The organism is Paenibacillus psychroresistens (assembly GCF_009728935.1).
In the GTDB taxonomy this organism is placed as follows: domain Bacteria; phylum Bacillota; class Bacilli; order Paenibacillales; family NBRC-103111; genus Paenibacillus_AC; species Paenibacillus_AC psychroresistens.
In genome coordinates this window covers 5,580,514-5,638,184 of sequence record NZ_CP034235.1, presented here as the reverse complement: position 1 = coordinate 5,638,184, position 57,671 = coordinate 5,580,514, and the positions used below count along the sequence as shown (strand labels likewise).

At 41.4% G+C, this 57,671-nt stretch carries 55 protein-coding genes, 2 tRNA genes and 2 riboswitches (2 of these 59 only partly in view); of the genes, 46 read left to right on the top strand and 11 right to left on the bottom strand.

Annotated features, from left to right (window positions below):
• Positions 1 to 116: the start of an AraC family transcriptional regulator gene (locus EHS13_RS25775; RefSeq protein ID WP_155703133.1), read on the bottom strand. Its footprint begins 736 nt before the window's first position; only the first 116 of its 852 coding nucleotides appear in the window; the start codon lies at positions 114 to 116; its stop codon lies beyond the left edge, outside the window.
• A 177-nt stretch (positions 117 to 293) separates the two neighbouring features.
• On the opposite strand from EHS13_RS25775, the gene melA reads away from it, so the two are divergent.
• From melA to EHS13_RS25760, 3 genes are all read left to right on the top strand, one after another.
• Positions 294 to 1,592: an alpha-glucosidase/alpha-galactosidase gene (gene melA, locus EHS13_RS25770; RefSeq protein WP_155703132.1), complete on the top strand. Its 1,299-nt coding sequence runs from the start codon at positions 294 to 296 to the stop codon at positions 1,590 to 1,592.
• Positions 1,593 to 1,711: 119 nt separating this feature from the next.
• A complete protein-coding gene (locus EHS13_RS25765; protein WP_155703131.1) occupies positions 1,712 to 2,506 on the top strand; it encodes a thymidylate synthase in 795 nt (264 codons plus the stop codon).
• Positions 2,507 to 2,533: 27 nt separating this feature from the next.
• Entirely contained in the window at positions 2,534 to 3,019 is a 486-nt protein-coding gene (locus EHS13_RS25760; protein ID WP_155703130.1) for a dihydrofolate reductase, read from the top strand.
• 45 nt (positions 3,020 to 3,064) lie between these two features.
• Here the strand turns inward: EHS13_RS25760 and EHS13_RS25755 are convergent, their stop codons facing one another.
• A complete protein-coding gene (locus EHS13_RS25755) occupies positions 3,065 to 5,485 on the bottom strand; it encodes an S-layer homology domain-containing protein (RefSeq protein WP_155703129.1) in 2,421 nt (806 codons plus the stop codon).
• 111 nt (positions 5,486 to 5,596) lie between these two features.
• Between EHS13_RS25755 and EHS13_RS25750 the strand changes: the two genes are divergently transcribed.
• The 10 genes from EHS13_RS25750 to EHS13_RS25705 all read left to right on the top strand — a co-directional run bounded on the left by EHS13_RS25750 (position 5,597) and on the right by EHS13_RS25705 (position 17,063).
• Positions 5,597 to 6,445: an AraC family transcriptional regulator gene (locus EHS13_RS25750; protein WP_155703128.1), complete on the top strand. Its 849-nt coding sequence runs from the start codon at positions 5,597 to 5,599 to the stop codon at positions 6,443 to 6,445.
• Between the two features lie 92 nt (positions 6,446 to 6,537).
• Complete coding sequence (locus EHS13_RS25745) at positions 6,538 to 7,416, top strand: phytanoyl-CoA dioxygenase family protein (protein WP_155703127.1); 879 nt, start codon at positions 6,538 to 6,540, stop codon at positions 7,414 to 7,416.
• A 400-nt stretch (positions 7,417 to 7,816) separates the two neighbouring features.
• A complete protein-coding gene (locus tag EHS13_RS25740) occupies positions 7,817 to 8,107 on the top strand; it encodes a CD3324 family protein (RefSeq protein ID WP_155703126.1) in 291 nt (96 codons plus the stop codon).
• Positions 8,108 to 8,303: 196 nt separating this feature from the next.
• Complete coding sequence (locus EHS13_RS25735) at positions 8,304 to 8,996, top strand: Crp/Fnr family transcriptional regulator (RefSeq protein ID WP_155703125.1); 693 nt, start codon at positions 8,304 to 8,306, stop codon at positions 8,994 to 8,996.
• Between the two features lie 130 nt (positions 8,997 to 9,126).
• On the top strand, positions 9,127 to 9,414 hold the full coding sequence (locus EHS13_RS25730) for a group I truncated hemoglobin (RefSeq protein ID WP_319633389.1): 288 nt from the start codon (positions 9,127 to 9,129) through the stop codon (positions 9,412 to 9,414).
• 151 nt (positions 9,415 to 9,565) lie between these two features.
• Positions 9,566 to 11,767 (top strand): right-handed parallel beta-helix repeat-containing protein, encoded by a 2,202-nt coding sequence (locus tag EHS13_RS36465; protein ID WP_193571443.1) that lies wholly within the window; start codon positions 9,566 to 9,568, stop codon positions 11,765 to 11,767.
• 110 nt (positions 11,768 to 11,877) lie between these two features.
• Positions 11,878 to 12,171, top strand: coding sequence for a hypothetical protein (locus EHS13_RS25720; RefSeq protein WP_155703124.1), 294 nt, complete (start codon positions 11,878 to 11,880; stop codon positions 12,169 to 12,171).
• 147 nt (positions 12,172 to 12,318) lie between these two features.
• Complete coding sequence (rsgA, locus tag EHS13_RS25715) at positions 12,319 to 13,383, top strand: ribosome small subunit-dependent GTPase A (RefSeq protein ID WP_155703123.1); 1,065 nt, start codon at positions 12,319 to 12,321, stop codon at positions 13,381 to 13,383.
• A gap of 133 nt (positions 13,384 to 13,516) precedes the next feature.
• The gene (locus EHS13_RS25710; RefSeq protein ID WP_155703122.1) at positions 13,517 to 15,262 is read left to right on the top strand and encodes an ABC transporter ATP-binding protein; all 1,746 of its coding nucleotides are present in this window, start codon (positions 13,517 to 13,519) and stop codon (positions 15,260 to 15,262) included.
• A 28-nt stretch (positions 15,263 to 15,290) separates the two neighbouring features.
• Entirely contained in the window at positions 15,291 to 17,063 is a 1,773-nt protein-coding gene (locus EHS13_RS25705; RefSeq protein WP_155705506.1) for an ABC transporter ATP-binding protein, read from the top strand.
• Here EHS13_RS25705 and EHS13_RS25700 read toward each other — a convergent pair.
• Positions 16,966 to 17,880: a LysR family transcriptional regulator gene (locus EHS13_RS25700; protein WP_155703121.1), complete on the bottom strand. Its 915-nt coding sequence runs from the start codon at positions 17,878 to 17,880 to the stop codon at positions 16,966 to 16,968. The two genes, EHS13_RS25705 and EHS13_RS25700, sit on opposite strands and share 98 nt — an antisense overlap.
• A 132-nt stretch (positions 17,881 to 18,012) precedes the next feature.
• Between EHS13_RS25700 and EHS13_RS25695 the strand changes: the two genes are divergently transcribed.
• From EHS13_RS25695 to nfsA, 18 genes are all read left to right on the top strand, one after another.
• Positions 18,013 to 19,290, top strand: a complete 1,278-nt coding sequence (locus EHS13_RS25695) for an adenylosuccinate synthase (RefSeq protein WP_155703120.1) — start codon at positions 18,013 to 18,015, stop codon at positions 19,288 to 19,290.
• 181 nt (positions 19,291 to 19,471) lie between these two features.
• Complete coding sequence (locus tag EHS13_RS25690) at positions 19,472 to 20,575, top strand: sulfate ABC transporter substrate-binding protein (RefSeq protein WP_155703119.1); 1,104 nt, start codon at positions 19,472 to 19,474, stop codon at positions 20,573 to 20,575.
• A 129-nt stretch (positions 20,576 to 20,704) separates the two neighbouring features.
• Positions 20,705 to 21,535, top strand: a complete 831-nt coding sequence (gene cysT, locus EHS13_RS25685) for a sulfate ABC transporter permease subunit CysT (RefSeq protein ID WP_155703118.1) — start codon at positions 20,705 to 20,707, stop codon at positions 21,533 to 21,535.
• Between the two features lie 17 nt (positions 21,536 to 21,552).
• Positions 21,553 to 22,392, top strand: a complete 840-nt coding sequence (cysW, locus tag EHS13_RS25680) for a sulfate ABC transporter permease subunit CysW (protein ID WP_155703117.1) — start codon at positions 21,553 to 21,555, stop codon at positions 22,390 to 22,392.
• Position 22,393: 1 nt separating this feature from the next.
• Positions 22,394 to 23,452 (top strand): sulfate/molybdate ABC transporter ATP-binding protein, encoded by a 1,059-nt coding sequence (locus EHS13_RS25675; protein WP_155703116.1) that lies wholly within the window; start codon positions 22,394 to 22,396, stop codon positions 23,450 to 23,452.
• 160 nt (positions 23,453 to 23,612) lie between these two features.
• Positions 23,613 to 24,443 carry an alpha/beta hydrolase family protein gene (locus EHS13_RS25670; protein ID WP_155703115.1) on the top strand — a complete coding sequence of 277 codons (831 nt, stop codon included), beginning with the start codon at positions 23,613 to 23,615 and terminating at the stop codon, positions 24,441 to 24,443.
• A 12-nt stretch (positions 24,444 to 24,455) separates the two neighbouring features.
• Positions 24,456 to 24,674, top strand: coding sequence for a YezD family protein (locus EHS13_RS25665; RefSeq protein ID WP_155703114.1), 219 nt, complete (start codon positions 24,456 to 24,458; stop codon positions 24,672 to 24,674).
• A gap of 136 nt (positions 24,675 to 24,810) precedes the next feature.
• Positions 24,811 to 25,374 carry an NADPH-dependent FMN reductase gene (ssuE, locus tag EHS13_RS25660; protein WP_155703113.1) on the top strand — a complete coding sequence of 188 codons (564 nt, stop codon included), beginning with the start codon at positions 24,811 to 24,813 and terminating at the stop codon, positions 25,372 to 25,374.
• Positions 25,375 to 25,379: 5 nt separating this feature from the next.
• Positions 25,380 to 26,423, top strand: a complete 1,044-nt coding sequence (locus EHS13_RS25655; RefSeq protein WP_155703112.1) for a sulfonate ABC transporter substrate-binding protein — start codon at positions 25,380 to 25,382, stop codon at positions 26,421 to 26,423.
• 42 nt (positions 26,424 to 26,465) lie between these two features.
• A complete protein-coding gene (ssuD, locus tag EHS13_RS25650) occupies positions 26,466 to 27,647 on the top strand; it encodes an FMNH2-dependent alkanesulfonate monooxygenase (protein ID WP_155703111.1) in 1,182 nt (393 codons plus the stop codon).
• Entirely contained in the window at positions 27,628 to 28,407 is a 780-nt protein-coding gene (locus EHS13_RS25645) for an ABC transporter permease subunit (RefSeq protein WP_155703110.1), read from the top strand. The genes ssuD and EHS13_RS25645 overlap by 20 nt, the downstream gene beginning before the upstream one ends.
• A 14-nt stretch (positions 28,408 to 28,421) precedes the next feature.
• The gene (locus EHS13_RS25640) at positions 28,422 to 29,198 is read left to right on the top strand and encodes an ATP-binding cassette domain-containing protein (protein WP_155703109.1); all 777 of its coding nucleotides are present in this window, start codon (positions 28,422 to 28,424) and stop codon (positions 29,196 to 29,198) included.
• 58 nt (positions 29,199 to 29,256) lie between these two features.
• Positions 29,257 to 30,204 (top strand): cysteine synthase A, encoded by a 948-nt coding sequence (gene cysK / locus EHS13_RS25635; protein ID WP_155703108.1) that lies wholly within the window; start codon positions 29,257 to 29,259, stop codon positions 30,202 to 30,204.
• Positions 30,205 to 30,380: 176 nt separating this feature from the next.
• The gene (locus EHS13_RS25630; protein WP_155703107.1) at positions 30,381 to 30,788 is read left to right on the top strand and encodes a DUF4395 domain-containing protein; all 408 of its coding nucleotides are present in this window, start codon (positions 30,381 to 30,383) and stop codon (positions 30,786 to 30,788) included.
• A gap of 62 nt (positions 30,789 to 30,850) precedes the next feature.
• Entirely contained in the window at positions 30,851 to 31,525 is a 675-nt protein-coding gene (locus tag EHS13_RS25625) for an HAD family hydrolase (RefSeq protein WP_155703106.1), read from the top strand.
• 157 nt (positions 31,526 to 31,682) lie between these two features.
• Positions 31,683 to 32,627, top strand: coding sequence for a serine O-acetyltransferase EpsC (gene epsC / locus EHS13_RS25620; RefSeq protein WP_155703105.1), 945 nt, complete (start codon positions 31,683 to 31,685; stop codon positions 32,625 to 32,627).
• A gap of 115 nt (positions 32,628 to 32,742) precedes the next feature.
• Positions 32,743 to 32,958, top strand: coding sequence for a hypothetical protein (locus tag EHS13_RS25615; RefSeq protein ID WP_155703104.1), 216 nt, complete (start codon positions 32,743 to 32,745; stop codon positions 32,956 to 32,958).
• 210 nt (positions 32,959 to 33,168) lie between these two features.
• Positions 33,169 to 33,906: an oxygen-insensitive NADPH nitroreductase gene (gene nfsA, locus EHS13_RS25610; RefSeq protein WP_155703103.1), complete on the top strand. Its 738-nt coding sequence runs from the start codon at positions 33,169 to 33,171 to the stop codon at positions 33,904 to 33,906.
• Between the two features lie 47 nt (positions 33,907 to 33,953).
• On the opposite strand, the gene EHS13_RS25605 is transcribed toward nfsA, so the two are convergent.
• Together EHS13_RS25605 and EHS13_RS25600 are read right to left on the bottom strand one after the other, a co-directional pair.
• Positions 33,954 to 34,280 (bottom strand): hypothetical protein, encoded by a 327-nt coding sequence (locus EHS13_RS25605; protein WP_155703102.1) that lies wholly within the window; start codon positions 34,278 to 34,280, stop codon positions 33,954 to 33,956.
• Between the two features lie 87 nt (positions 34,281 to 34,367).
• Positions 34,368 to 35,189 carry a helix-turn-helix transcriptional regulator gene (locus tag EHS13_RS25600; protein ID WP_162463251.1) on the bottom strand — a complete coding sequence of 274 codons (822 nt, stop codon included), beginning with the start codon at positions 35,187 to 35,189 and terminating at the stop codon, positions 34,368 to 34,370.
• A 118-nt stretch (positions 35,190 to 35,307) separates the two neighbouring features.
• Between EHS13_RS25600 and EHS13_RS25595 the strand changes: the two genes are divergently transcribed.
• The 5 genes from EHS13_RS25595 to crcB all read left to right on the top strand — a co-directional run bounded on the left by EHS13_RS25595 (position 35,308) and on the right by crcB (position 40,792).
• Positions 35,308 to 37,332, top strand: coding sequence for a beta-galactosidase (locus EHS13_RS25595; protein ID WP_155703100.1), 2,025 nt, complete (start codon positions 35,308 to 35,310; stop codon positions 37,330 to 37,332).
• A gap of 142 nt (positions 37,333 to 37,474) precedes the next feature.
• Entirely contained in the window at positions 37,475 to 37,804 is a 330-nt protein-coding gene (locus EHS13_RS25590; RefSeq protein WP_155703099.1) for an ArsR/SmtB family transcription factor, read from the top strand.
• Positions 37,805 to 37,833: 29 nt separating this feature from the next.
• Positions 37,834 to 40,011: a heavy metal translocating P-type ATPase gene (locus EHS13_RS25585; RefSeq protein ID WP_155703098.1), complete on the top strand. Its 2,178-nt coding sequence runs from the start codon at positions 37,834 to 37,836 to the stop codon at positions 40,009 to 40,011.
• Positions 40,008 to 40,421, top strand: a complete 414-nt coding sequence (locus EHS13_RS25580) for a fluoride efflux transporter FluC (protein ID WP_155703097.1) — start codon at positions 40,008 to 40,010, stop codon at positions 40,419 to 40,421. Before EHS13_RS25585 ends, EHS13_RS25580 begins: the two co-directional genes overlap by 4 nt.
• A complete protein-coding gene (gene crcB / locus EHS13_RS25575) occupies positions 40,418 to 40,792 on the top strand; it encodes a fluoride efflux transporter CrcB (RefSeq protein ID WP_155703096.1) in 375 nt (124 codons plus the stop codon). Before EHS13_RS25580 ends, crcB begins: the two co-directional genes overlap by 4 nt.
• 4 nt (positions 40,793 to 40,796) lie before the next feature.
• On the opposite strand, the gene EHS13_RS25570 is transcribed toward crcB, so the two are convergent.
• Positions 40,797 to 41,846 (bottom strand): ribonucleotide-diphosphate reductase subunit beta, encoded by a 1,050-nt coding sequence (locus tag EHS13_RS25570; RefSeq protein WP_155703095.1) that lies wholly within the window; start codon positions 41,844 to 41,846, stop codon positions 40,797 to 40,799.
• 25 nt (positions 41,847 to 41,871) lie between these two features.
• Positions 41,872 to 44,103, bottom strand: coding sequence for a ribonucleoside-diphosphate reductase subunit alpha (locus EHS13_RS25565; RefSeq protein ID WP_155703094.1), 2,232 nt, complete (start codon positions 44,101 to 44,103; stop codon positions 41,872 to 41,874).
• Positions 44,104 to 44,420: 317 nt separating this feature from the next.
• On the opposite strand from EHS13_RS25565, the gene EHS13_RS25560 reads away from it, so the two are divergent.
• Positions 44,421 to 46,085 carry a copper resistance CopC/CopD family protein gene (locus EHS13_RS25560; protein ID WP_155703093.1) on the top strand — a complete coding sequence of 555 codons (1,665 nt, stop codon included), beginning with the start codon at positions 44,421 to 44,423 and terminating at the stop codon, positions 46,083 to 46,085.
• Here the strand turns inward: EHS13_RS25560 and EHS13_RS25555 are convergent.
• On the bottom strand, positions 46,079 to 46,351 hold the full coding sequence (locus EHS13_RS25555) for a hypothetical protein (RefSeq protein WP_155703092.1): 273 nt from the start codon (positions 46,349 to 46,351) through the stop codon (positions 46,079 to 46,081). The two genes, EHS13_RS25560 and EHS13_RS25555, sit on opposite strands and share 7 nt — an antisense overlap.
• A gap of 97 nt (positions 46,352 to 46,448) precedes the next feature.
• Between EHS13_RS25555 and EHS13_RS25550 the strand changes: the two genes are divergently transcribed.
• The 6 genes from EHS13_RS25550 (at position 46,449) to EHS13_RS25525 (ending at position 50,576) form a co-directional block, all read left to right on the top strand.
• Positions 46,449 to 46,835, top strand: coding sequence for a helix-turn-helix domain-containing protein (locus EHS13_RS25550; protein ID WP_155703091.1), 387 nt, complete (start codon positions 46,449 to 46,451; stop codon positions 46,833 to 46,835).
• Positions 46,836 to 46,909: 74 nt separating this feature from the next.
• Positions 46,910 to 46,986: transfer RNA gene (locus EHS13_RS25545), tRNA-Pro, on the top strand.
• Between the two features lie 23 nt (positions 46,987 to 47,009).
• Positions 47,010 to 47,083 (top strand) — tRNA-Gly (locus EHS13_RS25540).
• A gap of 112 nt (positions 47,084 to 47,195) precedes the next feature.
• Entirely contained in the window at positions 47,196 to 48,530 is a 1,335-nt protein-coding gene (locus EHS13_RS25535) for an MATE family efflux transporter (RefSeq protein ID WP_155703090.1), read from the top strand.
• 161 nt (positions 48,531 to 48,691) lie between these two features.
• Complete coding sequence (locus EHS13_RS25530; protein ID WP_155703089.1) at positions 48,692 to 49,219, top strand: sigma-70 family RNA polymerase sigma factor; 528 nt, start codon at positions 48,692 to 48,694, stop codon at positions 49,217 to 49,219.
• Positions 49,212 to 50,576, top strand: coding sequence for a DUF4179 domain-containing protein (locus EHS13_RS25525; protein ID WP_155703088.1), 1,365 nt, complete (start codon positions 49,212 to 49,214; stop codon positions 50,574 to 50,576). Before EHS13_RS25530 ends, EHS13_RS25525 begins: the two co-directional genes overlap by 8 nt.
• A 72-nt stretch (positions 50,577 to 50,648) precedes the next feature.
• On the opposite strand, the gene gcvPB is transcribed toward EHS13_RS25525, so the two are convergent.
• Genes gcvPB through gcvT form a run of 3 tightly spaced genes read right to left on the bottom strand, consistent with a single transcriptional unit; the run spans position 50,649 to position 54,621 of the window.
• Positions 50,649 to 52,115 carry an aminomethyl-transferring glycine dehydrogenase subunit GcvPB gene (gene gcvPB / locus EHS13_RS25520; RefSeq protein WP_155703087.1) on the bottom strand — a complete coding sequence of 489 codons (1,467 nt, stop codon included), beginning with the start codon at positions 52,113 to 52,115 and terminating at the stop codon, positions 50,649 to 50,651.
• A complete protein-coding gene (gene gcvPA, locus EHS13_RS25515; protein WP_155703086.1) occupies positions 52,112 to 53,509 on the bottom strand; it encodes an aminomethyl-transferring glycine dehydrogenase subunit GcvPA in 1,398 nt (465 codons plus the stop codon). The genes gcvPB and gcvPA overlap by 4 nt, the downstream gene beginning before the upstream one ends.
• Positions 53,510 to 53,526: 17 nt before the next feature.
• Positions 53,527 to 54,621: a glycine cleavage system aminomethyltransferase GcvT gene (gene gcvT / locus EHS13_RS25510; RefSeq protein WP_155703085.1), complete on the bottom strand. Its 1,095-nt coding sequence runs from the start codon at positions 54,619 to 54,621 to the stop codon at positions 53,527 to 53,529.
• Positions 54,622 to 54,798: 177 nt separating this feature from the next.
• Positions 54,799 to 54,890: riboswitch (glycine riboswitch) on the bottom strand.
• 3 nt (positions 54,891 to 54,893) lie between these two features.
• Positions 54,894 to 54,998: riboswitch (glycine riboswitch) on the bottom strand.
• A gap of 198 nt (positions 54,999 to 55,196) precedes the next feature.
• Between gcvT and gcvH the strand changes: the two genes are divergently transcribed.
• The 3 genes in view from gcvH to lpdA are tightly spaced (at most 39 nt apart) and all read left to right on the top strand, a layout consistent with a single transcriptional unit that may run on beyond the window.
• Complete coding sequence (gene gcvH / locus EHS13_RS25505) at positions 55,197 to 55,586, top strand: glycine cleavage system protein GcvH (RefSeq protein ID WP_155703084.1); 390 nt, start codon at positions 55,197 to 55,199, stop codon at positions 55,584 to 55,586.
• A gap of 39 nt (positions 55,587 to 55,625) precedes the next feature.
• Complete coding sequence (lipA, locus tag EHS13_RS25500) at positions 55,626 to 56,504, top strand: lipoyl synthase (protein ID WP_155703083.1); 879 nt, start codon at positions 55,626 to 55,628, stop codon at positions 56,502 to 56,504.
• Between the two features lie 17 nt (positions 56,505 to 56,521).
• Positions 56,522 to 57,671, top strand: partial view of a dihydrolipoyl dehydrogenase gene (gene lpdA, locus EHS13_RS25495; RefSeq protein WP_155703082.1) — the 5' portion only. The gene runs 272 nt beyond the window's last position; only the first 1,150 of its 1,422 coding nucleotides appear in the window; the start codon lies at positions 56,522 to 56,524; its stop codon lies off the right edge, out of view.

The window sequence follows — 57,671 nt, the reverse complement described above, 5'->3', positions numbered from 1 at the left end:
ATGCCAGGGCCCCAGAAATGCCCAGGCTCACAAACCTGGTTTCCAAAAAAACATAAATCCAATTCAATTCTTTGGCCAAACGGTTGGACAGAATTATGGATGTCGTTGCCATTCACAGATGCTCACCTCAAATAGGGTTGATCTTAATATTATAACATGCTTACTGACTAAAAATGTAGGAATTTCTTATTTGATATTGGATTGTGCCATATATTGATGGAATAAATCCATTTAGTATTCGGAGTATATGGCGTATAATCAGCCTATAATATAAGATATGGAGGCAAAGGATAATGGCTAAGATTACTTTTATGGGTGCAGGCAGTACCGTTTTTGCAAGAAATGTATTAGGTGATGTTATGAAAACTCCTGCTTTACAGGGATTTGAGCTAGCGTTATTCGATATCAACCAAGAGCGCCTTACGGATTCTGAGAATATATTGAATAATATCAAAACAACCTCCGGCAGCACATGTGTAATTAAAGCGTATACAAATCGTAAGGATGCTTTACGTGGAGCTAATTTTGTCGTTAATGCAATTCAAGTAGGCGGATACGATCCTTGTACGATAACCGATTTTGAAATTCCGAAGAAATATGGCTTGCGTCAAACTATTGCAGATACGATTGGGATAGGCGGTATTTTCCGTAATCTGCGTACAATACCTGTAGTGCTTGATTTTGCTAAGGATATGCAAGAGGTTTGTCCAGATGCTTTATTTCTTAACTATACGAACCCGATGGCTGTTCTTACTAATGTATTGAACACTTATGGTGGTGTTAAAACGGTCGGACTTTGCCATAGTGTACAATCTTGTATGCCAGATATGTTTAGACACTTAGGAATGGATTCGACAGGGGTACAAACGAAAATTGCTGGGATCAACCATATGGCTTGGTTGCTTGAAGTGACTAAGGATGGAGTGGACTTATATCCAGAAATTAAGCGTCGCGCCAAAGAAAAACAAAATGAAAAGCATGGCGACATGGTGCGTTTTGAGTTAATGAATCGGTTTGGTTATTACATTACAGAATCCTCCGAGCATAGCTCAGAGTATCATCCGTATTTCATCAAGAAGAGCTATCCAGAGCTGATTGAACGGTTTAATATTCCATTGGATGAGTACCCGCGCCGTTGTATTGAGCAAATTGCTGGCTGGAAGGAAATGCGTGATTCACTTGTGAATGAGCCGAGAATTGAGCATGTTCGCAGTCATGAGTACGCCTCTTTCATTATGGAAGCAATGGAAACGAATATTCCTTTCAAAATAGGCGGCAATGTCATGAACACAGGCTTAATTACGAATTTGCCTAAAGAAGCATGTGTTGAAGTTCCATGTTTAGTCGACTCATCAGGTGTTACACCTACCTATGTTGGAGATTTGCCTCCACAGCTTGCTGCGTTAAACCGCACGAACATTAACACTCAGCTATTGACAATTGAAGCAGCGATTAAGCTCAAAAAAGAACATATTTACCATGCAGCTATGCTTGATCCGCATACAGCAGCTGAGCTTTCATTGGATGACATCGTTGCACTTTGCGATGATCTCATTGAAGCACATGGCAGCTGGTTGCCTAAATTCTCTTAAGAATATCAACATTATCGCTTAGGCTCTGCTAGATTTAATTAGCAGGGCTTTTTTCTTTTATGAATACGAGTTTACTGCTATAATGAAATAATTCTATAACATAGTCGAGGTGTTAAGCGTTGAAGGCATATTTAGAGCTATTACAGGACATTCTGACAAACGGAGAAAAGAAGACGGATCGAACGGGGACAGGCACGATTTCAGTATTTGGCCGCCAGCTTCGTTTTGATTTAGCGCAAGGCTTTCCGATGGTAACGACGAAAAAATTACATACAAAATCAATCTTTCACGAGCTGTTATGGTTTCTCAGCGGAGATACCAATATTCGTTATTTGCAGGAAAATGGCGTGAGGATTTGGGACGAGTGGGCGGATGAGAATGGAGAGCTGGGTCCGGTGTATGGCTCTCAATGGCGTGCATGGGAAACGGTTGACGGCAGATCGATTGATCAAATTAGTAAAGTAATTGAGCAAATTAAGCGTAATCCAGATTCCAGAAGACATTTAGTCAATGCTTGGAACGTCGCGGACGTCGATCAAATGGCTTTGCCGCCCTGCCATTTCACCTTTCAATTCTATGTGGCGAACAACAAGCTAAGCTGTATGTTCACGATGCGTTCTATCGATAGCTTTCTAGGTCTGCCTTTTAATATTGCCAGCTATGCTTTATTGACTCATATGGTGGCAGAGCAATGCGGGTTAGAGGCTGGGGAATTAATCTGGTCTGGCGGCGACACACATATTTATCAGAATCATTTAGAACAAGTTGAGCTGCAGCTCACGCGGGAGCCTTTTCCACTGCCTCAGCTATTAATCAAGCGCAAACCAGATTCGATTTTTGATTACAAGTATGAGGATTTCGAGGTTGTGAATTACCAAAGTCATCCAACGATTAAAGCACCAATTGCGGTTTAGACAGTTTAATTGAAGGAGTGGATGGTATTGAGCATTTCCTATATAGTAGCTATGGATATTCAGCAAGCAATCGGCTTGGGCAATCAGCTGCCTTGGCGGCTTCCAGCAGATTTAGCTTACTTCAAGAAGACAACGATGGATCATACCGTGTTAATGGGGCGGAAAACATACGAGTCGATCGGAAAGCCGTTACCCAATCGGACGAATGTAATTCTTACGCAGAATAGAGAGTATGAAGCGGAAGGCTGTGTGATTGTTCATTCTATCGCTGAAGCACTTGATGTTGCCAAGGTGGATGAAGTCTTCGTCATTGGTGGAGCTGAAGTATTTCAATTGTTTATGCCTTTCGTGGAGCGTTTGTACATCACATTAATTGAACATGAATTTGAAGCGGACACGTTTTTTCCAGAGTTTGATATTGAAGAATGGGAATTGGAAACCTCCGAAGATGGAGTCCATGATGATAAAAACCCATATGATTATAGCTTTCTTGTGTATACAAAAAGACCTTGACGCAATTCCGTCAAAGTCTTTTTTTTGTGTACTAGGTGATGTTTATTAGCCTTTGGCAATACCCACATTCATGCTAAGTGGGACGTCCTGCAGGATCGAGCGCTTCTGCAAATAACGCGAGAAAGCAATAGCTGCTTGAGCGCGAGTTACTTCTTGCGCAGGCATAAAGCTTCCATTGGTAGCAGTAAGTATTCCTAAACCAACGACGATAGCCACTTGGCCTTTGTGGTTGATTTTAGCAGCATCCTTTAAGTCGAGCTTGAATATATCACTGTATTCGGCAAGCTTATCATAGCCTAGTGCACGTACAATTAGCTGAGCAATTTCATCACGGCTGATCGTCCCATTAGGATTGAAGGTTGCCGATGTATTGGCATCGATGATGTTCGAGTCCACGGCAGATTCAATGTAAGGGAAGTAAGTAGAGTCGTTGCTCACATCCTTGAAGGAGCTAACGCGATTAGTGTATTCTCTCCCGCCAAATCCAGAACCACCGTTCATCGAGATGACCAGCATTTTGATCATTTCACCACGAGTGATTGCTTGATCAGGTAAAACTTTACCATCTTTTACATCCAACGCACTATAATCAATCATTAATTGAATTTCGTTTTGTCCCCAGTGTCCTTCAATGTCCGTTACAATGGCTTTTTCAAGAGTGGTAATTTCACCGGTATCTCGCTTTTTCCATTCCCCGCTAACCGCATCTAAGAATATGAATTGATCCGGATATTTTGGTGTTAGGATATAATAGGGCTTAGCTTCCTGAGTTGCTTCGACTTCTGGACTCGGCGGATTTACAGGATTGGGATCATAGGGTATAGAATACGTAAGCTCAATATTATATTGCGACAAAAGCTTAGTGATAGCATCAGCTTCTGAAAGTACCATCGGTTTAGTAGTAGGGTATTCCAGAGTGCTTAGATTACTCCAGAAGCTATTGATTTCACCTGTGTCAGTATCAACTCCTACATTGATCGATTCGCTCTCTGTTAGAATACCTTGAACTACACGGCGGAAATTAATGTTGATTGCTGGCGCAGTTTTCATTAGCTCGTCAGTCAGATTTGCTAGATTCTGTTCATCAATAGCAAGCTCATTGGTATATTGCGGGACTACTTTTTTAATAAAATCAATCGCTGCTGCTTTAGCTTTATCTAGGTTAATCTTAGTAGCTGCGGGAGTAGTCGTAGAATCATCGATTGGAATCGGTTGCTTCTGGTTGCGATAGTAGCTAAGAAGCTCGCCAGTTTTACTGTTGATTCCAGCACTGATATAGTCGGGATCCTTCCCTTTCTCTGCCGCCACCTGCCAGCTTAAATTCCATATGGAGATTCCAGTTCCACCTCCGCCACCGATTATTACTCGCTTACTGCTTGCAACGGCATCATTGGAAACTCCTTCATCTGGGGCTACACTCTCTTGATAGAAAGCATTCTCAAGCTCAGCATTAGCGGGCAAATGTATATAGCCAGTGGCTAGTTTAATAGCTTGGTCTTTAGTCAGGTTTAAGTTACCTGTTGGTTTATCAGCAAGCGGCTGTTCCGTTAAAGGTGTTGTATTCAACGATATTGTCGAGCCATATTGGTTAGTAACCTTGCTGGTTAAGGCATCCACGGAGTTAGTAATTAGGCTATAGCTCAAATAAGGATTGGTTTTCTTGGGAGCTGTTTGGTTCCAAGGCGAAATGTAGGTGAGAGCAACGGTTGAATTTGTTTGAAAAGCATAAGTTGCCTGCTCTACGGAAATAGCCTTGGACGCATCAGCAAATGTTACTTTGTTGGACCAATTTTGATCATAGCTAACTAGCTTGCCATTTCCGTCTAAAGTGAAGGTAACGTAATTATTTGGATAGGGAATGTTGTTTTCTATACGATCAAATTGGATGGAATAACGTACGTCGCCATTTAAAGGTGCTTTAAATAATTTTTCAAAATTATCGTTATATTGGAGATGGCTTAGCTCATTTGGATTAAACTTTTTAAGCAGCTCAGTTGCAAGTTCCTTAGCTGTTTTAAGATTTACTTTTGGCGGGTAAGCGGGTTTATTCGCAGGATTCTCATCATTGTAGTAATAGTTCATGAGTTTTCCGGAATCAGAGTCTATACCAACGCTGATACTGCCATAATATTTATCGTCTGTTTTTTTTCCATATTGCAGATTCCATAATGAACTGCCATTACTATAACTATTAGAATTAAAGCTAATATTCTGCAGTACATAGCTGCTTGGAATTTCCACATACAATTTTGCCAGCTCAATGGCTTTTTCTTTGCTAATTTTGGCTTCATCTGCGTATGTACTGTCTGTTACAGAAGGAGTCGAGTTGGAATTAATTGCTTGTGGTCCTGAGTTGATCGAAGGTTTGGGCAAAGCGGCACCACCTGCTGCTAGAATGGGTGAAACGGTAGATAATAGAAGGGCTGTAGTTAGGCTGATGACGCTGATTGGTTTCAATAATTTCATTATTATATTCCTCCAATTGAAAAATTTGTTACACTCTTATAAACGGAGAGTAATGAAATAAGTTGCAAAAAACAAATGTAGATTAAAATTCTCAGAATATGAAGGTGAAGTATGAAAAATCCTTTGAATCAGATGCGTTTCGACTATAGTTTTCCTTACGGGAAAGCCAAATGTGAACCAGGCTGGAATTGGTGCCCGCAGCCTCTTATAGATTATGATTTATGGTATGTTGTTGCGGGAAAAGGCCAAATGCAGCTAGGGAATGAAGTGATTGATTTAAAGCAAGGTACATGCTGCCTAGTTCATCCTAATGATGCACCTATAATAGAACAAGATCCCAATGACCGCTTTACGGTTATTTTTATCCATTTTCAGATTATGGATCAGGAGCTAGATCAGTTGTGGCCAAAACCTACCGCTTTGCCGCGATGGACTTCTATAGAGGATACCTTCTATTTTGAGGGGATGTTAAATCGGATTTTAACTATTTTGGATGGTAATGAGCTTTGGAAAGCGGAGGAATTTGATTGTCTGATGAAGCTGAGTTTAATCCACTTGCTGCGCTTACAGGCGGGAGAGACAGAGTCAGTGGATGCCTCGCCTAAGCAGAAACAAATGATTCTGCAGGTTGTGAGATTTGTCCGTGAGCAAGGAGGACGGAGAGTGCCTCACAGTCAGTTGGCTGAATTAGTTGGTTTGTCTCCAGAATACCTGGGGTTGTTGTTCAAAAAAGTGATGGGCCACTCCCTAAAACAATATATTACGACGACTAGACTAGAACGAGCCATGCATCTGCTCACAGAAACGGCGATGAATGTATCTCAGATAGCAGATGTGCTGGGTTACTCCACAGTGTTTCTATTTAGTCGGCAGTTTAAAGCGCATTTTGGATTTCCACCGTCGCATTTTCACCAAAAATCCAAGCATTTTGTGCGGATAGGGCAGTTAGCTGAGGATTAATTATCGGTATAAGTATAAAGAAAACGGGTGTAGGGTCATGGGTTTAACTCATCGGATCTATTAAAATAAAGAGAAAAGGAGGTAGTTAAATTATGACTATCGAATCTACTCCGAAACGTACACTTTATGCCTATGAAAACCAAGCTGAAAACGAGTTAGCCCGGCATATTGCAACGACACTATACCGCTATGATCGAATTGCAGAACGTCGACTCCCTACTTTGCAGGATCTAACCGATGAGCAGGTGAAGCTGTTCTGGCAGCAGGGGTATCTGGTTATTGAAAACGTGTTGTCTGAGGTGGAAGTTGAACGATCCATTAGTGCGATTATGGATATCCTAGCAGGAAAAACAATTGGGCCGAAAATTCAATTCGTCGGTAAAAAGAGCGATTTGCTATCTATAGAGGAACGGGAGCTTGCAGCGCGTAAAATATCTGAATATATCGATCATGAGCCTAATCTCCACTCGATTGCGTTTCACGATGATATACTAAAAGCAATGGGAAAGCTGTTTAATGAACAAGCGGTTGTTGTTCAGGATCAAGCGATTTTGAAGCCGCCAACAGGTGGGGCAGAGAAACCTTGGCATCAGGATATGGCTTATGGTAATTTGGCTTATGACAAATCGGTCATTGGCGCATGGATTGCCTTGGACGCTGCTGAGCTTGATAATGGCTGCATGCATGTTATCCCATACTCACATATGGACGGAGCTGTTCCGCATTATGCGGAGCGCGATTGGCAGCTGTGTGATCGCAATGTAGCCGTTGTGAAGGATGTCGCAGTGCCACTTAAGCCTGGCGGAGTTTTACTGTTCTCAGGCTTGCTGCATCATGGGACACCACCTAATTTCTCTGATAAACGCCGCCGTGCGCTACAGTTCCACTATGCCCCGGAATCGGCGAAAAAGCTAACGCCACAAGAATATAAACGGATGTTTACCAATGAATTAACAGGTGCTGAGTGTTGAATGCTGCGCAGAGACTTAGGAAAGAATGACTATAATGATTTCTTCCTAACGTTTCCTCTTGGCATGCAACCAATAGTGTTATATAATGGAAAAGAAATTAACTGAAAGGAGTGGGTTTGAAATGATTAATTCCAATGGTATTGCTAATAAAGAGGTAGCTGTTAACTAAATATCCAAGCTTTAAATAACCGTCTCCTGACGACATATTGACCGTACAGGCACGATTGAGTTATCGTGTTTTTTTTGTGCTTTTTTTACCCAATAAAACCTAAAATAAACGAAAGGACGTGCAGTATGAAATACGCAAATGAAATGAACCATGCCAAACATTTAATGAACGATACTATAACTATAGCGCTAATCAATAAAACGAAGTACCAATTCGAGGAGGAACAAATATATGAGTTACAAGAATGGGAAGGACTTTCTTCCGGCTAATTTACTTAAACAACTACAAGATTATATTCAAGGTGAGATTATCTATATTCCGAAAAAAGAACAGAAGCGTGCGGGCTGGGGCGAGAATAACGGCACGCGTCTCGTAATTGAACAGCGGAATCATGAAATCTACCAGCACTATAAGAATGGATTAACCATGAGAGAGCTAATTTGCGCTTATCATCTTTCGGAGGATAGTATTCGTAAAATTATCGGTAAAACTCGCGAGTTGGTCAGACAAACCGCACTTTAAATAGACTACCCTTTAAGTAGAGGCTTCTACTTCAAGGATAGTCTTTTTTTTGCCTTTGATTTTAAATGGTGCATATTATATCATGAATAATCATAAATGAAAATACTTATTTTTCGAGTATTATTTTCTGTTTCCAATTGAACTAAGATAACAAAGTAAAGTTTAAAGGTTATGGAACTAAGAGAGGGATGTTGGGATGAAAGCAGAGTACATAAAAGAGATGCCGTTTTTTAATAAGTTTTCCAAGCATGATATGGAAAAAGCCTCTTCGTTTGCACAAGAGAAATGGTTGAACAGAGGCTCTTTCATTTTTATGGAAGGAGACAGCGGCGATCAATTTTATATTATTCTATCTGGGTTGGTTGAAATCAATCGCTTTGAGAATGGTAAGAAGTTTGTGCTTTCTACCTTACAGGCAGGCGATTTTTTTGGCGAAATGGCTCTCTTGGAAGAAGGCGATTTACGTTCCGCTAATGCTGAGGTTATAGAAAAAACATCGCTGTTAGCCATCGATCGTTGTGATTTAATGAGCTTCCTTGAATCCTACCCCAGTGTAAGCTATCAGCTATTAACCACTTTAACAAGAAGATTACGCAAAACGAATGAGCAAATGCATGATATTACTTTCTTGGATGTACGGTCTCGTGTTTACAAGAAAATATTAAGCTTAGCTGATGAATATGGAGTCGTCTTGAATCAACAAATGATTATTAATCTGCGCTTAACCCATCAACAAATTTCTGAGATGGTTGGCTGTACAAGAGAAATGGTGACCAAGGTATTAATCGAACTGCAAGCCGAGGATATTATTGATGTAATCAAGAAAAAAATTATTATCAAAAACAAGCTGGCCTTATCAGAAAAAATAGTTAATGATTTGTCCCGCTAACTCAGGGTTAATGAATAGAGTTCGATAATAATAAGACAATTTGAGGAGGAAAAAAGTATGGAGCAATCATTATTTGAAAAGTTTGGTGGATTAAACGGAATAGCCCCTGTGGTAGACGAGTTTTATAAACGTGTTTTGGGTGAATGAAACCGTTAGTTCATTCTTTGACAGTACGGATATGGTGCAAATGCGCAAACATCAGACCCATTTTCTCAGCTTTGCATTAGGCGGACCCAATCAATATACAGGCAAATCTATGGAGCATGCACATAAAGGCTTGAATCTTCAACCCATGCATTTCATGGCAATCGTCAAACATCTGCAAGGCACCTTAGAGTATTTTGGTGTTAGCCAAGAAGATATTTCAAAAGTGTTTGGACTTATTGCACCCTTGAGAGAGAATATTTTGCATAAATAAGAGGTTTATAAATCAAACTCAGTGATTAGTTGGTCTCTTGAGGCCATCTTATCACTGAGTTTTTTAATTAATAATGTGGTCCAGTTCACATTAATTAACTGGGGATTTTCTTATAATTGAGAAAAGAACGAAAACAAAGGAGCTTATTATCATGTTGAAGAATGCAGGGAATAAAAAAATGATTGCGATAATCATCACCTTAATAATGATGTTATCTATGCTGCCAATTGCAGCTTTCGCAGAAAACGCAGCTACAGGAAATAAAGTTACCACAATTGATCCATTGTTTCAGAACGCCTTGATTAAGGTTAGTGCACTACAAGGAGCAGCTGCAGCACAACTGATTACAGCGCAACGTGATCTATTGTTGAATGCCATTCAATTGGCTGACAATCTGAATGATAAGACGGCTTCACATCAAAAGAAACTCGAGTTGCGTGCATTCAAAGTAGCTGCAATCTTGAATACTTTTGGACAAGCAGTAGTCCCTGTTATCATTAGCAATGTAGAAGCAGCCTTGATCGCCGCCCAAACAAATATTGCTGCAGCCCAAGCGAAAGGGATCAATTTAATCCAGTCGAAACAACTTATGGATCAGGCAATTAGCTCAATAACGAGCGCTAAGGGTACAATGGATATGAACGCATCGCTTGACTTTGCATTGCTAGCAGGCAATTCACTTCAACTCATTGTAACTTTGATTGGAGCCTCTGTAACAACACCAATTCCAACTGCTACTCCGGCAATCGGCGGGACACCTAAGCCTACTCCAGTAGCTACTGTTCAACCTACACCAAAACCTACTCCAACTAATCTATGGACAACGATAGAAACTCCTCGCGCATGGGATTATGTTCCGACAAACCCTAGTCAATCAGCATGTGGTGCTGCCGGTACCTTGTATGATGTTGGAATTGGCCAAACGTATACCAAGCTTTCTCAGGTGCCTTGGCTTAAGCTGTTACCTTGTGATACGGTCAACATTCATTGGCAGCCAACACCTTATAAGGAAATTACCTTCCTCTCCAATCGAGGGGCAGCTAATAAGTTTATCAGAATAACTGGGATTCTTGGACCTAATGGTGAACGCCCAGTAATTGATGGGAATGGTGCAACACAAACACCAGGGCTTCCATTCATTAACGCACTATTTGATAAAATCGGACTTTTTGTAATCAGTCCTCCGCAAGGATATGTCTGGGGATATAAGCCAGGCTACATTGAAATTTCGAATCTTGAAATTAGAAATGCAAATCAAACCAACTCAATTACAGACATAACAGGTGCTGCTTCTAATTGGCATAAGTTTGCGAGTGGTATTTACATTGAACGTGGCGAGAACATTGCGATTATTAATTGCGATATTCATGACAACGGAAATGGATTGTTTCAGAATTCTAAATATGATGAGCAAGGGCAGTCTCGTTATCTGCTTGTTGAAAGAAACTATCTCCACGATAATGGCAATGCAGGAAGTGCGAGTGAACATAATGCTTATACAGAAGGAGTAGGAACAGTATATCAGTATAACCGTTTTGGCAACACGAAGGCAGGTTCATATGGTGATAATGTAAAAGAACGTTCCGCAGGAATTACCTTCCGCTATAATTTCTTTGAAGGCGGAGCGTTTATGATTGATTTACTGGATCCGCAATCCAATGCAGCTTATGAGAAAATTCAGAATGATGCTTGGGGTAAGCTGCTAGTGGATTCTGTCTACATCTACGGAAATACATTTTTTATGCACACCGAGCCTAGTCCTACCGGCTGGCAGCATACTGTCCTCGGATTCGGCGATGGACCTTACTCCTGGGGGAATGTTCGAAAAGGCAACATATACTTCTATAACAATTCAGTTGTTTCTCAATATGATTATGAATTCTGGCATCAGCCCTCCATTACAATTTTTAAAATTAATAACAATACAGGAACTCCTACAGTACAGGCCACCAATAATGTTTTTCATGCCATGTCTGTTACACCAGGTGTTAAACCAGAACCATTCAATATTTTCCACGGTTACGGAAATGCAAATTTCTCGAATAATTGGATTAGTGCTGGATGGTTGAACGCCAATCCGCGGTTCCTGACAAGTGATCCAGCTGGTCTTGCTTGGAATGGGAGTGGAATAACGAACACATTATCCAATCCACAGAATAATCCTGGATTTATTGATGCGGCTAATGGAAACTTCAAGCTAACTGCAAATTCACCGCTAGTTAATGCGGGAATATCGTTGGATCCGGAAATCGTGAAAACAGGAAATGTCCCGAGCTTTGAATATCTAAAGCACCAAGCAGGCATGCCTCGTAATCAGGATGCAGTTATTGATTTGGGAGCTTATGAGAATTAATTTTCTTGAAGTTATTTTCAATTCTACTCAGTTTTCGAGTATATTTTTTATTGCCTTAAGGGGTTAACATTAGAAACAGAAAGCAAAAGAAAATATTAGGAGCTGAAGAAATGAAGAAGAGAATAGCAGTTGTTTCATTGCTAGCATTAGGAGTAATCGCATCCATATCAGGATCGGCATTCGCAGCAAGCACGGACGGATTAACTAATCGTACTATCCCAGTTATCAAGTCTATCCCACCAGACCCATACATTCCAGTCATTCGAGTAGTTCCGCCAGACCCATATTTACCCATTATTATTGCAGTCCCACCGGATCCATATCTGCCTGTTATCGGGTTTGTTCCTCCAGATCCTTATACACCAATCATTATTGCTGTACCACCAGACCCATACAGACACTAAAAGAATAAACAATGTAAAGCTTTATTTCTATGAATTATAGAGATGAAGCTTTTTTGTTTATTTTAACTATAACTAAATTTTCTCTTTTCAATAAGCTGATTAGATGACATAATTTAGGAAGAAGACAATTCGAAGGTGGGAAACTATTTGAGTTTAAGAAAGCTTGGTTGGGATCAGTTTTACATTGGGAATTTTGAAGCTCTTAATAAACCAGGATGTTTTGCGGGGCGAGTTACTATGGAACATATGCATTTGTATCAAATCCAATCCGAAATGGGCGAATATGTCGCCGTAATCTCTGGTAAAATGCGTCATGAAGCCTATCGGAGAGAGGATTATCCGGCTGTAGGAGATTGGGTAGCATGGAGTCCGATGGACGGTGAGAAAAGAGGCGTTATTCATGCCGTACTTCCTCGCAAAAGCAAGTTTTCTCGTAAGGTGGCTGGCAATACGGTGGAAGAACAAATTGTCGCTACCAATGTTGATACCTTATTTCTGTTAAATTCTCTAAACCATGATTTCAATCCGCGACGTATGGAGCGTTATTTAATTCTAGCTTGGGAAAGCGGAGCTAATCCTGTGATTGTGTTAACGAAATCAGATCTCTGTACGGACATAGAGGATAAAATAAACCAAATGGCTGCTGTTGCACCAGGTGTACCTATTCTTACGATTAGCTCTTTATTGAATGAAGGTATGGAAGCACTAGATTCCTACCTCATAGCTGGGCAAACTATAGCTTTACTTGGCTCATCCGGAGTAGGGAAGTCAACACTAATTAATTTCTTGCTTGGTGAGGAGCTTCAGGAAGTGAAGGAAGTCAGGGGTGGCGATGATCGCGGAAAACATACAACTACGTTTCGTCAATTGTTCCTGCTGCCAAATGGGGCAATGATGATTGATACGCCAGGTATGCGTGAGCTTCAGCTCTGGCAAGGCAGCGAGGGGATTAAGGACCAATTCAATGAAATCGAGGAATTGGCAGCCCAATGCTACTTCAATGACTGTTCACATGGCCGAGAGCCGGAATGTGCAGTTCAGCTGGCTATACATCAGGGGACGTTGGAAATAGAAAGATATGAAAGCTACTTAAAGCTCCAGCGTGAATTGCGATATATGGCGACCAAAGAGAATGACAAACTCCGTTTCCAAGAAAAAGAACGTGTGAAAAGGCTGCATACTCAGCAAAAAAATCACAAATCGATGAGGTAGGTTTACTCGACGGCTGCCTTGCCATTTGTTTTTTCAATAGAAGACTTCATTTTTGTCTATTAGGCAGGAATGAGGTCTTTTTGCTATAATAAAGATGGAAAATAATTTAAGACTTTAAAGCGGAGATGAATTAATGAATCATTCACGAATATTGCTTAATTATTTTAAGTTAAATTGGCCGGTTTATAGCTTTGCGATTTTATTGATGATTATCTCTAATATAGATCAAGCCACGATACCCCTTATTTTAGGAAGATTTACAGATGATTTGCAAAAAGGCGATATCAGTCGCCATGCGATTATGAATTATAGTGTTCTGCTCTTGGTAGTTGGGATTTCGTATGGTTTGTTTTTTGGCTTTGGCCAGTTTTTGGTAGCACGCTTGGGGCGTAAGTTTGAATTTATGATTCGGCAACGGATCTTTCAGAAGTTTTCCGTTTTAAATGAACATTATTTCTCCAAGCAAGGGATGGGGAAGCTGCTAAGCTACGTGATGAATGATGTTACGGCGGTTCGAGAGTCTATCTCCCAAGGTGTGAATCAGACAACTAATGCGGTATTTTTAATTCTTTCCAGTATTGTGATGATGTTAATTAGTGCTATTCCTGTCTATTTGATAGCTATATGTATCTGTCCCATGGTAATTATTCCTTTTATTGTTGTTTATTTTGGTCCGCAGATTCGTTTGCGCTCTATGCAGGTTCAGGAATCACTTGCGACTATGACGGGCTCAGCTGAGGAACAGTTAAGTGGGATTAGAGTGACTAAGACCTTTGCCATTGAGGGATTAGCCCAAAAACGGTTTGATGAAACGGTCGATCAGATTCGCGATGCCCAGCTGCGTTTAGTGCGGATGTCATCTTTATTTCAAGCTATTTTGCCGTTTCTTGGTGCGTTTTCATTGATCTTTTCGATCGTTCTTGGTGGGTATCTGACCATCAAGCATAGTATCACATTAGGTGATTTTGTAGCATTAACGCTGTATCTTCGCTTGATTGTGAATCCCTTGCAGCAGCTGGGCAATGTGATTAATACAATGCAGCGCTCAAGAGCTTCATTAGAACGGATGAATAATCTGCTTGAGGAAGTTCCTGATATTCGCGAGGCTGCTAATGCTAAGAAGCTAGATACTGCAGGACATATCCAGATCCGTCAATTAAGCTTTAATTATCCGGGGTCCGATCGAGCTGTGCTTAATAACATTGATTTAAAAATCCGTTCAGGCACTACACTCGGAATCGTTGGTAAAACAGGCAGCGGCAAAACAACATTAGTAAAGCTGCTGCTAAGAGTTTATGAGTCTAATCGAGGCTCTATCCAATTCAATGGGGTAGATATACAGGATATTACCTTAGAGAGTCTTCGCTCGCGAATTGCTTATGTGCCTCAGGATGGTTTTTTATTCAGTACGACCATCCGTGACAACATCGCATTTAGTGATCGTGAGGCTAAGCTGGAGGATGTTGAAATAGCTGCACAACAAGCTTTTATTCATGAAAGCATTCTGCATTTTACCGATCATTTTGAGACTAAGCTTGGGGAACGTGGCGTTACCTTATCGGGTGGTCAAAAGCAGAGAACCAGCTTAGCACGCGGCCTTCTGAAGAAAGCGCCGATTCTAATTCTAGACGATAGTGTAAGTGCGGTCGATTCCCTGACAGAAGCAGCCATATTGAAAAGTCTGCGTAAGCTGCGCAAGAATAAAACAACGTTGATTATTTCACATCGGATTAGCGCAGTTAAGCATGCGGATGAGATCATTGTGATGAATGATGGCAAGATAGTGCAACGTGGCACGCATGAGCAATTATTATTGGAGCTTGATGGAGAGTATGCAAGCTTAAACCGGATTCAAGAGGAGGGATTGGAGATTGGCTAAAATCAATCGAACCGCATCTCTGAAAACGATGCTGTCTTATTCAAAACCCCATAAGCTGACCCTGCTGCTTATAGTTGGATGTACCTTTCTTGCCATTTCCGCAGACTTGCTTCAGCCCTATTTAATTAAAATTATCATTGATGATCATTTGGTCAAGCAATCTGGAAGCTTTGTTTTTCTAGTCTGGATGGCTGTATTTTATCTGGGGCTTTCTGCTGTGAATTTCTTATTTACCTATCTGCAGAATAATTTATTGCAATATGCAGGGCAGAGTATCGTAGCTCGTTTGCGTAAAGATTTGTTTGCACATATTTCACGGCTATCGATGTCCTTTTTTGATCGTTTTTCGATTGGAAGTCTAGTGACACATGTATCAAGTGATACAGAGATGATTAGCCAATTCTTTACCCAGGTTCTGTTAAGTTTAATTCGTGATGGGATGACTTTGCTGTTAATCTTGGTTCTAATGTTTCATTTGGATATTAAATTAGCGAGCTATTGTGTCATAATATTGCCTATTATCGCTGTAATTGCTGCCTTATTTCGCACCTATTTAAAACAAACCTATCAGTTATCGAGAAGCAGATTATCCAGACTCATAGGATTTATTGCTGAGAATTTGTCAGGAATGAGTTTGATTCAAGCATTCCATCAGGAGAAGGAGCAAATCAAACGTTTTTCGGAGTTTAACGAAAGCTACTGGCAAGCCAATTTGCGCGAAATTCGCTCGAATGTATTTTTTAATCGGACGTTTGAAATTCTCGGGAATATATCGTTGGTATTGATTGTTTGGTTAGGTGGGATGGCTGTATTTAATAATGAGATTGAGTTTGGGATCCTGTATGCTTTTATTACCTATATCCGGCAGTTTTTTCAACCGATAAACCAGATTACGATGCAATGGAATACTTTTCAGTCGACAACCGTATCTATGGAGCGGATTGAGACCATTTTTCAAACAAAGCCAGAGGTCGAGAATGCAGCAGTGAGTGCTTTGAAAGAAATCGATATAGATAAGGTCCAAGGGAAAGTCGAATTCCATGAAATTGAATTTGGTTATGAGACAGGATCCAATATATTTACACAATTGAATTTGCACATTCAAGCAGGCGAGATGGTTGGGATTGTAGGTACTACTGGAGCAGGGAAAAGCACCTTAATTGGTTTACTCAATCGTTTTTATGATGTAAAGGCGGGTGCAATTGAAATAGACAACACAGATATCCGCTTAATCCCGCAGCCTATTCTACATCGGATAGTGGGCTTGATTCAGCAGGAACCATTTCTATATTCGGGTTCGATTGTCGATAATGTCCGGTTATTTCGCGAGGATATTACACGGGAGCAAGTCATAGAGGCATGTAAATTTGTTTCGGCAGATCCAATGATCATGCGGCTGGCCAATCAATATGATACGGTCATTTCAGAAAGAGGAAACGGGTTATCTGCTGGTGAAAGGCAGTTGATTTCGTTTGCTAGAATCGTTATTTTTCAGCCTAAAATATTAATCTTGGACGAAGCTACGGCTAATCTGGATTCACATACCGAGCAGCTGGTACAAAACGCGCTGCAAGCCGTATCCGAAGGTAGAACAACCTTAATTATTGCACATCGGCTTTCTACCATTAAACATGCTGATCGCATACTAGTCATGCAGCATGGTGAGATTATAGAGCAAGGTACACACGACCAATTACTCGCACTTAAAGGCTATTATGAGCAGCTTTTTCATCATGCCCGGCACTCAGCATTTGTAGAAAATGATGCGATGCAGCAGACAGGGGCATCGAGCTTAAAGTAATAATTCCCACTTTGCGCGTAGGGATAGGCTCTTGCAGTTGAATTTCAAAAAGCGTCGACTGCTTGAGCTCTTCGCTGATAAAGTTTTTAACCACACAAGAAACACCTAAGCCAATTCGTGCGAATTGAGCCATAAGATCAAGGCTGCCCAGCTCAATTTCAGGTTGTATCGTAATTCCATAGCCTTGAGTAAATTGATCGATAAATCTCCGAATACTGCTGCCTCTCTCTAATAAAATTAAAGGATGCTTGCTTAGCTCATGTAATGAGATGACTTGAGAAGCGAGCTCCTTATATTTATCCCCAACTACAAAACAGTCCTGCAGCTCTAGAGTTTCTAGAATCCGCAGCTGGCTTTCTTCAATGGGTAGATTTACAATCCCTAAATCTATTTTACCCTCTTTCAATAGTTGAATAGTTTCACGCGAGGTGCGATTGGTAACTTGAATTTTTATCTGCGGATAGCTTTGGTGGAATACTTCCAGATAGGGCAGTAAATAATATTTACTAAGCGTATCTCCTGCACCAATCCGAATTTCACCGCGCTGCAGCTGGTGCATTTCGGCAATTTGCTGCTCTGCTTTTGTCAGGAAGCCATATGCCTGCTCAATGAATTTGAATAAAACCTCACCCTCAGCTGTTAAAGTAACCCCTTTAGCATTGCGATAAAACACCTTGCCCCCAAGCGAGCCTTCAAGCTGCTTAATTGCATAACTCACTGCAGGTTGTGTAATGTAGAGCTCTTCGGCTGCTTTCGACAGACTGCCCTTAACCGCAACCCAATAAAATACACGATACCATTCCAAATTAGCAATCATTATATAAACCACCTTTATGTCTAACATAAAATATATGAATTATATTTATATTAATGTCCTCATTATAATTGGAAATAGATAGTGGTTTCAAGACCCTGTCTAAGCTACAGCTATTATTAGGAGGCGGTTTGTATGGGAGTTACAGCTATTGTAGGAGCAAATTGGGGAGATGAAGGCAAAGGCAAGGTAACGGATGTTCTGGCTGGTAAAGCTAAATATGTAGTACGTTATCAAGGAGGCAGCAATGCCGGGCACACGATTATTAATGAGTATGGCAAGTTTGCGCTGCGATTATTGCCATCCGGTGTATTCCATTCTGGTGTCATTAATGTGATTGGACCTGGAGTAGCTCTCGATATGTCGGCTTTTATTCGGGAACGAGAGGCACTGATTGCTCGTGGGGTTCCAGAACCGATTATACAAATTTCGGATCGGGCACAGGTGGTGATGCCTTATCATAAATTATTCGATGAGCTTGAAGAGGAAAGGCTGGGAGCAAGGGCTTTTGGATCTACAAAAACAGGGATAGCTCCATTCTATGCTGACAAATATCTAAAGCTTGGCATTCAGGTAGCGGATTTGTTTGATGTTGATCGTTTAACTTCACGTCTTGAAGCTTCTTTGGAGGCGAAGAATATCCTTTTGCAGCATCTTTACAGGCAAGCTCCGATTGAAGTCAGCTCACTGCTGCCACAGCTATTGCAAGATGCCGAGCAGATAAAGCCATTCGTATGCAACACTACGCTAATACTTCACGCAGCTTTGGGAAGAGATGAGACTATATTGGTTGAAGGACAACTTGGCGCATTAAGAGATCCCGATCATGGGATCTATCCATATTCCACATCATCCTCGACATTAGCTGCTTTTGCTGCGGTAGGAGCAGGGCTGCCTCCGTATGCAATCACAAAAATAGTAGCTGTGGTTAAAGCTTACTCAAGCTGTGTTGGTGCAGGTCCATTTGTTTCAGAGATTGCTGGGAGTGAAGCTGATGAACTAAGAAAGCGTGGTGGGGATGCTGGAGAATACGGTGTTAATACTGGGCGTCCACGACGTATGGGCTGGTTTGATGCCGTTGCAGCTCGCTATGGGTGTATGCTGCAAGGTGCAACTGAAGTGGTGCTAACTAATCTGGATGTGTTGGGTTATTTGGCTAAAGTCCCGGTATGTACGGGGTATATTTCAGATGGTTCAATCATTCGCGAATTTCCTGCATCGGCAAATCTTGACCGCGTGAAGCCTGTGATAGAATATCTTCCCGGCTGGTTAAGTGACATTTCGGCTATTCGTGAATTTGACAAACTCCCTAGGGAAGCGCAAAACTATGTACTCTTTGTGGAGCAACAAATTGGTGTTCGTATTACTTCCGTATCTATTGGTCCTAATCGAGAGCAGATGATAGGTAGGTAAAGAAATAATTACTAACAGCAACTTACCTCCTGATTTTATCAAAGTGGACAATCCCGACTATATTACTGAGAAAAAAACGTTGACACATTTGGGCGGCAATGATAATATACTAAACAGAAAGCACAGTAATCTTATCGGGATTAAAAAACACCAACCTGTGACTGCGAGAGGGGAAAATAACATGTCATCTTTACAAAAAGCGACTGCTGGAGCATCAAAATTCAAAAAATGGACGGTATTAACACTAACGGGGATTCTGGCGCTAAGCTTAGCAGCATGCGGCGGTAAATCAGATGACACAGCAAGCTCTGCAAGTCCAGCAAGCACTGCAAAGGCAGATTTAAAGCCAGTCAAATTATTGAATGTATCCTATGATCCTACACGTGAACTATATACTAATTATAATAAGGCTTTTGAAAAATACTGGTTAGAAAAAACAGGGCAAGAGGTTACTATTGATCAGTCCCATGGTGGATCAGGTAAACAAGCAAGAGCAGTTGCGGATGGCCAAGAAGCCGATGTTGTAACTTTAGCTCTTTCGTATGATATTGATTCAATTCAGAAGGTTGGCTTCATTAAAGAAGGCTGGGAGAAGAAATTCGAACAGAACAGCACACCTTATACATCAACTATCGTATTCTTGGTTCGCAAAGGCAATAGTAAAGGGATTAAAGACTGGGATGATTTAGTTAAACCAGGTGTTTCCGTGATCACTCCGAACCCAAAAACTTCAGGTGGTGCGCGTTGGAACTTTGTTGCCGCTTGGGGTTATGCACTGCAAAAGAATAACAATGATGCAGCTGCAGCTAAAGATTTTGTAACAAAATTATTCAAAAACGTTCCGGTATTGGACAGTGGTGCACGGGATTCAACAAACACGTTTGTACAAAAAGGGCTTGGCGATGTATTGATCTCATGGGAGAATGAAGCATACCTTGCGATTAAAGAATTTGGTCCTGACAAGTATGAAATCGTAACTCCATCCATCAGTGTATTAGCCGAACCACCAGTAGCGATTGTCGACAGAACAGTCGATAAGAAGGGCACTAGAACAGTAGCCGAAGCGTACCTGCAATACTTGTACTCTGAAGAAGGCCAAACGATTGCTGCTGAGAATTTCTATCGCCCTCGTTTAGAATCAGTAGCTACTAAGTTTGCTGATAAATTTGCTAAGATCAACCTATTTACAATTAATGATCTTGGTTTTGGCGGCTGGCAGAACGTACAGAAAACATATTTTGCAGATAAAGCCATATTTGATCAAATCTATGCTCCAAGTAAATAAAAAATCATTTAAGCAAGAGGTGATGTGCATTTACAGCACATCACCTCTCTGCTGATTTTATTCCTTGCTATAAGGTAGGGTTATCCATTAAACTCATCTTAATGCTTAATAATGAACGGAGTGTATTTAATGCATAAAGGGTTTAAACAACGCAGCATTCTACCAGGTTTTGGATTATCCATGGGTTTCGCAATTACATACTTAAGTTTAATTGTATTGATCCCCCTATCAGCCGTTTTGTTTAAAACAATGGGTATGACCTGGGGTGATTTCTGGGCAACAGTAACAGACGATCGTGTAGTAGCATCGTATAAGCTAAGTTTTGGAACCTCATTGGCTGGTGCATTAATTAATGCGGTTTTTGGCTTCATTGTTGCTTGGGTTTTAGTTCGTTATACATTCCCAGGTAAGCGAATCATCGATGCATTGGTAGATTTGCCTTTTGCCTTGCCAACAGCAGTTGCAGGGATTGCACTGACTCAAATCTATTCGGAACATGGCTGGATTGGAAGCCTTGTAGCACCATTTAAGATAGCGTATACCCCATTAGGGATCACTATTGCGCTAACCTTTATTGGACTACCTTTTGTAGTACGTACTATTCAGCCAATCTTACAGGAATTAGATAAAGAAGTTGAAGAAGCAGCTGTGAGCTTAGGAGCCCGTCGTTGGAAAACGTTTATCCGCGTGATCTTCCCAGAAGTGCTTCCAGCTTTAATAACAGGAACTGCTATTGCATTTGCCCGTGGACTAGGCGAATATGGGTCTGTTGTTTTCATTGCCGGCAATATGCCTTACAAAACGGAAATTACACCTTTGCTTATTATGACCAAATTGGAGCAATATGATTACGCTGGAGCTACTGCAATTGCTTTAATGATGTTAATTTTCTCTTTTACGATGTTATTCATAGTCAATTTCCTCCAATGGCGGACCAGTAAACGGATCTCTTCCGTCTAATGAAAGGATGATAATAAGTGAAAAGCCATGTTACTGAAACACCGCTAGTTAAGTGGATTTTAATTAGTATTGCCTTATTATTTCTTGGATTTCTGCTGGTGCTGCCACTAATAACGGTGTTTGTTCAAGCTTTCAGTAAAGGGTTTTCTGTTTACATTGCTGCGATTAAAGAGCCGGATGCCTTATCAGCCATTAAGCTAACCTTAACGACTGCGGCTTTTGCTGTACCGTTAAATTTGATTTTTGGCCTTGCAGCAGGTTGGGCAATTACGAAGTTTAAATTTAAAGGCAGAAATTTTTTGCTAACCTTGATTGATCTTCCATTCGCGGTATCTCCGGTTATTGCGGGATTGATTTTCGTACTGATTTTTGGTGCTAGAGGCTGGTTTGGTCCTTATTTATTCGATCATGATATCAAAATATTGTTCGCAACACCGGGTATTGTTATTGCAACCGTTTTTATAACCTTCCCGTTTGTAGCTAGGGAGTTAATCCCATTGATGCAATCACAAGGGACTTTGGAAGAAGAAGCCGCTGCTACCCTGGGAGCTAAAGGCTGGAGAATTTTCTGGAAAGTAACTTTGCCGAATATCAAGTGGGGACTGCTATATGGAGTGATTCTCTGTAATGCGAGAGCGATGGGTGAGTTTGGAGCCGTATCTGTTGTATCTGGACATATTCGTGGTGAAACCAATACAATTCCCTTGCATGTGCAAATATTATTCAATGAATACCAGTTTGCGGCATCATTTGCCGTTGCTTCACTTTTGGTTTTACTAGCCGTTGTGACGATCATTGTGAAAAGCTTTATTGAGTGGAAATACGAACAAGACCAAAAAGTGAGCGAGGTAAACTAAGATGCATATTACTGTGAATAACTTGAATAAATCCTTCGGCAGCTTTCAAGCTTCTAAGAATATAAGTTTTGAGATTGAAAAAGGTAAATTAATTGGATTATTAGGGCCAAGCGGCGGCGGTAAAACAACAATTCTGCGCATGTTGGCTGGACTTGAAGAACCGGATACAGGAGATATTATTTTTCACGGAGCTAAGGTTAATCATTTACCTCCTCAGGAGCGTGGGATTGGCTTTGTTTTTCAGAACTACGCTTTATTCAAGCATATGTCTGTATTCGATAATATTGCTTTTGGATTAACGGTGAAGAAGAAAACAAAGCAGGAAATTAAAACTCGTGTAACGGAGCTTATTGAGCTAACAGGCCTGAAGAGCTTAGAGTCTAGATTGCCTCATCAGCTATCAGGTGGTCAACGGCAGCGTGTGGCTTTCGCTCGCGCACTGGCTCCTGAACCTCAACTGTTGCTCCTAGATGAGCCTTTTGCTGCGATTGATGCTAAGGTACGTAAGGAACTTAGAACCTGGCTGAAGGAAATGATTGATCGCGTAGGGATTACAACCATATTCGTTACCCATGATCAAGAGGAAGCCGTTGAGGTAGCCGATGAGATCATGATTATTAATCAAGGGGCTTTAGAGCAAAAGGGTACACCCATCGAAATCTATAAAAATCCACAAACTCCGTTTGTAGCAGGTTTTGTTGGGGAGTCGACGCATTTGGACCACATTAATGAGCTTAAAGGCTTTGGAGCTAGCTTTGCTGACGCTAAAGCCATTGTTCGCCCGGAATTTGTCGAAGTTGGCAGTGAAAGTGAGATCTCGTTCCTTTCTGCAGCAGAAAAAGGCACGGTACGTAACGTCTTTTTCCGCGGGACGAATTGGCAGGTTGATGTTGAAGTCAAAGGCCACCGCTTATTCGCTTATCGTTCCATGGAACAGGCGATCCTTCATCCAGGTGATGTGGTATACGTATTGATTCACCGGATTTATCTATTCAATAATGAGCAAACCCTTACCGTTGAAAACTCACTAAAAACGGATCCAATGCCTGTGCATATTTAAAAAAATGTTATTCGTACCATCTCATTGGTATTGTTGTCAACTTTAATGGGCATAAAAAATAAGTTGACGGCAATTTCAGGGGGTGGTATATTATTGAATATTAAACCAAGTAAACCTATATGAATTAAAAGTAATATTAAAATTTTGAGGAGGAGCTTCCATGGAACATTATATTCATATTCCAACGGAACATGGGGAGCTGTCTACTGTTATTCACTATCCTACAGGCAACCACCATGAGGAAAGCAAGCAACAAAGTCGTTGGCCTTTAATTATTATATGTCATGGATTTATCGGTAATAAAATTGGCACGGATCGTTTGTTCGTCAAAGCTGCACGTAAGTTTAATGCTAATGGTTTTATGGTGCTCCGTTTTGATTATGCTGGATGTGGCGAGAGTACAGGAGACTACGGTGCTGGCGGTTTAGAGGCTTTAGTCGAGCAAACACGCAGAGTGATTGATTATGTATTCGATATGGATTGTGTAGATCCCAGTCGGATTATCTTGTTGGGTCACAGTCTTGGTGGTGCAGCAGCCATCTTGGCATCAGCTAGAGACAGTCGAGTTAAGACGCTTGTTCTATGGTCATCGGTAGCTCAGCCGTTAAATGATATTGTACACATTGTTGGCGAGAGTAAGTATGAGGCAGCCATTCGTAATGGAAGTGTTGATTATCTAGGCTATTCGCTAACCAGAAAGTTTTTTGAATCTTTATCGAAGCAGCATCCATTTCAGCATACAAGCAAATTTACCGGTGATGTCTTCCTAGTTCATGGAACATCAGATGATGTGATACCTGTTGATTATTGTTTTCAATATCAGAGGATGTTCTGGCTGCGGTCAACTGGCCAATGTGATAAAGAAGTGATTTTACAAGCAGATCATACTTATTCTACAACGGAGAGTACGGATCAGCTATTGAATAAAACTAATGAGTGGCTATTAACCACTGAAAAGCGCAAAAAAGAATGGAATGATTGGACGATTTAAGGGGGATGTCACATGGGGAAATCGTTAGAAATTGATGAGCTATGGTCTAAGCGGATTAGCCAAAGCTTGAATGGGTTAGAGTATGGCGCCGTGCAAATCATTGTACATGATGGTCGAATAGTGCAAATTGAACGCACGGAACGCAGTCGGTTTGATCAGGAAGCACGTGTTCAACAACAGGAAGCAACACAAACCAAACCAGTAAAAGCAACAGGAAAAAGATATCCCTAGTCCTGACTCCTTTTCAACAAAGGCATATAAGTCTACCGGTCAACTGGAGACTTCCGTACAACGCTATTAAGGCGGTGTTCTGAAGTCTCTTTCTTTTTCCAGAAAATAAAATACGTTTATTCAGAGGAGTGTTAATATGGCTAAGCTAGTGATTATATCAGGAAGTCCTTCAGCTAAATCGAGATTAAATGGTGTTTTGGATTACGCGTATGAAGCTTTAAAAATCCATGGACATCAATTGGATCTTATCTATGTGCGTGATTTGCCAGCAGAGGATTTACTCCATGCTCGGTTTGACAGTCCATCCATTATTGAAGCGCAAAGGCTTGTAGAACAAGCGGATGCCATACTCATAGCAACTCCAATTTATAAAGCCTCTTATACTGGGATTTTAAAAGCATTTCTTGATTTGCTGCCACAAAAAGGGCTGCAACGCAAAACAATTCTTCCGATAGCTATCGGAGGTACAATCTCACATTTATTAGCTATTGATTATGCCATTAAACCACTGCTTTCCGTACTGGGTGCAAGGGACATTTTAGGTGGAGTTTACGTGCTGGATACCCAGGTTACCTGGACAGAAAGCGGCAGTGCGTTGTTATCAGAAGAAATCACATCTCGCTTAGATGCTGCTATTCAAGAATTTTCAGAAGAGGCCATTTGGCAAGAACAAAATAAATTAATTTCAAAAGGGGTCTAGTAATCATGAAAAGAAATAAGAAATTTACAGTATTAACAGTGTTGGCATTAAGTTTAACAATTGCCTTAACGGGCTGTGGGAAAAAGGAAGAAACTGCAGCGTCAGCAGTACCAGCAAGCGTAGCACCAGCTGGCACAGCTGCCGCAATAGCAGCACCAACAGCAGCGCCAACTGAAGATAAAGATAAGGTTTTACGGATTGGTTATCAGAAATACGGTACAGTTAATTTTCTAAAAGCACAAGGGAAATTGGATAAAACTTTAGCAGATAAAGGAGTTAAGGTGGAGTGGATAGAGTTTCCAGGTGGTCCTCAATTGTTAGAAGCGTTGAATGTAGGCAGTATTGATTTTGGACACACAGGCGAAGCGCCACCCATATTTGCACAAGCAGCTGGTGCGCCTTTAGTTTATCTTGCACACGAACCAGCTAGTCCAGAAAGTGAAGCTATTATCATTCCTAAAGACTCTCCAATTAAAACAGTTGCTGATTTAAAAGGTAAAAAGGTTGTTTTGAATAAAGGCTCAAACGTGCATTATTTATTAGTTAAACAACTTGAGGCTGCTGGATTGAAGTATACCGATGTTGAAACCATTTTCTTAAAGCCTGGTGATGCGAGAATTGCTTTTGAACAAGGCAAAGCAGATGCATGGGTTATCTGGGATCCGTTCTTTGCAGCAGCACAAACGGCAACAGGTGCCAAAATTTTAGCAGATGGCAAGGATTCTGTTTCTAACACTGAATTTTACTTGGCAACCCGCAATTATGCTCAGAATAACCCGAACACGATTAAGGTTGTTTTAGATGAATTAACAGCTGTAGATGCATGGGCCAAAGATAACCAGGGTGAGCTTGCTAAGCAATTAGCTCCACTATTAGGAATTGATATCCCATCACTTGAGCTGGCTTCAAAAAGACGCAATTATGGTGTATTACCTATTGATGATGAAATCATAGCCCAACAACAAAAAATAGCTGATGCTTTTCTGGCTGTTGAATTAATCCCTAAAGCAATTGTAGTTAAGGATGCCGTTTTACCGAAATCTCAATAACTCAACAATGAGAATTGATTCGTACAAAAGGAGAATGCAAATATGGAAGTCTTTTGGTTTATTCCTACACATGGAGATGGCCGTTATCTGGGAACCAGTTATGGGGCGCGAGCAGTCACTTATTCTTATGTCAAACAAATTGCCCAAGCAGCAGATGAATTAGGCTTCAGCGGGGTGCTTCTTCCAACCGGCAGATCATGCGAGGATGCTTGGGTCACAGCATCTACATTGATTCCAGCAACTAAAAAATTGAAATTTCTTGTTGCAGTTAGACCCGGTTTAATGTCTCCGACCGTTGCAGCGAGAATGGCAGCAACCTTCGATCGTTTATCCAATGGCAGATTATTAGTTAATGTTGTCACAGGTGGTGATCCTGTTGAACAAGCTGGAGATGGTTTGTTTCTAGATCACGACGAGCGCTATGAACTGACGGATGAGTTTCTAACTATTTGGCGCCAAGCTTTGCAGGGAGAAGAAGTGGATTATGAAGGGGATTACTTGCAGGTCAAAGGTGCGAAAATCTTCTATCCACCTGTGCAAGCTCCTTATCCACCTTTATACTTTGGCGGATCTTCACCGAAAGCACAAGAAATTGCTGTAGATCATGTAGATGTTTACTTGACTTGGGGAGAACCTCCGGCTCAGGTAGCAGAGAAAATTGATATTGTCCGCAAGCTCGCTGCTGCAAAAGGCAGAACCGTACGTTTTGGTATCCGATTGCACGTGATTGTACGTGAGACGAATGAAGAAGCTTGGGCGGCAGCAGAGCAATTGATTCAATATGTCGATGATGAAACGATTGCTGGTGCCCAGAAAGTCTTTGCACGTATGGATTCAGAAGGGCAAAAACGGATGTCGCAGCTGCATGGCGGAGATCGTTCAAACTTAGAGATTAGCCCTAATTTATGGGCAGGCGTTGGATTGGTTCGCGGAGGTGCAGGCACTGCACTTGTAGGGGATCCTGAAACGGTCGCTGCTAGAATGAAAGAGTACACGGATATTGGGATTGAAACCTTTATTTTCTCGGGCTACCCACATTTAGAAGAAGCTTATCGAGTAGCGGAGCTATTATTCCCGCTATTGCCTTTAACTAAGCCGGCAGAGGATCCCTCGGAGCCCTCAAAAACTTCCTTTCTAAGTCCTTTTGGCGAAATGGTAGGTAATGAACAAGTGCCGCCTAAGAAACAAAAGGAAGTGAGTCACCTTGCACATCAGAACAAGTAAATCACGTTGGGATCCTTTGATCCCTTGGTTGCTTCCTTTTTTAGTGGTAGTTGTTTGGCAATTGCTTGGTGATTTTGGCCTCATATCTAAACGTATTTTGCCTACACCTTTGGCAGTGGTGGAAGCGGCTATTCTATTAACTAAAAAAGGTTTGCTGCTGCAATATATTGGAGTTAGCACATGGCGTGCTTTACAAGGTTTCCTGATTGGTGGCAGTATTGGATTTATTTTTGGCTTGATGAATGGCGTATTTCGCTCTGCTGAGAAGCTTACGGATACCTCCGTACAGATGCTGCGGACTATTCCGCATCTTTCTTTAATACCTTTAGTCATAGCATGGTTTGGTGTTGGTGAGGAGGGTAAATTGTTTCTGGTTGCACTGGGAGTAATGTTCCCGATTTATTTAAATACCTTTCACGGGATTCGTTCAATTGATCCGGGATTGATCGAAATGGGACGTGTATATGGCTTAAAGGGACCCAGTTTATTCTGGCAGATTATCATTCCAGGGGCGTTGCCTTCTATTCTTGTAGGGATTCGTTTTGCCCTTGGCATAATGTGGCTTTCGTTAATTGTAGCTGAAACAATCTCATCTGATGCAGGAATTGGCTATATGTCGATGAATGCACGAGAGTTCTTTCAAATGGATGTTATGGTGCTGGGAATTGTTATTTACTCACTGCTTGGTAAGCTTTCTGATGAAATGGCAAAGTGGATGGAACGAAGATGGCTGCAATGGCACCCGAATTTTAAAAAGTAATGGAGCTGGTAACGATGACGAAACACCAAGGCGGGTCACATTTAATCGTAAAAGAAGTTAATAAAAGCTTTGGAAGCACCGTAGTATTGAATGGAGTAAATCTCGATATCCTTCCGGGTGAATTCGTTGCTATTGTTGGTAGAAGTGGCTGCGGAAAAAGTACTTTACTGCGATTGGTAGCTGGATTGGAAAAGTCGACTGATGGACAAATCTATGTAGATAACGGCACAATCCATGGTATACACGAAGATACAAGAGTATTATTCCAGGATGCAAGGCTGCTTCCTTGGAAAAAGGCGATTGCTAATGTGCAAATTGGTGTGAAGTCAGGTGATAAAGCTCAAGCAGAGCAAGCACTGGATCAGGTCGGTTTATTGAATCGTGCAGATGAATGGCCCTCTGTATTATCAGGTGGACAACGTCAACGAGTTGCCTTGGCAAGAGCATTAGCTGGAGAGCCGCGCCTGCTTTTGTTGGACGAACCATTAGGTGCATTAGATGCTTTAACGCGGATAGAAATGCAACAGCTGATTGAGAGACTGTGGCTGGAGCAAGGCTTTACCGTATTATTGGTCACGCATGATGTAAGTGAAGCCGTTGCTTTGGCAGATCGCGTTGTACTTATTGAAGAAGGTGTAATTGCTTTGGATGTGCGAATAACCTTGTCAAGACCAAGAGAACGAGATGCTGGATTTGCTCACTTCGAGAAGCTGATTCTTGATCGGGTTTTGGAAATTCCAACTGAGTCGGAAGCAGCAAATAAGAAAAAAGATTATTCTTTTACTATCTGATTAAGCAATGCTTACGAAACCAGTTTTTTAACAAAAAAACTCTTGGGAGGAATTTATTATGGCAAAGGTTGTACAGAACATTACTGAATTGATCGGACAAACACCCTTGGTAAGGTTGAACAATATCGTACCTGAGGACAGCGCAGAAATTTACTTGAAGCTGGAATTTTTTAATCCAGGCAGCAGCGTGAAGGATCGGATTGCAATTAGTATTGTAGAGGTTGCAGAAAAAGAAGGCAGGCTTAAACCAGGAGATACGATACTGGAAGCAACCAGTGGCAATACAGGCATTGGTTTGGCGCTAGTAGCTTCTGCAAAAGGATATAAGGTGATTATTGTAATGCCGGAAACCATGAGCTTAGAGCGTCGTAATTTACTACGCGCATACGGTGCGGAGCTTGTATTAACACCTGGTGTTGAAGGGATGAAGGGAGCGATTCGCAAGGCGGAGGAAATTGCTGCCGAGAACCCTGAATATTATGTGGCGCGGCAGTTTGATAATCAAGCTAATGTGAAGATTCATCGTGAAACCACAGGTCCTGAAATTGTGGAAGCTATTGAATCCTTAGATGGCAAACTGGATGCTTTTATCTCTGGAGTTGGTACAGGCGGGACAATCACTGGTGCAGGTGAAGTATTAAAGCAGCGTTTTCCGGATATTCGTATTATCGCTTTGGAGCCAGAAAATTCACCTGTATTATCGGGCGGAAAACCTGGTCCCCATAAAATTCAAGGAATTGGCGCAGGCTTCGTTCCATCTATTCTCAACACCGAAATCTATGATGAAATCATTCTAGTAAGCAATGATGATGCTTTTGCAACTGCACGCCGCGCGGCTAAAGAAGCTGCAATCTTAGGTGGAATATCGTCTGGAGCAGCCATATTCGCGGCACTGAAGGTAGCTAAAGAATTAGGCAAAGGTAAACGAGTAGTAGCTGTTATTGCCAGCAGCGGGGAAAGATATTTAAGTACTCCGCTTTATCAGTTTGAGGAAGAAGTCACCTGAGCTAAATTGATAAACATATGAGAATATTTAAGGAGCGGACGAAGGTTAATTTCGTACTGCTCCTTATTTTTATAGAAAATCTTGACTGTTTAGGGATATAAATTTATTCATATTGTTTTAATCGGAATAATAAGATATGATTTTCCTATATTCTTTTACTCGGAAGGTGAAGAACAATGAGAGAAATTCCAATGACTTATATTAAATCCAATCAAGTAGGAATTGTTTTGTTTGTCCTATTAGCTACATTTCTGAAGCTGCCCCAGCTGTTGGTTTTATTATGGTTAATTCAGGTTGTTGGACTCGTTTTTGGCTATAACTTGTTTGTGCGGCTAGCCAAACCATTCCTGAATGTGAAAGGCTCTGAGACACAGGCAGCTGAATTGCAACGTTTTAACAATGTACTTGCTATTCTTTTTATCACCTTGGCGGTTTTAGCTTTTACTTTGAAGTTAACGATGGTTGGTTATGTATTTTCATTTATGCTATTTTTAGCTGCGCTTGCAGCTATTTGTGGTTATTGCATAGGATGCACAGTTTATTATCAGTATAAGCAATATATAGCAAGGCACAGAAGCACATAAACAGATTTATTCTGCAAAGAAGATGATTCTGCTGTTGCTTATCTTGAGGTGAGGAGCATAGCATGTTTGATAAAGCTAGAATTCGGTGGATATTCTTTGATATTGGGGAAACCTTGGTAGATGAAACAAAGCCAATTAGAGATATTTTGGAGCAATTTATCCAAGCATCGCACCAATTGGGCTATAGCTTCCAGTTACAAGAAGTTGAGCAAGCCATGATGTATTATCATAGTCAATTGTGTGAGCACCCGATGAGAGAAGTAATGAGTCAGCTTGTTCCTTCTGAGAAACATAGAGCTGAGATTCGTCAATATATGAAGTACAAAAAGGATTTAGAAGAACCATTTCCTGAAGCGAGAGAAGTACTTCAGCAATTAACAGGATTATTTCAGATGGGTATTATTGCTAATCAGAATGCAGGCACTGTTGAGAGGCTTAAACGCTATGGCTTGCTTGAGTATTTTTCGATTGTCTGTTCTTCAGCGGAGGACGGAATTACGAAACCCGATCCGCAGTTTTTTGAGCTAGCTTTAGAGCGAGCTAAATGTGATGCGCAACATGCAGTTATGATTGGAGATAGGCTGGATAATGATATTCATCCGGCTAAACGTTTAGGGATGCAAGCCATTTGGATAAAACAAGGCTTAGCTAGGGAACAGAAAATTATGGATCCCTTAACTGCACCGGATCTAGTGATTCATGGACTTAAAGAGCTTGTAGGGATATTAAAAGGATAGTTTAAAATGGCTTTGTCTTTTAATATAAGACAAGGCTTTTTTTTGGGATAAATCTTGACAATATTCGACGCAAAGCCTATTATCGAATAAAACATATACGAATACTAAGTTATAAAAATAAAGCAATTTTTCATAAATGTCAGTGGGGGTTGAAAAGATGAGCAACAAGTTTTATAAACAGATCGATAGCTTTGTAGCTACAATGGTTTCAAGCTATAAAGATGAATCACATATAATTCCGATGGATTCAGTAGCTCTCCCCAACAAAGATACGATAATTGAAATCCTTCACCTGCTAAGAGAGCTGCTGTTCCCAGGTTATTTTGGAAAACAGAATTTATTAATCGCGACCATAGAATATCACATTGGAGATCTGCTAATTAATGTGCACGATAAGCTGCATGAACAGATATGCAGTGTCTTAACGCATCAAGGAATAGAGAATAATGTTGACTTGATTGATATTAGTGAAAAGGCAGATGAAATTATTTATCTCTTTTTTGGAAAATTACCACAGCTTAGAAAAGTGCTTGCCACAGATGTACAAGCTGCATTCCTTGGCGATCCTTCGGCAGATAATAAAAGCGAGGTCATATTTTCTTTTCCTGGTATTTTTGCAGTCAGTATTTATAGATTAGCACATGAGTTGTATCTGCTTGCAGTTCCGCTAATACCAAGGATTATGACAGAGTATGCCCATAGTGTAACGGGAATCGATATTCATGCAGGTGCTAAGATCGGTAAATACTTCTTTATTGATCATGGAACTGGTGTAGTTATTGGTGAAACGACTGAGATCGGGGATAATGTCAAAATATATCAAGGTGTTACGCTAGGCGCTTTGTCAACTAGAGGGGGACAGTCACTTCGAGGAGTGAAACGTCACCCTACGTTAGAGGATGAAGTAACAGTTTACTCCGGTGCTTCCATATTGGGTGGTGAGACTGTTATTGGTAAAGGGGTTGTGATAGGAAGCAATGCATTTATCATAAAGTCGGTTCCAGTGGGCACTAGAGTAAGTGTGAAAAATCAAGAATTAGTTTTTAAAGGGAACACTGCACAAGAATTTAAGCAAGAATTCAATTCGGACTGGATCATTTAATACTAGCACTTGAATAATAAAGAGCCTATTCCTTATTGCGAATAGGCTCTTGCTATATCCAGTTTCAAGCTTTATTATTAAAGAGAACATAATTAAAAGGAAGGGGGAATTAACTATGGATAAAATGCCAATGCAAATGATGATGAGCATGTGTATGGAAGAAATGATGTGTAAGATGAACAGCATGAAAATGATGATGGATCAAATGGGTAAAATGGAAATGATGCAAGGTATGGATATGGAAATGATGATGATGAAAATGCAACAATGTGATGAAATGATGACGATGATGATGACATCTATGCGTGAAATGAAACAAACCTCGATGTAATTCATTTGCTAATCTTTCATTATTAAGGAATTACGAGTTCCTACATAATGGATTGATCTAGATTAGACCGGCAGAGCAGTCAACTGCATGCCAACTCTTTATTAAGCTTAGGACCTTTTTTTTTGAACTATATACCAAGTATTATAATCGGATTAGTTATAGAATACAATAGTGAATAGAGAAAATTTTTTTGAGGAGGATGAAGTAGCAATGAACCCTACGATTAATCAAATTTTAGATCATCGATCCATTAGAAAATTTAAAAATGAGCCTATTTCTAAAGAGCAAATAAAAGCCGTTATTGAAAGCGCGCAAATGGCGTCGAGTTCAAGTAACATGCAAGCTTACACTGTTATAGGTATTACAAGTCCAGAGAAGAAAAGGCTGCTAGCTGAATATGCTGGCAATCAAGCATATATTGAGGAAGCTCCGCTTTTCTTAGTTTGGTGTGCAGATTTAAATAGAATTTCGATAGCCTCTAAACCGTATGGAGTAGATGAAATTGTTAGCTCAACGGAAAACTTCATAGCTGCAACTGTAGATGTGGCGTTAGCTGCCCAAAATGCTGCTATTGCTGCAGAATCACTTGGTCTAGGCATTGTTTATATTGGGGGTATTCGCAATAAACCAAAAGAGGTTTGCGAGCTGTTGAAGCTGCCTAAGCTTGTTTATCCCGTATTTGGCATGTGTATTGGAGTTCCTGACCAAAAGCCGATAAAAAGGCCAAGGCTTCCCTTAAGTGCTGTATATCATGAAGAGGAATACGATACAGCTATTTATGAAGAGCAAATAAATTTATATGATGAATCAATTCGCAAGTACACAATAGAGCGTTCCGGTGGAAAGCAGGATACGTGCTGGTCCAAGGAAATGGCAGCCAAAATAAGTCGTCCTATCCGTGAGCATATGCGTTCCTTTTTAAATGAGCAAGGCTTTAAATTAGAGTAAATAAAATAAAAAAGAGACAATTCGGCAATGCGAAAAGTCTCTTAATCTTATGAGTAAATTTCCTTCGAAATTAAAATACGTTGTAATTTAAGCTCCCATACCTTGTTTTGTAATTTTTCGACTTCATTCTCCAAGTTAGTTTGATGTATTTCCTGATAAAGGGCTAGAAGCTCTTGATTAATAAAGTCAAATTTTTGCCATAAGTCTTCTCTTTTTTTGGCGTAAACTTCTTTTTGGATCTCAATCTTTGCAACCTTGAGATTAGAAAGTATTTCGTTCTGCCACTCCAAATCCCCAAGCTGACCTGCAAAATTATATAAATCCAAGTAATCATTGGTCCATGCTTCGGCAATTTCAATTTGCTGGGTTTTCATCAGTAGCAACACCTTTCGTCTCTATACCAAGTATTATACTCGGAATAGTTTATTATTGCAATAGGCTACTATTATTCCAGACCTGCGCTAGTTCAATTCGCGAAATCGTTCTGGGGTAAAGCCAACATATTGCCGAAATGTCGCTATAAAATGGCTTGTATCACGAAAGCCGACTTCTTGAGTAATAAGCTTGATTGAGGAATTGGGGTTCTTCAGCAGTAATTCCTTAGACTTGCGAATTCGTAGTGCAATTAAATAGGCGTATGGAGAGTGAGCAAAGGTATTGCGAAACAAAGTGTTCATGTAACGTGGAGTTATGGCGAGCTTATGGGCCATTTCAACTAATCCAATTTCCGGATTAGAGTAGCTTTCATCCAACCAATCTAATAAGGGCTGCAGCTTCAGCATGGTTTCTGAGAGCGGCAGTTTATTTTTGGTTTGGCCATATCTTTTTAAGGTCATGATGAATTGATACACATCTGCAGAGGCATATAAACCATGAAAATCTGGATCTGACTCCACTCTTCGCAAGATTCGGAAAATGGTTTCATGGAAAGTAATATCAGAGCTCCAGTGGTACATAGCAGATTGATTTAAGCCAAGCATAATAAGAATATCTTGCACCATTGTTCCGTCAAAAGTTAGATACTGGGTTGACCAGTTGTTTTGTATAGCCTCATAGGAATGCGAGATGTAAGGAAGCAAAAGAACCCCAGTTCCTAACGGCAGCTCTTGCGTTCTACCACCAAAGGTTATGCGTCCTTCACCTTTAATTGTATGAATCCAGTGATAATAAGGATATCCGTCATCGCGGCGAATTTTTTCTTGTTCAGGATTGTGGCCAACGCTTTCTATGTACATGGGCAGTTTTTGCACTGTGGATGGGGTTAGTTCATATCGGAAGCGCATTGTGAGATACTCCTGTTCCATATTATTATATAATAATGAATTTATATTATATATTAAGTCATAATAAAATCATATAAAATGAAGTTATTGTTATATTAGCTTAAAAGGAGTGTTTCAATTGATCAATAATAAGCTGCCAAAAATTTGGTATGGCGGGGACTATAATCCCGAGCAATGGGAAAAAGAAATTTGGGATGAAGATGTTCGGATGTTTCAGATAGCTGGGATTGACGTAGCAACAGTAAATGTATTCTCCTGGGCTTTGAATCAGCCAGATGAGGATACCTATGATTTCACTTTATTAGATGCCATTATCAATAAGCTTTATGAAAATGGGACTTATGTATGTTTAGCAACGAGCACTGGAGCGCATCCAGCTTGGATGGCCAAAAAATATCCAGATGTGACTCGAGTTGATTTTGAAGGCAGAAAACGTGTATTTGGCGGCAGGCACAATTCTTGTCAGAATAGCCCAACCTATCGCAAATTTTCAGGCTTGCTGGCTGGTAAATTAGCAGAAAGATATCAGAATCATCCTGGCTTATTAATTTGGCATATTGCCAATGAATATGGTGGTTCATGTTACTGCGATAATTGTGCAACAGCCTTTAGAATCTGGCTGCAAGAGCGCTATGGCACTCTGGATGTCGTGAACAAGTCTTGGAACACGCGTTTCTGGGGACACACTTTTTATGATTGGGAAGAAATCGTGCCTCCAAATGCATTGAGTGAAGAGTGGGGGAACGATAATACCAATTTCCAAGGGATTTCTTTGGATTATCGGAGATTTATGTCCCATAGTCACTTGGAATGCTATCGTAACGAATATGATGCGATCAAAAAGCATACACCTGATATTCCCGTAACGACTAACTTGATGGGTACTTATAAAGAGCTGGATTATTTTAAATGGGCTCCTTATCTCGATGTGATTTCTTGGGACAACTATCCTTCACTAGATACTCCATACAGCTATACAGCCATGGTGCATGATTTAATGCGTGGATTAAAAGATGGACAACCATTTATGCTGATGGAGCAAACGCCAAGCCAACAAAATTGGCAGGCTTATAATTCATTAAAGCGTCCGGGGGTCATGCGATTGTGGAGCTATCAAGCGATAGCGCATGGTGCAGATACGGTGTTATTCTTCCAGCTTCGTCGTTCAGTTGGGGCTTGTGAAAAATATCATGGAGCGGTAATCGAGCATGTAGGCCATGAGCATACACGTGTATTCAGAGAATGTGCAGAGCTTGGCAGAGAGTTGAATTTATTAGGCGATGCTTTATTGGATTCGCGAATTGAAGCTAAAGTAGCGATTGTTTATGATTGGGAAAATCGTTGGGCTGTGGAATTATCGAGTGGACCCTCTGTAGGCTTGCAATATGTCGATGAAGTGCATAAGTATTATGATGCCTTGTATCAATTAAATGTTCAAACCGATATGATTCGCGAGGATGCCGATTTCAGCCAATATGATTTGGTTATTGCTCCAGTGTTATATATGGTGAAGCCAGGTTTCGCTCAGAAAACAGAAGCTTTTGTGCAAGCGGGAGGCACATTCATCACCACCTTCTTTAGCGGAATTGTTAATGAAAATGATTTAGTTACATTAGGTGGATATCCAGGAGAGCTGCGTTCTGTGCTTGGTATTTGGTCTGAAGAAATTGATGCGTTATTCCCAGAGCAGAAAAATCAAGTCGTCATTACGAAGCAAAGTGGAGCCTTAAATGCTTCCTATACCTGCGGACTGCTTTGTGATTTAATCCATGCTGAAGGCGCCGAGGTGATCGCAGAATATGGCGAGGACTTCTATAAAGGAATGCCAGCAGTGACTAGGAATCAGTTCGGCGCTGGTCAAGCCTGGTATGTAGCTACTAGCCCAGAGCCGGCTTTATTGCAGGATCTGCTAGCGAATATCATCTCGGAAAAGAACATTCAGCCTTTGTTGAAAACACCTCATGGTGTTGAAGTTACACAAAGAACTAAGGATGGAAAAAGCTTCTTATTCCTGCTTAATCATAATGCGGAAGAGGCAATAGTGGAAACTAAGTTTGAGAATGTAGAGGATTTATTGACTGGCGAGCTATGGACGGGATCAATTAAGCTGCCAGCTAAAGGTGTGCGAGTAATTAAGCTATAATTTATTGCTTTGTACGACAATTTGGAGCGACGATCAGTGGAATTACGCTGATTTTCGCTTTTTTTTTTGACAAAACGCCCGCACTGATTTAGTATATGAACATATACTCATATATGCAGAAAGAATATGGATGGAGGTAACCATGGATAATATAGAACTCATTGCTTCCAAGCCGGCATCCCAAGCGTTAGATGAGGAAACCCTTAATAGGGTTACCCAAACCTTTAAAGCTTTATCCGATGTAACGCGTATACGAATTCTTTATTTACTCGCGCAAAAAGAGTGCTCTGTTAATGAAATTGCTGAGGAATTATTGTTGCAGCAATCGACTGTTTCCCATCAATTGCGATTACTTAAAAATTTGCGGTTGGTTAAATTTCGACGTGCTGGTACAACGCTTTTTTATTCTCATGATGATGAGCATGTCGTAGATTTATTAAATCAGGCTGTCCACCATGTAAGCCATGATTAGCTAATACATCTTGTAAGAGGAGGGGCAGCATGCAACAATTTCGTGTTAAGGGGCTTACTTGTGCAAACTGTACATTGGAATTAGAGCAACAAATTCAGAAGCTTGAACATGGGCAAGACGCTACCCTCAGCTATAATAGTGGGAAGCTAACGCTGCAGGGAAAGGTTTCTCTTGAGAAGGTTGCGAAGATCTTGAGCTCGGAAGGTGCTTATATCGAGCAAACCAGAGAATCCCATGCTCATGATCACGGACATGACCATAGTCACGATAATCACGGTCATAGTCATGCTCATGAAAACCATCACAGCAGCCATGAAGAAGACGATCATTCTCACTCACATGGAGGGTCGCAGAAATGGCTGATAGGATCTGCGGTTATTTTTGTTGCTGCATGGCTTTTAAGAAATGAATTAGCGGAGTATATAATTATAACCATTTATATAGCTGTGATGATTGTAAGTGGCTATCGGACCTGGATCAAAGGCTTGAAAAACTTACTGCATTTTCGGTTTAATATTGATACCTTGATGACTATTGCTCTAGCTGGGGCAGTAGGTATTGGACAATGGGAAGAAGCTGCCTTGGTTGCGCTTTTGTTTGGCCTTAATGAGCTGCTTGAAGGCATGGGGATGGACAAAGCTCGCCGTTCGATGCGAGATCTTCTCGAAGTAGCTCCGAAGGAAGCGATGATCTTAAAAGGCAACACAGAGGCTTTAATTCCGATAGGATCTTTAGTCATTGGTGATACGGTCATTGTACGTCCTGGTGAGAAAATCCCTTCAGATGGAACTGTTCTAGAAGGAAGAGGTTCAGTCAATGAAGCAGTCATTTCAGGGGAGTCGCTTCCTGTAGATAAATTTTCGGGAGAGCCTGTGTTTGGCGGCAGCTTGAATAATGAAGGTGTGCTAAAAATCACTATTACAAAAGCATATAAAGATTCATCATTAGCGAGAATTCTACATTTAGTTGAGGAAGCTCAAGAAACGAAGACACCAACACAGTTATTTATCAATCGATTTGCGTTTTATTATACACCGATTATTATGGCAATTGCTTTGCTCACTGTGATAGTACCTCCTTTATTGTTTGAGAGCAGCTGGGTTTCATCCTTATATCAAGGGCTGGCTGTGCTGATTGTTGGCTGTCCATGTGCGCTGATTCTTGCATCGCCGATTGCAATTGTTGCCGGCATCACTCGCAATGCTCGCAATGGGATCTTGATCAAAGGTGGTGTTTTTCTTGAGCAGCTAGGTAAAATCAATACAATTGCCTTCGATAAGACGGGAACATTAACTGTTGGCGTACCGACAGTTGAGCAAGTTATTGCGTATGATGAGAAACAATTATATTCAATTACAGCTGCCTTAGAGCGCAATTCTTCTCATCCGTTAGCACTTGCAATTATGAAACGAATTGAAAGTGAAGCTATTGAACGCTTAGATGCAAATGACGTTAAGGCACTACCAGGCATGGGAGTTACGGCTACGATTCAAGACCTACCCTATTGGATTGGCAATGAGAAGAGCATTCAACACATTCTGCTTTCGGAAAAAGTGCAAAATGACATCAAACAAATGAAACAAAAAGCATTTACGATTGTATTGGTGGTCGATGCGACAGCGGTGTTAGGTATATTCGGCATTACAGACCCCATTCGCGAGGAAAGCAGATCTGTCATAGCTAAGCTGCATCGTTTAGGTATTCGTGAAACGGTCATGCTAACAGGTGATCATTCTATAATTGCAGACAAAGTTGCGAAAATCATTGGCATCAAACAGGTGTATGCGAATTTGCTGCCTGAACAAAAGGTAGAACAAGTCAAAAAATTAGCGCAAAAAGGACATGTCGCGATGATTGGCGACGGGATTAATGATGCACCCGCTTTAGCAACCGCTCAGCTTGGGATTGCGATGGGTAAAGGGACGGATAGTGCGATGGAAACAGCGGATATTATCCTGCTGCAAGATCATTTAGGTAAGCTGCCTGAAGCAATAACAATTGCCAAAAGCGTGAATCGGCTGATTAAAATCAATATCTCAATAGCGCTTGGCTTGAAGATTATAGCTTTACTACTGACGATTCCCGGTCTGTTAACTTTATGGATTGCGATCCTGTCAGACATGGGGGCGACCGTTTTAGTTTCTTTACTAAGCTTAACGCTTCTGATACAACGCAAATCTCACAAAACGGACAACACAAGCCGATGAGTTCTTCTACCAAGAGCTTGATTTCACTTATCATCGGTGGTTTTATAGGTGCAGTGCTGAGATTTGAAATAGGAGAATGGATGCCTGCAACAACGGATGGTTTCCCTTGGAGTACCCTTATAATCAATCTGACAGGTTGTTTGTTTCTTGGTTGGTTTCTGACGATTACTCTTCATAAATTAAAACTAAAACCAGAAATTCGCCTTGGTTTAGGCACAGGGATGACTGGATCATTTACAACATTTTCGGCATTTTCGGTGCAATCTGTACATTTGATGACGAATAGTCATTCTGCTATTGCTGGGATGTATATTATTACTAGCGTTGTTGGCGGGATCGGTTTGTGTATGCTTGGGGTAGCTCTTGCTCGCGTACAAGCAGGAAAACCAAGGGGAGACTTGATTTTATGATCCATTTTAGTGCGTTCTGGTTAGTTGGCTTGGGTGGAATCATTGGGACCTTATGTAGGTTTTATTTGGGTAAATGGGTAGCTGTAAAGGTAAGAACTAGCTTTCCGTGGGGTACTTGGGTCATTAATTTAACAGGCTCTATGATCTTGGGAATGCTCTTTGCCTTACATAGTAGAGAAGCCTTAACTGACGAGGCTTGGTGGATCCTTGGAGTAGGTTTTTGTGGAGCTTATACAACTTTCTCAACATTTGGGTATGAGGTGCAGCAATTAATAGAGAAAAAGCATGTAATCGCCGCAGCAATATACATGCTTTCTTCTATAATCTTAGGTTTATTAGCAGCTTGGTGTGGGATGGAAATATGCACCTAAAGTTTTAGATGTCGCCCCAATCCATTCCGGATGATTTGCTATAATTTGTTACCTTTTGTTCGAAAAAGTCTGTTTTCATTCCGTTCATATTACTGAAGGTTTCGACCCATTTCATTGGATGCTCTACAATATCCGGATAGAGAATTTCAAGATTAAGCTTCTTCAATCGATCATTAGACAAGTATTGAATATATTGTGTGATTACTGTATCACTTAATCCGGCAATGTTGTTCTGGGTAATATACAATCCCCAAGCAATTTCATGTTCAACGGCTGTCCGCATCATGTCACGTAGGCTTTCAACCAAGTCCGGTGTGAATAATTCTGGGTTTTCTGTACGGATCTCACGGAAAATACCTTGGAATAAAGCAAGATGTGTAAGCTCATCTCTTTGGATGTACTTGATTTCAGAAACGGTTCCCAACATTTTACCTTGTCTGCCCAACGCATAGAAAAAGCTGAATCCACTGTAGAAGTAGATGCCTTCAAGAATGTAATTAGCCATAATCGTACGTAACAGATTAGTTGTCGAAGGCTCATCAATAAACTTCTCATACAAGTCTGTGATAAAACGATTGCGTTGCAGCAAATGCTTATCCTCACGCCATTGGTTGTAAATATCTTCCCTTGCTTCCGATGAACAAACGCTATCAAGAATGTAGGAATAGCTTTGGCTATGAACGGCTTCTTGGAACGTTTGGACGGTTAGACAAAGGTTCACTTCAGGTGCAGTAATATATTCATTAATATTAGGCAAATTAGCCGTTTGCAAGGAATCTAGAAAAATTAGAAAGCTAATAATTTTATCATAGCTGGAACGCTCAGTAGGTGTTAACAGCTTGTAATCCTTAGCATCCTGAGCTAGAGGGATTTCTTCTGGAATCCAGAAGTTATTCATCATTGCGCGGTACATCTTAGTTGCCCATTCATATTTAACATTGTTCAGTTGAATAAGGTTTGTTGTGTTGCCACCGATCATTCTGCGCTTGCCCCATTCACGGTCCCCATGTTCATTGAACAATTTCTTCTTTGTTAGTTTATCATTTGAATCCATTCCAAATCGTCTCCTTTAGTGATGCTTAAGCCGAGCAGCTAACGCAATCTTCTACTTCCAAGCTCTTATTACGGCAGTAGTAAACGGTTTTGACGCCTTTTTCCCATGCGGACATATAGAGCTCAAGGAATTGCTTAGCGGTAATTTCTGGAGTGATGTATAGATTAAAGGACTGTGCTTGATCGATATGGCGCTGTCTAAGCCCAGCAGCTTGAATGCTCCAGTGCTGATCAATTTTGTGAGCTTCTTTATAATACCAAGTTGTTTCGGCCGATAAGTTAGGCGCTGTTTGTGGGATAACAGCATTTTTCTTCTCTTCAACAAAGAACTTATTGAAAATTGGATCTGTTCCAGCTGTTGAACCTGCGATAAGTGAAGTTGAAGCGGTTGGTGCAATTGCGAACATCCAAGCATTACGTACACCATTTTGAGCAACGTCAGCTTGCAACGCTTGCCATTCAGGAGTTGTATATTCACGTTGTGTGAAATATTCGCCAGTTTGCCAGTCGCTTCCGGTGAATGCCGGGTAAGCGCCTTTTTCTTTGGCAATTTCCATGGAAGCTTTAATCGCGCAATAGTTAATCCATTCGTAAAGCTCATCGGCTTTATCTAAATGTGCTTGGGATTCCCATGTAATATGAAGCTGTGCCAGCATTTGATGATAACCACTAGTTCCTAAGCCAACCGCACGGTATTTCTTATTCGTGATTTCTGCTTGTGGGATAGGGTAATAATTAAGATCGATGACATTGTCCATCATTCGCATTTGAGTACTCACTACGCGTTCAACATCTTCCTTAGTATAAGCTCTTCCAAGGTTAAGCGAGGATAAATTACAAACAACAAAATCTCCGCTTTGAACTTTAGTAGTAATCATGCCATCTTCATGAGCAGTAGTAATCAATGAGCTAGGACTCATGTTCTGGCAAATCTCCGTACAGAGATTAGTGCAATATATCATACCCGCATGCTTGTTAGGGTTGGCGCGGTTAACGGTATCCCGGTAGAAAACAAATGGAGTTCCTGTTTCAAAGCAGCTAGCAAGAATTTTCTTCATGATGTCGATAGCAGGGACTTCTTGTTTAGATAACAACTTCGGCTCTGCTATGCATTCCGCATATTTACGCTCGAATTCGGCTCCCCAGCTATCTTCGATGGAATAACCCATTACTTGGCGGATTTCATAGGGATCAAATAAGAACCAGCTTGTCCGATCCTGAACAGCCTTCATGAACAAATCGGGGATACAAACTCCTGGGAAAATATCATGAGCTTTCATCCGATCATCGCCATTGTTGGTTTTCAAATCGAGAAAATCAAAAATATCAGCATGCCAAATATCTAAATAAATCGCTACGGCACCAGACCGAACACCCAATTGATCAACAGCTACTGCAGTGTTGTTGTAATTCTTAACCCATGGGATGACACCACCGGCTACACCTTTGTAGCCACGAATGTTTGAACCACGACTACGAATTTTACCGACATAGATACCCATGCCTCCGCCATGCTTCGAAACCTGTGCAAAGCTTTGATCTACATTGTAAATGCCCCAGAGGTTATCGGGAACAGTGTCAATGAAGCAGCTTGAAAGCTGGTGGTGAGGCTTACGAGCATTAGCAAGCGTAGGTGTTGCAACAGTCATTTCCAAACGGCTCAGTACATCGTAGAATTGCTTAGCCCAGCTGACTTGATCCTTCTCCTTCATTGCTAAATGCATGGCTACACCCATGAAAAGCTCTTGCGGAAGCTCAAGAATTTGTTTGTTTCTGCCTTTAATGATGTAGCGGTCTGCTAAAGTTTTAAGTCCGATATAATTAAATAATTTATCGCGCTCGGGTTTAATATAAGCGGATAACTCATCAATTTTCTCTTTAGTGTAGTTTTCCAATATGTACGTACCATATACACCCATTTCAGTTAAATGGACGATCAAATCATAAAGATTCTCTGGATAGCCGAATTGTGTGTACTGACGATGGATTCCTGCTTCTTTATATAGGTCATACGCAAGCAGCTTAGCAGCAACAAACTGCCAATTGGGTTCAATTGCACTTGTTTTCTCTACAGCTACTTGAATAAGTAAGCGTTGAATTTCTTGGGTGGAGATATTGTTGCGGAATAAAGGGAGAAGTGCTGTTTCCAATTCTAATGGATCGCATTCTGGATAATCTGCACATGCAAAATCAATAACCTTCTTCATTTTCGAGAAAATTAAAGGTTCGCTTGTACCGTCTCTTTTAATAATGTCCATGTTTATTTAGCCTCCAAATATGTATTAGCTTATAAAATATAAAAGCCAAACTGTCTTCTATAAGTAGAGAAAACAAAAATGCCTGAATACATCGATAGGTACGACGCCAGAACATTTGTCTTTCACATGATGTGCAATTGTGTAGTAGAATAATCAATAGGGCGTAAGACCTAAAACTTCCGTTCACACAACATATAGTTTGTATTGAATAATGTACACCAATATATAGTATTTGTCAAAAGAAAAAAAGATGCGTTGGCAATCATTGCTTCGATTTAGTAAACTTTAAGGAATACGATTCAAGAGGGAGAAAGTTCGTGATAATAGAGCGATTTAATAGTCTGAAAAAGCGCTGTACAGGGGTTGTTATTACACTACTAATTATACTGTTCCTTTATCCATCGACTACGCTGGCACATGCTTCATTAATTAAATCATTGCCACAATCCAATAGTCTTTCATTAAATTCTCCTAAGGAGATCTCACTAACGTTTAATGAACGATTAGAAGATAGCTTGTACTATATTAAAGTAATAAATGACGAAGGTCAATCGGTAACTTCTAAGAAAGCAAAGTTGGATGCCAAGCGAACGACACTGAGTTTAGAGATACCGAAGCTGGCAGATGGCACCTTTGTAGCAACCTATCATATAATCTCAGCAGACGGTCATCCAATAGAAGGAAGCTACCTCTTTACGATTGGGACTTCAATAGCAGCTAACACGTTTTTAGCGACCAGCAACTCCCAGTTGGAACATAGCTTCTCTTGGAAAATGTCAACGCAGGATTGGTTATTATACTTATCGAGGATATTCTATTATTTAACTCTGTTACTTTTGATTGGTTGGGTAATGTGGTCTGTTGTTATAAGAAAAAGGGATGAGAAAGTGCAGCAAAGCTTGCAAAAATGGCGTGTGGGTTTATTAAGGGCATTCGTGTTTGCCTTAATTTTCCTAGTTTATTACCATTATCAAGAGCTTATCGGTGAAGGCGGGGCTGCGGAATTACTTCACTTATTCTTCGAAACTAGCATTGGTGTTTCTTGGCTGGCTAGTTTTATCTTAGCTATTGCTGGTTTTTTCATACTACAGCGAAAGCTGTGGATAGATCTGATCTGGATTGCAGCTATGGTCGCAGTAAAATCCTTGAATGGGCATGCAATGGCATTTAAGCCAATAGGTTGGACATTAGGATTAGATGCGGTACATATTGCTGCAGCGGCTCTGTGGGTTGGTGGGCTTGCCATAAGTATAGTATTGTGGCGTAATAAAAGCTTTCTTAAGCTATGGCTTCCTCAATTCTCAAGAGCTGCATTCTATTCTATCCTTATCTTAACCGTGACAGGTAGTCTTACAGCTTGGTTTTATCTACCAAAGCTTTCTTACGTTCAGTATTCTCAATGGGGAACCTTATTAGTAATAAAGGTTGGATTAGTGCTTGCAGTGGCGATAACAGGGTTTTGGATCAGAAGACATATGAAGAATCACAATACTCAGGAGGATCTAACGGCGGGTGGTTTATCTAAATGGCTCAAAGTCGATTTAATTCTAATGATAGCCGTTGTTAGTATTGTTGGTTTGCTAACCTATGCGGCTCCTATTCCTAAGAATGATCCGTTTAATTGGCATGAAATGGGTGAAAAGGCACACTTAACGCTCAACATTAATCCGAATGTGCCGGGTGTCAATACTTTTGATTTGGAAATTTGGTTACCTAGTAAAGCGGGGAATCCAAAACAGGTTGAATTATTGCTTAAATATAAGGGAGATCAGAAATTAGCCCCGATTTCTATTCCTTTAGAAGCTATAGAAGATAAGAATCTAGTGCCAGGAGAATATGAAAGCTTTGATGGCTTCGTTAAGTATGTTTACAAAAGTGAGGGTCCGTATTTATCTTTTGCTGGAAAATGGGGGCTGGAATTAAATATTTATGATGCGGAGGATAACGAGGTTTCCTTTACCAATGAAATGCGGGTTTATTGATGATGTAAACGTTGAGAAAGAGCCACATTCTGCTGTAAGAGGGAATCATTCTGTAAGTTAAGATTTAAGTTATCAACCTGCAGCTGTGCATTCTCCTCATATAGATGAGCTACATCATCTAGAATTATAGGTATCCACTTAAAAGCCATTTCTTTGCAAATTGTAACTATTAGTTCTCTATCTGTGTCTACCAATGTGAGTGCATGCCGAATAGCGACTAATTTATTCTTATGTTTAGCTATATGGCTGATATCAATGGTAATCACCTGCTTCCAATGGAATGAGCAATGTATCACATATATTACATTTTGTAATAATAATGTATCACTAGTATTACATGCCTGTCAATAGGAGGATCCGTTTATGCAAGAATTAGGAAATTTGCTCCGTCAGCTGCGTGATCAGGAATCCTTAAGAGACGTCAGCAGCCGTTCGGGAATTAGTCATACTTATCTAGGTATCATTGAAAAGGGGATTGATCAGAGATCAGGCAATCCCGTCAAGCCGACACCAGATACATTAAAAACATTGGCTAAAGCCTATAATTATTCATATGAAGAGTTAATGAGAAAAGCAGGCTACTTACAGGAAAGTAGTGAGCCTTACTTAACAGAATATAATTTGAGTCCAAAATCAATTGAACTAGTAGATTTCATCAAAAGCCAGCAGATTACTTATCGAGGTAAAGAGCTTACTGAGGCCGAACGTAAAAAAATTCTTGATATGCTTAAATTGCTGTTTCAAGAATAATTAATAAAAATGTTGCATTTCTAAAAGGAACATGATATATTACTTTTTGTCGCTAAAAAGTGACAAGTAAGCCTCGGGACGTAGCTCAGCTTGGTAGAGCACCTGGTTTGGGACCAGGGGGTCGCATGTTCAAATCGTGTCGTCCCGACCATTATATTCTTTAAGAAGCAATAAGCGGGTGTAGTTTAATGGTAGAACTTCAGCCTTCCAAGCTGATCGCAGGGGTTCGATTCCCCTCACCCGCTCCATAATTATTAAATCCGAAAGCCTTGAACTGAAGAGGCTTTTTTTTATTTATCTGAGCATTTTAATAAAAATGACTAGCTCGCAAGGGTTAAAGTTATAAGGGTGAAGCTAAATATGTTCAAGGATAGTAAATTAATTCTATTGCTGGCTTTGCCATCGATCTTGTCATTTGCAACGGTTACGCTTACAGGAACTATTAGCTTAATCATGGTTGGGCAGCTAGGGGCGCTGGTGATTGCAGTTGTAGGCGTTTCCAATATTATTATGTACAACGGTTGGGCACTGTTCTCTGGAACAGGGTTGACCGTTAACTATTTGGTTGCGCAGAATTATGGAGCAGGTGAATTGAAAAAAGCAGTTGAGCGAACCTATATCGCTTTATACTTTTGTATTATCGTTGCGGTTTTGCTCGTTATAGCTGGTTTTTATGCTCCTGGTGCTGTGCTTCGTCTGATGGGTGGAAATACAGAGCTGGTTAATGCTGGAGAGGCTTACTTGGGCATTAGATTTTTTGCTATGGCGTTTTCTGTAGCTAGCTTTGTGCTGCAGGGTTTTTTCCGCGGAATTGGCGACACGCGGACACCGCTTGTTCTAGCCATTGTCGGGAACGCGGCAATGGTGTTCTTCACTTACTCACTGACCTATGGTCACCTAGGCTTTCCAAAGCTTGGACTGCCCGGTGCGGGCTGGGCCTTCTTCATTGGAGAAGCCTTGATTTTTGCGGGCAGCTTGTACGTTTTCCTCGTGCGGCTGCATGCGCGGTTTGGCACACGCTCGCGCGTTGTAATCAGTCGGGCGGAAGCACGGCTGATACTTACGGAGAGCGGTAAGCTTGGCGTGCAGGAATTTGCCACGAGTGCAGCGATGTTCATCTTTACGATGTTCGTCACGAGACTAGGGACGACAGCTCTTGCTTCCAATGAGGTAGCTTTGAATGTGATGTCCTTTGGATTTATGCCAGCGTTTGCGTTTAGTGCAACAGCAACGATCCTCGTAGGTCAAGCGGTAGGGCGCGGCGATCCCTTGCAAGCTCGTAAGTACGGTACGGAAACGGCAATCCTCGGCAGTATATTTTTATTGATTTTAGGTACAATCGAATTCTTCTTAGCGGATGGCATTGCGCGAATTTATACCAGTGACCCGCAGGTGCAAGAGCTGGCTGCCCGTCTAATCCGTGTTTCTGCTTTTTTACAGTTATTTGATGGCTTATATAATTTCTATGCTGGCGGCTTGCGTGGCATAGGTGATACAACCTTTATGGTGAAGGCTTCGTTTCTGATTAATTGGCTTATTTTCGTACCACTTGCTTATGTACTAACGTTCATGCTTGATATGGGAAGTATGGGGACGTGGATTGCGCTTTATACGTTTTTGGCTATTTACGGACTCGCCATGCTGATCCGCTTCTATCGTACGGATTGGCTGCAGGTTCAAATGAAAAAGGCTTGATCCAAGGATGTCTTTCAAAGCTATAATAAGTTGCACCGCGTATTAATGGCAAACAGGAGATCAAATGATCGACTTAATGCCAGAATGCGCGGTGTATTTTTTAAGTATAAATAAAACCGTTTGGTGCTATTCACAGTCTAATAGAAGAGAGGTGGGAAATCATGACAACAGACGAGCTTGTAATAAGGGCGAAACATGGCGATGATGATGCTTTCTTCCTGCTGGTTAGCGCTGAGAAGGAACGATTCTATAGAATAGCATTTGCTTATTTAAGGAATGAGGCTGAGGCGCTGGAAGCCTTGCAGGAAGCGACTTGCCGTGCCTATGAGAAGCTAGGAAAGCTCAAGGAGCCTCAATTTTTCTACACATGGATGATAAGAATTCTGATTCATTACTGTATCGATGAGCAAAAGCGAAGTCGAAAAGTCATACCATTGCTGCATTTACCTAATACATTAACAACGGAGTCCACGCCGCTGGAAGAAAAAATCAGATTAGAATGGGCAATTGCCCAGCTTTCTCCTCGATACCGTCATATTATTATTCTTAAATATTATCAAGACATGACATTAGTTGAAATTTCAAAGCTGCTGGAAAAGCCGGAGGGTACCGTTAAAACCTGGCTTAATAAGGCCTTGATCCAGCTTCGTGGTTACATTGGCAAAGATAGGAGTGGAGATTATGCATAACTATAGTGGGCTTGAGCAGGAATTGGTTGATGCCAAAATAGATCTGGGTAATGAACTGATATCTACAGACATAGATGATTACATTCGTGAGGGGATACGTAAAGGCCGTGAGCAGCGGGCTCGGACGAAGATTAGAATGCGACGTAGATTAGGGTCAAGCGCAGCTGCGTTGCTCTTAATATTGTCCTGTCTCTTAACTGTACGGATCTCACCTGTGTTTGCATCATTTATGCGGGATATCCCGGGAATGGCGACCTTTGTGGATTTAATTCAAAATTCTCCAGATCGCGGCCTCCAATTAGCCTTAGATAATGACTTTGTACAGCAGATAGGCATAGCGGATGAAAATGGCGGTATCAAGTTTACTGTAGAAGGGATTATTGTGGACGAAGCCCGTGCCTTGATCTTTTATTCGATTGAAAATAAAAATGGGGATGAGCTTATTACACTATCTTCGCCTAGAGTGAGTGATTTGAGCGGAAAAGCTTTAATTGCAACGATCAGCTGGGGCAATCCCAATGAGCTTGACATTAAGTATAAAAAAAATGAAAAAAATATTTCTCGGGGTACAATCGATGTACAGCTGCAGGATGGATTGATTTTACCGGATCAAATCGTATTAAAGTCCAAGCTTGGATACTCCGACCAAGAGTTTAAAGTGAATATACCCATTGACCATGCTAAATTTGCAGGTATGACTAAGGAGTACATCTTGAATAAGACGATTGAAGTGGAGGGACAACGGGTTGCTTTTGTGAAAGCTACTGTAAATCCGTTGCGAGTTAGTGTTGAGCTTTCTTATGATGAGAGTAACAGCAAGCAAGTTTTTGGACCAATAGATCTCCATTTGATCGATGAGAAAGGTGAAATATGGAAATATATGGGGAGAAGCGGTCAGAATATATTATATTTTGAGAGCAATTATTTCCATTATCCTAAAGAGCTTTATCTCGAGGGAGAGTATTTTAGAGCTTTGGATCAGAACAAACGTGATGTTATCATAGATACTCAAGCGGGAAAGCTGATTAAAGCGCCTGACGCTTCGCTTTCACTTATAGCTGTGGATTCGGCTCCAGGAGTTAGGCTGCAAGAAATGACGCTTTCGTTGCATTTGGATCATGATAAAGATGACAGGGGCTATAACATGATGTTGGACAAACGATTTACAGATGCCATTGGCGGTGTCCATTATATGGTCGATGGTCCCGGCGGAAGGGTATGGTCAAGCTCAGGAGATCTGAGTATCCAGGAAATTTATTATTTTTTCAATAATAAAGATTATCCGCAGCCCCTGACATTTCATGTAAACGAGTACCCGAGTTACATTCAGCAAACTTACAAAATTAAAGTTAAGTGATCTATATATACAAAACAGCCCAAACTAATTGAACTAGTTTGGGTTGTTTTTGTGATGAACATAAAGCTGGGATTAGCTGCAGCCGCAATTTAACACGGGTTTTCGAGCAGCCAATGTCTCATCCATACGTTTAACGACCGTTGTATATGGAGCGTTGATCACGAGCTCAGGCGTCTCTTCTGCTTCCCTAGCAATTTGAATCATAATGTCAATAAAACCATCCAATGTTTCTTTACTTTCTGTTTCGGTTGGTTCAATCATGATACATTCTTCTACTATAAGAGGGAAATAAATAGTCGGTGGATGATAGCCGAAATCAAGCAAGCGTTTAGCAATATCTAATGTACGAACGCCTAGCTTCTTCTGGCGACGTCCAGATAAGACGAATTCATGCTTGCATGGGCGGTCAAAAGCAACATCATAATAAGGGGCAAGTCTTCTCATCATATAGTTTGCATTAAGCACAGCGTTTTCCGAAACGGTACGAAGCCCGGCTGGACCGTAGGTACGAATATAAGTATATGCCCGAACTAGAATTCCAAAGTTGCCATAAAAGCCCTTAACGCGACCTATAGACTGCGGATAATTATACTCAAAATAGAAAGCTCCGTCTTCTTTAATAGCTACTGTAGGAGTTGGAAGGAAAGGGATAAGCTTTGCCTTGACGCCTACTGGACCTGCACCAGGACCGCCTCCGCCATGTGGAGTACTCATGGTTTTGTGTAAATTCAAATGGACTACATCAAAGCCCATATCTCCAGGACGTGTAATACCCATGATGGCATTAGCGTTAGCTCCGTCATAATAGAGCAAACCTCCAGCTTCATGGACAATTTGTGCAATTTCAATGATTTGCTGCTCGAACAAACCAAGTGTGTTCGGGTTAGTAAGCATTAATGCCGCTGTATCGGAACCAACTACAGCACGCAGTGCGTCTAAATCTACTAATCCCAACTCATTGGACTTGATCGTGATGGTTTCTAATCCGGCAACTGTTGCACTGGCTGGGTTCGTACCGTGTGAGGAATCTGGAACGATAACCTTGGTGCGATGATCCCCACGACTTTCGTGATAAGCGCGAATCATCATTAAGCCTGTCCACTCACCATGGGCACCAGCTGCAGGCTGCAGAGTAACCTGATCCATACCTGTGATTTCAGCAAGATCCTGTTGAAGATTGTATAAAAGCTCCAAAGCGCCTTGAATGGATTCTTCAGGCTGGTAAGGATGTATTTTCGCGAAGCCAGCGAAGCGGGCAACATCTTCATTGATTTTGGGATTGTATTTCATTGTGCAGGATCCAAGCGGATAAAAGCCATTATCAATCCCGAAATTACGACGAGATAAAGCCGTGTAATGGCGAATGACATCGACCTCATAAACCTCAGGCAGCTCGGCTGCTTTTTTACGCAAGAATTGAGCAGGTATAATCTTAGAAATATCGACTTCTGGAACATCACTGGCAGGAAGCGAATAGCCAACACGTCCAGGCTGACTTAGTTCAAATATTAATGCTTTATCATGCTTAACCTCTGTCATGGGTTAACCCCCTCTAAAACGGATGGAATAAAATTGCTCTCAGATGCATAGCTGTTCAACATAGCAACAAATTCATCAATTTCAGCACGAGTGCGTTGTTCGGTAACGGCAACCAATAGATGACCTTGAAGCTCTGGATATTCATTGCCTAAGTCGTAGCCGCCAATGAAGCCGTCTGTTAGGAGCTTGCTGTTCAGTGCCTTTAAGTCGATCGCATTGTTGAATTTTACAACAAACTCATTAAAGAAGGGCGTTGCAAACGCAAGCTGCATAGTTTGAGTAGCGGCGAAGCGGGAAGCCGCGTAATGGGATTTTTGCAAATTCAGGGAAGCTACATCCTGAATGCCTTGTTTGCCCATGACAGACAAGTAGATGGAAGCACACAAAGCGAGCAGCGCTTGGTTGGAACAAATGTTGGATGTCGCTTTCTCGCGGCGGATATGCTGCTCACGTGCTTGCAGCGTCAGCACAAAGCCGCGCTTTCCGTCACGGTCTACGGTTTGGCCAACGATGCGGCCTGGCATGCGGCGCATCCATTTCTCAGCGACGGAGAAGTAGCCGCAGGTAGGGCCGCCGAGGGCTGCCGGAATTCCGAAGGGCTGGGCATCGCCAACAACGATATCGGCACCGAGCTTGCCTGGTGCTTCGATTAATCCAAGCGACATCGGGTTGCAGCTAACCACTAGCAGGCCTCCTGCTTCGTGAATAATCGGTTCAATCCCCGCAATATCCTCGAGATTGCCGAAGAAATTCGGCGACTGGACAATAATGGCTGCGGTTTGATCATTGGTCAGCGCCGCAAGCTGATCAAGATCCGTCACGCCATTGATATAATCAACCTCGATTACCTCGAGGTTCAAGCCTTTGGCGGACGTTTTAAGAATTTGGCGCGCCTCTGGATGAACCGCGCGCGAAACAAGCAAGCGGCTGCGTTTCGTTGCGCCGCTTGCCAATGCACCGGCTTCAGCTAGCGCAGTGGAGCCGTCATACATCGAGGCATTGGCTACGGCCATGCCGGTCAGCTCACAGATAAAGGATTGAAATTCAAAAATCGCCTGCAGCTCGCCTTGGCTGATTTCAGGCTGATAAGGCGTGTAGGCTGTATAGAATTCGGAACGTGAAATCATATGGTTGATGACAACAGGAAGGTGATGATCATAGATTCCAGCACCAAGAAATGAAGCATAACGGTCAAAGTCTGCATTCTTGCCTGCAAGTTTTCTCATATAACGAAGTAATGTTTGTTCATCCATCTTCTCGGAAATTTGCAGCTCGCCTTTGAATCTTGCTTCTGCCGGTATATCCTCGAAAAGCTGTTCGATATCTGAAATGCCAATCGTTTCGAACATTTCTGCGCGATCGCGTTCTGTCAGTGGTAAATAATGATGTGCCATGCGTGTAAATCCCCCTTTTATTTGATTCTCTTGTAAAATGGTGTTTTAACTACTTTAGCTAAGAGTTTTTTACCGCGAATTTCAACATGGAGTTCAGCTCCCAGTGTTGCATAAGAAGCATCAATGAGAGCTAAGCCAACGCTTGTTTTGTAGGTAGGTGATTGTGTGCCAGTCGTGATCTCGCCAATTAGCTGCTCACCAGCATAAACGGGGTAGTGCGGACGCGGAATCCCGCGATCAATCATTTCTACACCTACAAGCTTGCGAGGTATCCCGGCTGTTTTCTGTGCGGCCAATGCATCCCGCCCAATGAAGTCACCTTTATCCAGCTTGACGAAAAAGCCAACGCCGGCTTCCAACGGCGTAATCGTAGAAGAAAGCTCTTGCCCATATAACGGCAAGCGTGCTTCAAACCGCAGCGTATCGCGCGCGCCTAGCCCTGTGGGAATCAATCCCTCGGCCTGCCCTTCGGCAAGCAGAATTTCCCACAGCCCTGGAGCGTCCTCGCTACGTACATAAAGCTCAAACCCGTCCTCGCCCGTATAACCTGTGCGAGAAACCAAAGCATTCACTTCGCCGACAGTAACATCCGGCAAGAAGTGATAGCTCGGGATACTGCTGAGATCCGCAGCAGTCAACCGTTGCAGGATCTGGATGGCTAATGGCCCCTGCAGGGCAAGCAGCGCAGTTTCATCCGAGATATTCTCAAGTAAAACATCACCAGATACGTGCTGCTCCAGCCATTCCATATCCTTGTCAATATTGGAAGCATTGATAACCAGCATATAGTGGTCGTCAGCAAGCTTATAAACTAATAAATCATCTACAACCCCGCCATCTGGATAACACATTAAGCTATACTGGGCTTGGTTAATGGCTAACTGTGATACATCATTAGTCGTCAAATGCTGTATGAAAGCTAATGCACCGCTGCCAGTAACTCGAACCTCTCCCATATGTGCTACGTCAAACAATCCAGCTTGCATGCGGACTGCGTCATGCTCTTTTTGAATACTGGAGAAATGCACGGGTAAATCCCAGCCGCCAAAATCAATCGTTTTCGCTCCATACTTAGCATAAAGTGGATAAAGTGGTGTTTGCTTTAAAGTCATCTTCGAATCTCCTCGCTAAGCTTGGTTTAAAGTTATTTTTTTCGTACGCATCCAAATTTACTCATAAACACAAAAATTGTGTATATCGAGCCTAAAAGTCGGCATAGCCGTTTATCTTTACATACCCGAACAAACAAAAACAGAGCAAAAAAAGACGTAATAGCTACGTTTTTTTTGCTCTGTCCATTTACCTGAGAGTTGTCTGAAAACCGTATAAACGGTTAAAAGTTGCCCCTTGGGTGTCTCGCTGATGCGAAATCTCTCCAGAGTTGCGTCCAGCAAAGGTCCTTTTGCCTGAGAGATTCACATTGCTGCTTACTCCTTCGGCGTTGCGTAATACAAAAAAATGTACCCGCAATCTCTCCCTAAACCATCATTCGCGTGATATGTTTTTATTTGGCATATAGGTCCATTATTCGCGACTATCCTTTCCTTTGTCAACTTTTTTTTGAAAAGTCCTGTCTGGATAACGATTTATTCGCGTTTCTTTTTGTGGGTTGCTTTACGTACATGAATTGAGCATAATGTAGTTAAAATATGGAGGGCAGCCCCCTCAGTCAAAGTGAGGCACAAGTATGAGTGAAATTGTAGCAAATCTTTTGTATAGTAAAGAGCATGAATGGATTAAGGTTTTGGATGAGAAACGTATTCTTGTCGGGATTACAGATTTTGCACAAGCGCAATTAGGCGATATCGTTTTTATTGAGCTTCCAGAAATCTCAAGTGATGTTACTGCAGATGAAAGCATGGGCAGCGTTGAGTCCGTTAAAGCCGTTTCAGATATATATTCACCTGTTAGCGGGAAGATTGTGCTTATTAATAAAGCGTTAGAAGCTAATCCAGAGCTAGTGAATCTGGAGCCTTATACAACAGGCTGGATAGCAGAGATCGAAATCAGTGGTCCAGATGCCCTAGAAGGTCTGTTAACAGCTGCCGAATATGAAAGCTTAATTGGTGAAGCATAACTTTCAAGATACAGAAGCAAGCCTTAAGGAGTGAATCGGATGATCGAAACAGAAGTGGGACGAAAGCCGGAATGGTTAAAGATAAAAATTCAGACCAATGATCAAGTCAATGAGCTGAAATCCATGATGCGGGAACGCAAGCTGAATTCCGTATGTGAAGAAGCCAAATGCCCCAATATACACGAGTGCTGGAGCAATCGAACGGCAACCTTCATGATCTTGGGCAAAATATGTACAAGAGCCTGCCGTTTTTGTGCCGTTACAACAGGTTTACCTAATGAGCTGGATCTAGAAGAACCAGGGCATGTCGCGCAATCTGTATTGGATATGGGGCTTAAGCATGTTGTAATTACTTCTGTGGCAAGAGATGATTTAGCAGACGAGGGTTCATCTGTTTTTGCCCAAACCATTCGTGCTGTGCGGGAGTTAAATCCTTTTACGGGTATTGAAGTTCTGATACCGGATTTTGGCGGCAGAAAAGAGCTGCTGCAAATTGTTTTAGAGGCAAAACCAGATATTCTTAACCATAACATGGAAACAGTAGCTCGTTTATCAGATCAAGTTAGAGCGAAGGCGAAATATCCGCGTTCCCTACAGTTATTGCGAAATGCTAAAGAAATCATCCCGGGACAAAAAACCAAATCAGGCATCATGCTGGGATTAGGTGAAACCATAGACGAAATCCGCCAAACTATGCTTGATTTACGCGAGGTGGATTGCAATATTCTGACAGTGGGCCAGTATTTACAACCAACGAAGAAGCATTTGCCAATTCGCAAATATTACACGCCAGATGAATTTAAAGCGATTAAAGTGGAGGGTATGGCGATGGGCTTTTCCCATGTCGAATCCGGTCCTATGGTACGGAGCTCTTATCATGCACACGAGCAAGTGAAGCAAGCAGAGATGCACCAGTAAAAAGTGAGGTTTAAACCATGACTAAAAGTTACGATATAGTCGTTTTAGGTGGCGGCATTGGTGGGTATACAGCCGCAATTCGAGCGGCACAGCTAGGTAAATCAGTGGCGATTGTCGAAAAAGGCAAGCTAGGCGGTACTTGTCTTCATAGCGGATGTATACCAAGCAAAGCCTTGCTGCGCAGCGCTGAGGTCTTTTCAACGATGCTGCATAGTGAGGATTACGGGATTGAAGCATCTAATGTGAGCTTGAACTTCTTCAAAGTGCAGGAGCGCAAACAAAAAATTGTTGATCAACTGCACAAAGGCGTTCAATACTTGATGAAAAAGAACAAAATAGATGTGATTGAAGGTATAGGGCGGATTATTGGTCCATCGATTTTTTCACCAAAAAGTGGAGCGATTGCTGTTGAATTAGCTAATGGGGAAATTGAGACACTGCTTTCAGAAAACCTAATTATCGCGACAGGCTCTAGACCACGGACATTACCTGGTTTAGAGATCGATGGCAAGTATATTATGACCAGTGATGAAGCGCTTCAGCTAGAAACGCTGCCTAAATCCATTTTAATTATTGGCGGCGGTGTTATAGGTTTGGAGTGGGCATCACTGCTTAATGATTTTGGCGTGGAAGTTACCGTGATCGAATATGAGTCGCGTTTAGTGCCGTTAGAGGATGAAGAAATCTCTAAGGAGCTGGAACGTATCTTCAAAAAGCGCAAAATTAAGGTCATCACTAGTGCAAAAGTTCTCGCAGATTCTGTGAAAATTATCGATGAAAAAGTTCAGCTGCAAGCTGAGCTCAAGGGTGAACCTGTTCAATATGAAGCTGAGAAAGTATTAGTTTCAGTAGGAAGATTAGCGAATATTGAGAATATTGGCTTGGAAAGCACGGATATTAAACTCGAACGCGGAGTCATTCGTGTTAATACGATGATGCAAACCTCGGAATCTCATATTTATGCTGTAGGTGATGTAATAGGCGGCTTACAATTAGCGCATGCTGCAGGACATGAGGGAATAACTGCTGCTGAGCATATTGCTGGGCTGCACCCACATGCTAATGCTGCACATTTAACGCCAAGATGTATTTATTCTCGTCCCGAAATTGCTTCAGTAGGCTGGACGGAGAAGCAAGCTCGCGAACGTGGACACGAAGTTAAAATCG

Bases quoted from the DNA above. Each gene is read 5' to 3' on its own strand.
- melA (WP_155703132.1), top strand. From the start codon at position 294: ATGGCTAAGATTACTTTTATGGGTGCAGGCAGTACCGTTTTTGCAAGA.
- EHS13_RS25755 (WP_155703129.1), bottom strand. From the start codon at position 5,485: ATGAAATTATTGAAACCAATCAGCGTCATCAGCCTAACTACAGCCCTT.
- EHS13_RS25750 (WP_155703128.1), top strand. From the start codon at position 5,597: ATGAAAAATCCTTTGAATCAGATGCGTTTCGACTATAGTTTTCCTTAC.
- EHS13_RS25745 (WP_155703127.1), top strand. From the start codon at position 6,538: ATGACTATCGAATCTACTCCGAAACGTACACTTTATGCCTATGAAAAC.
- EHS13_RS25740 (WP_155703126.1), top strand. From the start codon at position 7,817: ATGAGTTACAAGAATGGGAAGGACTTTCTTCCGGCTAATTTACTTAAA.
- EHS13_RS25735 (WP_155703125.1), top strand. From the start codon at position 8,304: ATGAAAGCAGAGTACATAAAAGAGATGCCGTTTTTTAATAAGTTTTCC.
- EHS13_RS36465 (WP_193571443.1), top strand. From the start codon at position 9,566: ATGTTGAAGAATGCAGGGAATAAAAAAATGATTGCGATAATCATCACC.
- EHS13_RS25720 (WP_155703124.1), top strand. From the start codon at position 11,878: ATGAAGAAGAGAATAGCAGTTGTTTCATTGCTAGCATTAGGAGTAATC.
- EHS13_RS25710 (WP_155703122.1), top strand. From the start codon at position 13,517: ATGAATCATTCACGAATATTGCTTAATTATTTTAAGTTAAATTGGCCG.
- EHS13_RS25705 (WP_155705506.1), top strand. From the start codon at position 15,291: ATGCTGTCTTATTCAAAACCCCATAAGCTGACCCTGCTGCTTATAGTT.
- EHS13_RS25700 (WP_155703121.1), bottom strand. From the start codon at position 17,880: ATGATTGCTAATTTGGAATGGTATCGTGTATTTTATTGGGTTGCGGTT.
- EHS13_RS25695 (WP_155703120.1), top strand. From the start codon at position 18,013: ATGGGAGTTACAGCTATTGTAGGAGCAAATTGGGGAGATGAAGGCAAA.
- EHS13_RS25690 (WP_155703119.1), top strand. From the start codon at position 19,472: ATGTCATCTTTACAAAAAGCGACTGCTGGAGCATCAAAATTCAAAAAA.
- cysT (WP_155703118.1), top strand. From the start codon at position 20,705: ATGCATAAAGGGTTTAAACAACGCAGCATTCTACCAGGTTTTGGATTA.
- EHS13_RS25675 (WP_155703116.1), top strand. From the start codon at position 22,394: ATGCATATTACTGTGAATAACTTGAATAAATCCTTCGGCAGCTTTCAA.
- EHS13_RS25670 (WP_155703115.1), top strand. From the start codon at position 23,613: ATGGAACATTATATTCATATTCCAACGGAACATGGGGAGCTGTCTACT.
- EHS13_RS25665 (WP_155703114.1), top strand. From the start codon at position 24,456: ATGGGGAAATCGTTAGAAATTGATGAGCTATGGTCTAAGCGGATTAGC.
- ssuE (WP_155703113.1), top strand. From the start codon at position 24,811: ATGGCTAAGCTAGTGATTATATCAGGAAGTCCTTCAGCTAAATCGAGA.
- EHS13_RS25655 (WP_155703112.1), top strand. From the start codon at position 25,380: ATGAAAAGAAATAAGAAATTTACAGTATTAACAGTGTTGGCATTAAGT.
- ssuD (WP_155703111.1), top strand. From the start codon at position 26,466: ATGGAAGTCTTTTGGTTTATTCCTACACATGGAGATGGCCGTTATCTG.
- EHS13_RS25640 (WP_155703109.1), top strand. From the start codon at position 28,422: ATGACGAAACACCAAGGCGGGTCACATTTAATCGTAAAAGAAGTTAAT.
- cysK (WP_155703108.1), top strand. From the start codon at position 29,257: ATGGCAAAGGTTGTACAGAACATTACTGAATTGATCGGACAAACACCC.
- EHS13_RS25630 (WP_155703107.1), top strand. From the start codon at position 30,381: ATGAGAGAAATTCCAATGACTTATATTAAATCCAATCAAGTAGGAATT.
- EHS13_RS25625 (WP_155703106.1), top strand. From the start codon at position 30,851: ATGTTTGATAAAGCTAGAATTCGGTGGATATTCTTTGATATTGGGGAA.
- epsC (WP_155703105.1), top strand. From the start codon at position 31,683: ATGAGCAACAAGTTTTATAAACAGATCGATAGCTTTGTAGCTACAATG.
- EHS13_RS25615 (WP_155703104.1), top strand. From the start codon at position 32,743: ATGGATAAAATGCCAATGCAAATGATGATGAGCATGTGTATGGAAGAA.
- nfsA (WP_155703103.1), top strand. From the start codon at position 33,169: ATGAACCCTACGATTAATCAAATTTTAGATCATCGATCCATTAGAAAA.
- EHS13_RS25605 (WP_155703102.1), bottom strand. From the start codon at position 34,280: ATGAAAACCCAGCAAATTGAAATTGCCGAAGCATGGACCAATGATTAC.
- EHS13_RS25600 (WP_162463251.1), bottom strand. From the start codon at position 35,189: ATGCGCTTCCGATATGAACTAACCCCATCCACAGTGCAAAAACTGCCC.
- EHS13_RS25590 (WP_155703099.1), top strand. From the start codon at position 37,475: ATGGATAATATAGAACTCATTGCTTCCAAGCCGGCATCCCAAGCGTTA.
- EHS13_RS25585 (WP_155703098.1), top strand. From the start codon at position 37,834: ATGCAACAATTTCGTGTTAAGGGGCTTACTTGTGCAAACTGTACATTG.
- EHS13_RS25580 (WP_155703097.1), top strand. From the start codon at position 40,008: ATGAGTTCTTCTACCAAGAGCTTGATTTCACTTATCATCGGTGGTTTT.
- crcB (WP_155703096.1), top strand. From the start codon at position 40,418: ATGATCCATTTTAGTGCGTTCTGGTTAGTTGGCTTGGGTGGAATCATT.
- EHS13_RS25570 (WP_155703095.1), bottom strand. From the start codon at position 41,846: ATGGATTCAAATGATAAACTAACAAAGAAGAAATTGTTCAATGAACAT.
- EHS13_RS25565 (WP_155703094.1), bottom strand. From the start codon at position 44,103: ATGGACATTATTAAAAGAGACGGTACAAGCGAACCTTTAATTTTCTCG.
- EHS13_RS25550 (WP_155703091.1), top strand. From the start codon at position 46,449: ATGCAAGAATTAGGAAATTTGCTCCGTCAGCTGCGTGATCAGGAATCC.
- EHS13_RS25535 (WP_155703090.1), top strand. From the start codon at position 47,196: ATGTTCAAGGATAGTAAATTAATTCTATTGCTGGCTTTGCCATCGATC.
- EHS13_RS25530 (WP_155703089.1), top strand. From the start codon at position 48,692: ATGACAACAGACGAGCTTGTAATAAGGGCGAAACATGGCGATGATGAT.
- EHS13_RS25525 (WP_155703088.1), top strand. From the start codon at position 49,212: ATGCATAACTATAGTGGGCTTGAGCAGGAATTGGTTGATGCCAAAATA.
- gcvPB (WP_155703087.1), bottom strand. From the start codon at position 52,115: ATGACAGAGGTTAAGCATGATAAAGCATTAATATTTGAACTAAGTCAG.
- gcvPA (WP_155703086.1), bottom strand. From the start codon at position 53,509: ATGGCACATCATTATTTACCACTGACAGAACGCGATCGCGCAGAAATG.
- gcvT (WP_155703085.1), bottom strand. From the start codon at position 54,621: ATGACTTTAAAGCAAACACCACTTTATCCACTTTATGCTAAGTATGGA.
- gcvH (WP_155703084.1), top strand. From the start codon at position 55,197: ATGAGTGAAATTGTAGCAAATCTTTTGTATAGTAAAGAGCATGAATGG.
- lipA (WP_155703083.1), top strand. From the start codon at position 55,626: ATGATCGAAACAGAAGTGGGACGAAAGCCGGAATGGTTAAAGATAAAA.